General features: G+C 72.0%; 32 protein-coding genes and 2 pseudogenes. 26 read left to right on the top strand and 8 right to left on the bottom strand.

Features of this window, described 5'->3' with window-relative positions; genetic code table 11:
- The coding region (locus PV350_RS16935; protein WP_500334608.1) for an endonuclease/exonuclease/phosphatase family protein at positions 1-1,321 on the top strand (1,321 nt) is incomplete at its 5' end.
- 36 nt (positions 1,322-1,357) lie between these two features.
- On the opposite strand, the gene PV350_RS16940 is transcribed toward PV350_RS16935, so the two are convergent.
- Together PV350_RS16940 and PV350_RS16945 are read right to left on the bottom strand one after the other, a co-directional pair.
- A complete protein-coding gene (locus tag PV350_RS16940) occupies positions 1,358-3,199 on the bottom strand; it encodes a bifunctional serine/threonine-protein kinase/glutamate ABC transporter substrate-binding protein (protein ID WP_499514404.1) in 1,842 nt (613 codons plus the stop codon).
- A 124-nt stretch (positions 3,200-3,323) separates the two neighbouring features.
- Entirely contained in the window at positions 3,324-4,307 is a 984-nt protein-coding gene (locus PV350_RS16945) for a TAXI family TRAP transporter solute-binding subunit (RefSeq protein WP_499514405.1), read from the bottom strand.
- A gap of 131 nt (positions 4,308-4,438) precedes the next feature.
- Here PV350_RS16945 and PV350_RS16950 point away from each other — a divergent pair, with 131 nt between their 5' ends.
- The 4 genes from PV350_RS16950 to PV350_RS16965 all read left to right on the top strand — a co-directional run bounded on the left by PV350_RS16950 (position 4,439) and on the right by PV350_RS16965 (position 8,034).
- Entirely contained in the window at positions 4,439-5,326 is an 888-nt protein-coding gene (locus tag PV350_RS16950; RefSeq protein WP_500334611.1) for an MBL fold metallo-hydrolase, read from the top strand.
- A 122-nt stretch (positions 5,327-5,448) separates the two neighbouring features.
- The gene (miaB, locus tag PV350_RS16955) at positions 5,449-6,939 is read left to right on the top strand and encodes a tRNA (N6-isopentenyl adenosine(37)-C2)-methylthiotransferase MiaB (protein ID WP_499516966.1); all 1,491 of its coding nucleotides are present in this window, start codon (positions 5,449-5,451) and stop codon (positions 6,937-6,939) included.
- Positions 6,940-6,983: 44 nt separating this feature from the next.
- The gene (locus tag PV350_RS16960; RefSeq protein ID WP_499514407.1) at positions 6,984-7,313 is read left to right on the top strand and encodes a hypothetical protein; all 330 of its coding nucleotides are present in this window, start codon (positions 6,984-6,986) and stop codon (positions 7,311-7,313) included.
- Between the two features lie 25 nt (positions 7,314-7,338).
- Positions 7,339-8,034, top strand: coding sequence for a class III extradiol ring-cleavage dioxygenase family protein (locus PV350_RS16965; protein WP_500334613.1), 696 nt, complete (start codon positions 7,339-7,341; stop codon positions 8,032-8,034).
- Positions 8,035-8,064: 30 nt separating this feature from the next.
- Here the strand turns inward: PV350_RS16965 and PV350_RS16970 are convergent, their stop codons facing one another.
- Positions 8,065-8,304 carry an antitoxin gene (locus tag PV350_RS16970; RefSeq protein ID WP_499514409.1) on the bottom strand — a complete coding sequence of 80 codons (240 nt, stop codon included), beginning with the start codon at positions 8,302-8,304 and terminating at the stop codon, positions 8,065-8,067.
- 108 nt (positions 8,305-8,412) lie between these two features.
- On the opposite strand from PV350_RS16970, the gene miaA reads away from it, so the two are divergent.
- From miaA to hflX, 6 genes are all read left to right on the top strand, one after another.
- A complete protein-coding gene (miaA, locus tag PV350_RS16975) occupies positions 8,413-9,354 on the top strand; it encodes a tRNA (adenosine(37)-N6)-dimethylallyltransferase MiaA (protein ID WP_500334615.1) in 942 nt (313 codons plus the stop codon).
- A 99-nt stretch (positions 9,355-9,453) separates the two neighbouring features.
- Positions 9,454-9,930 (top strand): hypothetical protein, encoded by a 477-nt coding sequence (locus PV350_RS16980; protein ID WP_499516967.1) that lies wholly within the window; start codon positions 9,454-9,456, stop codon positions 9,928-9,930.
- Positions 9,931-9,946: 16 nt separating this feature from the next.
- A complete protein-coding gene (gene dapF, locus PV350_RS16985) occupies positions 9,947-10,825 on the top strand; it encodes a diaminopimelate epimerase (protein ID WP_499514411.1) in 879 nt (292 codons plus the stop codon).
- Between the two features lie 152 nt (positions 10,826-10,977).
- Positions 10,978-13,110 (top strand): RelA/SpoT family protein, encoded by a 2,133-nt coding sequence (locus PV350_RS16990; RefSeq protein ID WP_500334618.1) that lies wholly within the window; start codon positions 10,978-10,980, stop codon positions 13,108-13,110.
- 72 nt (positions 13,111-13,182) lie between these two features.
- Entirely contained in the window at positions 13,183-14,667 is a 1,485-nt protein-coding gene (locus PV350_RS16995; RefSeq protein ID WP_499514413.1) for a M1 family metallopeptidase, read from the top strand.
- Positions 14,668-14,812: 145 nt separating this feature from the next.
- The gene (gene hflX / locus PV350_RS17000) at positions 14,813-16,312 is read left to right on the top strand and encodes a GTPase HflX (RefSeq protein ID WP_499514414.1); all 1,500 of its coding nucleotides are present in this window, start codon (positions 14,813-14,815) and stop codon (positions 16,310-16,312) included.
- A 69-nt stretch (positions 16,313-16,381) separates the two neighbouring features.
- Here the strand turns inward: hflX and PV350_RS17005 are convergent, their stop codons facing one another.
- A complete protein-coding gene (locus tag PV350_RS17005; protein ID WP_500334621.1) occupies positions 16,382-17,557 on the bottom strand; it encodes a trypsin-like serine peptidase in 1,176 nt (391 codons plus the stop codon).
- A 203-nt stretch (positions 17,558-17,760) separates the two neighbouring features.
- On the opposite strand from PV350_RS17005, the gene PV350_RS17010 reads away from it, so the two are divergent.
- From PV350_RS17010 to PV350_RS17025, 4 genes are all read left to right on the top strand, one after another.
- The gene (locus PV350_RS17010) at positions 17,761-19,143 is read left to right on the top strand and encodes a diaminobutyrate--2-oxoglutarate transaminase family protein (protein WP_500334635.1); all 1,383 of its coding nucleotides are present in this window, start codon (positions 17,761-17,763) and stop codon (positions 19,141-19,143) included.
- A gap of 67 nt (positions 19,144-19,210) precedes the next feature.
- Positions 19,211-21,076 carry an IucA/IucC family protein gene (locus PV350_RS17015; RefSeq protein ID WP_500334623.1) on the top strand — a complete coding sequence of 622 codons (1,866 nt, stop codon included), beginning with the start codon at positions 19,211-19,213 and terminating at the stop codon, positions 21,074-21,076.
- 21 nt (positions 21,077-21,097) lie between these two features.
- Positions 21,098-21,847: a GNAT family N-acetyltransferase gene (locus tag PV350_RS17020; protein WP_499514417.1), complete on the top strand. Its 750-nt coding sequence runs from the start codon at positions 21,098-21,100 to the stop codon at positions 21,845-21,847.
- An 82-nt stretch (positions 21,848-21,929) separates the two neighbouring features.
- Positions 21,930-23,918 (top strand): ATP-dependent DNA helicase, encoded by a 1,989-nt coding sequence (locus tag PV350_RS17025; protein ID WP_499514418.1) that lies wholly within the window; start codon positions 21,930-21,932, stop codon positions 23,916-23,918.
- Between the two features lie 105 nt (positions 23,919-24,023).
- Here PV350_RS17025 and lexA read toward each other — a convergent pair whose 3' ends face one another.
- The gene (lexA, locus tag PV350_RS17030) at positions 24,024-24,794 is read right to left on the bottom strand and encodes a LexA family protein (protein WP_499514419.1); all 771 of its coding nucleotides are present in this window, start codon (positions 24,792-24,794) and stop codon (positions 24,024-24,026) included.
- Between the two features lie 535 nt (positions 24,795-25,329).
- Between lexA and nrdR the strand changes: the two genes are divergently transcribed.
- The 4 genes and pseudogenes from nrdR (at position 25,330) to PV350_RS17050 (ending at position 32,274) form a co-directional block, all read left to right on the top strand.
- Entirely contained in the window at positions 25,330-25,842 is a 513-nt protein-coding gene (gene nrdR, locus PV350_RS17035) for a transcriptional regulator NrdR (RefSeq protein WP_499514420.1), read from the top strand.
- A gap of 127 nt (positions 25,843-25,969) precedes the next feature.
- On the top strand, positions 25,970-28,879 hold the full coding sequence (locus tag PV350_RS17040) for a vitamin B12-dependent ribonucleotide reductase (protein WP_500334626.1): 2,910 nt from the start codon (positions 25,970-25,972) through the stop codon (positions 28,877-28,879).
- Between the two features lie 286 nt (positions 28,880-29,165).
- Positions 29,166-29,751, top strand: a pseudogene (locus PV350_RS17045) (dienelactone hydrolase family protein).
- A gap of 1,176 nt (positions 29,752-30,927) precedes the next feature.
- Positions 30,928-32,274 carry a replication-relaxation family protein gene (locus PV350_RS17050; RefSeq protein ID WP_500334627.1) on the top strand — a complete coding sequence of 449 codons (1,347 nt, stop codon included), beginning with the start codon at positions 30,928-30,930 and terminating at the stop codon, positions 32,272-32,274.
- 330 nt (positions 32,275-32,604) lie between these two features.
- Here PV350_RS17050 and tnpA read toward each other — a convergent pair.
- Positions 32,605-32,999: pseudogene (tnpA, locus tag PV350_RS17055) on the bottom strand (IS200/IS605 family transposase); the annotation flags it as partial.
- Positions 33,000-33,022: 23 nt separating this feature from the next.
- On the opposite strand from tnpA, the gene PV350_RS17060 reads away from it, so the two are divergent.
- Complete coding sequence (locus PV350_RS17060; RefSeq protein WP_500334629.1) at positions 33,023-34,189, top strand: RNA-guided endonuclease InsQ/TnpB family protein; 1,167 nt, start codon at positions 33,023-33,025, stop codon at positions 34,187-34,189.
- Positions 34,190-34,324: 135 nt separating this feature from the next.
- Positions 34,325-34,933, top strand: coding sequence for a YdbC family protein (locus PV350_RS17065; RefSeq protein ID WP_499514449.1), 609 nt, complete (start codon positions 34,325-34,327; stop codon positions 34,931-34,933).
- A 39-nt stretch (positions 34,934-34,972) separates the two neighbouring features.
- Here PV350_RS17065 and PV350_RS17070 read toward each other — a convergent pair whose 3' ends face one another.
- Positions 34,973-35,764, bottom strand: a complete 792-nt coding sequence (locus PV350_RS17070; RefSeq protein ID WP_499514450.1) for a VOC family protein — start codon at positions 35,762-35,764, stop codon at positions 34,973-34,975.
- 209 nt (positions 35,765-35,973) lie between these two features.
- Between PV350_RS17070 and PV350_RS17075 the strand changes: the two genes are divergently transcribed.
- The 3 genes from PV350_RS17075 to PV350_RS17085 all read left to right on the top strand — a co-directional run bounded on the left by PV350_RS17075 (position 35,974) and on the right by PV350_RS17085 (position 39,462).
- Positions 35,974-36,639, top strand: coding sequence for a phosphoglycerate mutase family protein (locus PV350_RS17075; RefSeq protein ID WP_499514451.1), 666 nt, complete (start codon positions 35,974-35,976; stop codon positions 36,637-36,639).
- A gap of 55 nt (positions 36,640-36,694) precedes the next feature.
- A complete protein-coding gene (locus tag PV350_RS17080) occupies positions 36,695-37,597 on the top strand; it encodes an ADP-ribosylglycohydrolase family protein (protein WP_499514452.1) in 903 nt (300 codons plus the stop codon).
- A gap of 215 nt (positions 37,598-37,812) precedes the next feature.
- The gene (locus PV350_RS17085) at positions 37,813-39,462 is read left to right on the top strand and encodes a DUF4153 domain-containing protein (protein ID WP_500334632.1); all 1,650 of its coding nucleotides are present in this window, start codon (positions 37,813-37,815) and stop codon (positions 39,460-39,462) included.
- A gap of 59 nt (positions 39,463-39,521) precedes the next feature.
- Here the strand turns inward: PV350_RS17085 and PV350_RS17090 are convergent, their stop codons facing one another.
- Positions 39,522-41,069: an MFS transporter gene (locus PV350_RS17090; RefSeq protein WP_499514454.1), complete on the bottom strand. Its 1,548-nt coding sequence runs from the start codon at positions 41,067-41,069 to the stop codon at positions 39,522-39,524.
- 110 nt (positions 41,070-41,179) lie between these two features.
- On the opposite strand from PV350_RS17090, the gene PV350_RS17095 reads away from it, so the two are divergent.
- A complete protein-coding gene (locus PV350_RS17095; protein WP_499514455.1) occupies positions 41,180-41,773 on the top strand; it encodes a TetR/AcrR family transcriptional regulator in 594 nt (197 codons plus the stop codon).
- A gap of 94 nt (positions 41,774-41,867) precedes the next feature.
- Complete coding sequence (gene rnhB / locus PV350_RS17100) at positions 41,868-42,563, top strand: ribonuclease HII (RefSeq protein ID WP_499514456.1); 696 nt, start codon at positions 41,868-41,870, stop codon at positions 42,561-42,563.
- Positions 42,564-42,784: the final 221 nt, after the last annotated feature.

Below are 42,784 nucleotides of genomic sequence, written 5' to 3' on the forward strand. Positions count from 1 at the left end.
CGCCGGGGCCCACGCCCTCGGCGTGGACCCCGGCGCGTGCGTGGCCGTCGAGGACACCCCGACCGGTGTCGCCTCCGCCGAGGCCGCCGGCTGCCGCGTGCTGGCCGTGCCCTCCCTGGCGCCCATCGCCCCCGCCGCCGGACGCGCGGTGCTCGGCAGCCTGGAACGGGCCGACGTCTCCGTGCTGCGGGCCCTGGTCGCGCGGCCCCCGTCCTTCCTCGTACCCGCCTTCACCAGCCGCCGCGCCCGCGTCGGCGAGCCGTTCCGCGCCACCGTCGCCGGGCTCCTGCGCGGCGCCCCCGTCACGTACGCCGGGACCGCGGGCCCCGACTGGGCGCGGGTCTCCGCCGACGGCACCGTCACCGGCACCCCCGACGCACCCGGCGACGCGGAGGTCGCCGTCACCGCCACGGACGCCGACGGCCGCTCCGCCACCGTCACCGTGCGTGTGCCGGTCGTCGCGGCGGGCGAACCCGTCGTGCGCGAGCTGCGCGTCATGAGCTGGAACCTGTGGCTCGGCGGCACCCGCGTCGACGACCACCGGGACAAGCAGCTGCGCGTGCTGCTGGAAGCCGACGTGGACGTCGTCGGCCTGCAGGAGACACGGACGCACTCCGCCAAGGAACTGGCCGAGGCACTGGGCTGGGACCACCACCAGGCGGGCGACAACCTCGGCGTCATCAGCCGCTACCCGATCGTCTCCCGCCACGGCCTGCCCGCGAGCCCGTTCTACGGCGGCCTCGGCGCCACCGTGCGGCTCGACGAGGGCCACGACGTCACGTTGTGGAGCGCGCACCTGAACTACACCCCGCACGGCCCCTACGACGCCCTCCACGACCGGCAGCCGGTCGAGGTGCTCGTCGAGCACGAGGCGGCCTCGGGACGCGTGGACCAGATCCGGGACATCCTGCACGACATGGCCGGCGACCTCGCCGCCCGCGACACCACCCCGGTCGTCCTCGTCGGCGACTTCAACGTCCCCTCCCACCTGGACTGGACCGCCGAGGCGGCGCCCCTGCACGGCGGGTACGGACCCGTGCCCTGGCCGGTCACCCTCGCCGCCGAGGCCGCCGGACTGCGCGACTCCTACCGCGAGGCCCACCCGGACCCCGTGCGCGAGCCCGGCACCACCTGGTCGCCCGTCACCCCCGAGCCCGAGCCGCAGGACCGGATCGACTACGTCCTGTACGCCGGGCGGGGTCTGCGGGTGCTGGACTCCATCACCCTGGTCACCGGGGAGCCCCGTCCCGAACCGGACGTGGCAGGCAACGCCTGGCCCTCCGACCACGCCGCCGTCGTCACCACCTTCGCCCTGTCCTGAAGGGGCGGGCCCGCGCGACCGACCGGTCGCGCGGGCTCAGCGGCACTCCTCCATGCTCTCGAACTCCGGCGGCCGCTGATCCGCCAGCTCCTGCGGGGTCAGCGGCTTGAGGTGCCTCTTGTACGACTCCCGCCAGGCACCGGAGGAGATCTGCTCCCTGATGGCGCTGCATATGGCGTGCTTCAGCGCGGGCTCGTCCTTGTGCAGCCCCACGCCGTACTCCTCGCTGCCGAACGGCGCTCCGAGCAGGCGGAGTTGCTTGCTGTGCTGCGCGCGGTAGCCGGCCAGGATGATGTCGTCCGTCGACACGGCGTCGACCCGGCCGGAGAGCAGTTCGTCGACGCACAGGCCGTACGAGGCGAGCTGCTCGGTCTTTATCAACGGGTACTGCGTGCGCAGCCGTTCGGCGGGCGTCGAGTCGGTGACCGTGCAGACCTTGTGGCCGAACAGGTCCTGCGTGCCGTGGACGGGAGATTCGTTGCGCACGAGGAAGTCCTGCGCGGCCTGGTAGTAGGGGCCTGCGAAGTCGACCTGCTTCTTGCGCTCCTCCGTGATCGAGTAGCTGGCCACTATCAGGTCGACCTGCCCGGTGCCCAGCCGGTACTCGCGGGACTGGGTGTTGACCACCGCGAACCGGACCTCCTTGAAGCCCAGTTCGCGGGCGATGGCCCAGGCCAGGTCGATGTCGAAGCCCTCGTAGCCGCCCTTGGCCGTGGCAGAAGCCTCGCTCAGGCCGGGCTGGTCCTCCTTGACGCCCACGAGCAGGTAGCCGCGTGCCCGGGCCGCCTGGACGGTCGGCGAATCGGAGAGGTCCGGCCCGGCGTCGCGCGACCGGTCGAAGACGAACCAGCCGGCCGCGGCCAGGACCGCGAGCGCGACCCCGCCCGCCGCCAGCGTGTACCAGCGTCGCCGGGAGGGGCGCGGTCGCGGGGGCTGCGGATCCTGCGGCGGGGTCACGGAGTCGGGAACCTGCTGTGCGGTGCCGCCGGACCCGTCCGTCCGCGTGGCGTCCGGGTCGTAGTCCGGGTAGACGCCGACCGGGAACTGCGGGGTCTCCTGCGCCACGTGCTGCAGCAACTGCTCGGTGCGCTCCGCCGACAGGCGCGCCCCCGGCTCCTTGACCAGCAGTCCGTCGATCAGCGGCCGCAGCGGCCCCGCGTGCGCCGTCGGCGGCACCTCGGCCGTACGGACGGCCTCCAGCACCTCGTACGGCGTCGGTCCGCGGAAGGGGGCCCGGCCCTCGACCATCTCGTAGAGCGTGACGCCCAGCGACCACAGGTCGGCGGCGGGCGTGGGCGGCAGCCGGTTGGCCAGCTCCGGTGCCAGGTACTGCGGGGTGCCGACGGTCTCGTGCACCCGCGTCACCTGGGCCGCGCCCTCGAAGGTCGCGATCCCGAAGTCCATGAGCACCGCCCGCCCGTCCCGGCGGAACAGGATGTTGTGCGGCTTCACGTCGCGGTGCAGCACCCCGGCCGCGTGCACCGCGCGCAGCCCGCGCAGCACCTCCAGGCCGATCCGTGCCGCCTGCAGCGCCGGGATCCGGCCCTGCTCGCGCAACTGGTCCGCCAGGGAGTGCGGGTTGACCTGCTCCATGACGATCCAGACCTGGCCGTCGGCCTCGATCACGTCGTGCACGGCGACCACGTGCTCGTGCCCGATCCGGGCGATGGCCTGCGCCTCCCGGCGCGCCCGCTCCACCCACTGGGCCTGCGTCTCCGGGTCCAGCGCGCCCCGGAACAGCAGCTCCTTGACGGCGACCTGACGGCCGAGCCGGTTGTCGTAGGCCTCCCACACCACGCCCATGCCACCGCGCCCCAACTGCCGGCGCAGCTCGTAGCGGCCGTCGACGAGGGTGTGCGGCATCCCCCCAGAACTCATGCGTGTGCCCCCATCGGTACGTGGTCCGCTACAGGTTAGGGGGCTCTGACGGGGATGAACATCGTCCCCGGGGCGGGGAACGATCACATGTCGGGCGGAATGGTCCGTACCGGTGCTGGATCGCCTAGGGCTTCACGGACCGGTAGTAGCGCTCGGCGCCGGCGTGCAGCCGCAACGGGTCGGTGAAGACCGCCGTCCGCAGGTCCATCAGCTGGGCGGCGTGCACCTCCTGACCGATCCGGTCACGGCTGTCGATCACCGTGCGGGTGAGGCGGTCCACCAGCCCGGTGTCCGTCCGGTCCGTGGTGATCAGCAGGTTGGCCACGGCGATCGTCTGCACCGCGCGGCCGCCTTGGACCATGGGGTACGCGTCGGCCGGCATGACCGCCTGCCGGTAGTACGTCGACTCGTCGCTCTCGGCGTGCAGCCTGGCCACCAGGTCGCCGAGCTGCACCAGCTTCACGTCGGTGGTCTCCGCCAGGTTCGCGATGGTCTTGGTCGGCAGTCCGCCCGACCAGAAGAACGCGTCCAGCTCCCCCTGGCGCAGCATCTCCGGCGCCCGGTCGATGCCGACCGTCCGGCGCCGCACGTCGCCCGGCTCCCCGAGCCCGGCCGCCTCGAGCAGCCGCTGCGCTATCAGGTTCACGCCGGAGCTGGGCTGGCCGATCCCCACCCGCAGCCCGCGCAGGTCCTTCGCCGACCTCACGGGCGAGTCGGCGGGCACCACGAGCTGCATGTAGTCGTCGTACAGCCGGGCGCAGGCACGCAGCCGCCCCGCGCCCGGGCCGTCGTAGTCGGCGACGGCGTCGGCCGCGGCGATCGCGAAATCGGCCTTGCCGGTCGCGACCCGCCGGACGTTGTCCACGGACCCCTCGGACCGCACCAGGCGCACCGGCACCCCGGGCAGGTCGGTGTGCAGGTAGGGCTGGAGCCGCTTCCCGTACGTGTCGTACACGCCGTTGCGCACACCGGTGGCGAAGTCGACCCGGTCCTTCGGGTACGACGGCCCGTCGGAGGGCAGCACCCACCACAGCAGCAGCGCGACCGACGCCGCCACCGCCAGCACGGCCTGCACGGCCCTGCGTCTGCCGATACGGGGGAACTCCATCCCCGCGATAGTGCCAGGCCCGGCGGCGCCGCGGCCAGCGCCGTCCTGCCGCGTCCGGATCCCGGACGTGACGGCCCGCCCCAGGGGGAACACTCGTCCCAGGGCGCACCCCGTACGAAGGGAGGCCCCGCATGGGACGCACGGTGAGCTGGACGGTGGGCGACCTCGTCGTGCACCGCGTCGACGAGACCACGCTGCCCGCGGCGACCGGACGGCGGCTGCTGCCCGCCGCGACCCCGCAGGTGGTGGCGGGAGCGCCGTGGCTGCGGCCGGACTTCACCGCCCCCGACGGCACGCTCCGGCTGGCCACCCACACCTTCGCCGTGGTGGCCGGCGGCCTGCGCGTCCTGGTGGACACCGGGATCGGCAACGGCAAGACCCGGTCCGACCCCGCGTGGCACCGGCTCGCCACCGACTACCCACGGAGGCTGGTGGAGGCGGGCTTCCCGCCGCACGCCGTGGACCTGGTGATCCTCACCCACCTGCACACCGACCACGTCGGCTGGAACACCCGTGACGACGGCGGCACCTGGGTGCCCGCCTTCCCCCGCGCCCGTTACCTGGTCTCCCGTGCCGAATGGGACCACTGGGCGGGCACGGACCTGGACGACGACCACCGGCAGGTCTTCCGCGACTCGGTGCTGCCGGTCCGCGACGCCGGACTGCTCGACCTGGCCGACGTCACCGACGCCCCCGTGGAGGCGGCCCCCGGCATCCGTCTCCTGGCGGTGCCCGGGCACACCCCGGGGCAGGTCGCGGTGGAGCTGAACGGCGCCGGGCGGTCCGCGCTGGTCACCGGCGACAGCTTCCACCACCCCGTGCAGATCGCCGACCCCGCGATCACCAGCACCGCCGACTCCGACGCGGCCCTGGCCGTACGCACCCGCCGCGCGCTGCTCACCGCGTACGCGGGTACGGGCACCCTGCTGCTCGGCACCCACTTCCCGCCGCCCACCGCGGGCACCGTCGTCCCGGGGGCGGGCGGCCACCGCCTCCTCGCCGAGCCACCCGGCACCTGATGCGGCGGGCGCCGCCCGGTGCCGTCCGCAGCCGTCCGCAGCCGTCCGCGCGGGGGCGGGCGCGGGCACGAGCGCGCGCGGCGCGCCCTTACCCTGGATGGGTGCAGCGTGAAGAGCAGGGTGTGAAGAGCTACGAGATCCGCACCTACGGGTGCCAGATGAACGTCCACGACTCCGAGCGGCTGGCGGGCCTCCTGGAGGCGGCCGGCTACGTCCGCGCGCCCAAGGACGAGGACGGCACGGTGTCCGCGGACGTCGTCGTCTTCAACACCTGCGCGGTCCGGGAGAACGCCGACAACCGCCTGTACGGCAACCTCGGCCGCCTGGCGCCGCAGAAGGCCGCCCGGCCGGGCATGCAGATCGCCGTCGGCGGCTGCCTGGCGCAGAAGGACCGGGACACGATCGTCAAGAAGGCCCCCTGGGTCGACGTCGTCTTCGGCACCCACAACATCGGCAGCCTCCCCGTGCTGCTGGAGCGAGCCAGGATCGCCGAAGAGGCGCAGGTCGAGATCGCCGAGTCGCTGGAGACCTTCCCGTCCACGCTGCCGACGCGGCGCGAGTCGGCCTACGCGGCGTGGGTGTCGATCTCGGTCGGCTGCAACAACACCTGCACCTTCTGCATCGTCCCCGCGCTGCGCGGCAAGGAGAAGGACCGCCGGCCCGGCGACATCCTCGCCGAGGTCGAGGCGCTGGTCGCCGAGGGCGTCACCGAGGTCACCCTGCTCGGCCAGAACGTCAACGCCTACGGCTCCGACATCGGCGACCGCGAGGCCTTCAGCAAACTGCTGCGCGCCTGCGGGAAGATCGAGGGCCTGGAGCGGGTCCGCTTCACCTCGCCCCATCCGCGCGACTTCACCGACGACGTGATCGCGGCCATGGCCGAGACCCCGAACGTGATGCACCAGCTGCACATGCCGCTGCAGTCCGGCTCCGACGCCGTGCTGCGCGCGATGCGCCGCTCGTACCGGCAGGACCGCTACCTCGGCATCATCGAGAAGGTGCGCGCGGCCATGCCGGACGCCGCCATCTCCACCGACATCATCGTGGGCTTCCCCGGCGAGACCGAGGAGGACTTCGCGCAGACGCTGCACGTGGTCCGCGAGGCGCGCTTCGCGCAGGCCTTCACCTTCCAGTACTCCAAGCGCCCGGGCACGCCCGCCGCCGAGATGGAGGGGCAGGTGCCCAAGGCGGTCGTCCAGGAGCGCTACGAGCGGCTGGTCGCCCTGCAGGAGGAGATCTCCTGGGCCGAGAACAAGAAGCAGGTCGGCCGCGTCCTTGAGGTGCTGGTCGCCGAGGGCGAGGGCCGCAAGGACGACGCCACGCACCGCCTGTCCGGCCGCGCCCCCGACAACCGCCTGGTGCACTTCGCGCCGCCCGCCGAGCCCGTCCGCCCCGGCGACATGGTCATGGCGGAGATCACCTACGCCGCGCCGCACCACCTGCTCGCCGAGAGCCCGGCCTTCGGCGTCCGCCGCACTGCGGCGGGCGACGCCTGGGAGCGGCGTACCTCGGCCGCGGCGGCCAAGCCCGCGGGTGTCATGCTGGGCCTGCCGACGATCGGCGCGCCCGTTCCGGCAGCGGCGGCGGCCGCGCCGGGCTGCGGCTGCGACTGACGGAGCGGGGACCGCGAGGTCCGCGGAGACGAGGGGGGACACGGATGGCTCGTTGGGGGCTCTTCGCCGAGGAGACCGTGGGCAGCGGTGACGCCAGGCGCTGGGAGTTCGAGCTCCTCGGCCACGCCGAGGGCACGCGCGAGGAGGCGCTGGGCAAGCTGGAGGAGGCGGCGCTGGCCTACCGGCCCAGCAAGCCGTTCAGCGTGCGGCGCAGCTGGCTGTACCGCTCGGGGGAGGGGTTCGTCCAGGTCAACGAGGGTGTGACCACGACCTACATCTGCCGTTTCACGGTCGCCGAGCTGGTCCGCGACAGCAAGGACCCGAAGGTCGCCGCCACGGCCGAGCCCTGGGACCGCGTGCCCGAGGGCTTCTGAGACGGCGGACGGTAGGGTTCCGATCATGCTGGTCGCCGCCGCCGTCTGCCCCTGTCCGCCGCTGCTCGTGCCCGACGTCGCGTCGGGCGCGGCGCCGGAACTGGACCCGCTGCGCGCCGCCTGCGCCGACGCGTTGGCCGTGCTGGCCGCCGCGCGTGCCGATCTGCTGGTCGTGGTGGGTGCCGCGGACTCCGCGCACGTCTGGGAAGGCGGCGGTACGGGCTCGCTGCGCCCGTTCGGCGTCAACCTGACGGTGCGGCTCGGCGACGGCAGAGACCCCGAGCCCCTGGCCCCGTCACTGACGCTCGCGGCCTGGCTCCTGACGCAGGCGGGCTCCGCCGCGCCCCTGCACGCCTGCGCCGTGCCCGCGCACGCGCCGGCGGCCAGGATGCTGGAGCTGGGACAGGGACTGGCGGGACTGGCCGACCGGGTGACGCTGCTGGTCATGGGCGACGGGACCACGTCCCGCACGCTCAAGGCTCCCGGCTACCTCGACGAGCGGGCCGAGCCCTTCGACGCCTCCGTGGCGCGCGCCCTCGGTGCCGCCGACACCGGGGCGCTGGCGGCCCTGGACGCACGCCTCGCCACCGATCTGGGGGCGGCCGGCCGCGCCCCCTGGCAGGTCCTGGCCGGCGCCGCGGACGGCGCCGGGCTCCACGGACAGCTGCTGTACGACCAGGCGCCCTACGGCGTCGGCTACTTCGTGGCGGCCTGGTCCTAGACCGGCCGGTCCCCGGGGTCCGGGACGTCCTCAGGGCGTGCCCTTGGAGCCGCCCTCCTTGAGGTGCTCCATGGCGTCCTTCGTCTTGTCCACACCCTTGTGGATCTTCCCGCTGTACTTGTGCTTGGTCTTCTCGTCGACCGTGCGCGCGACCTTGTCCAGGCGGGAGCCGATCGACTCGCCGTGGTGCTCCATGAAGTCGCCGGCCTTGGCGCCGGCCCTGGCCTTGGCGTGCTCGGCCTTGGCCTTCAGCGTGTCCTTGAAGCTCATGCGTCACCGTCTCCCGTGGATGCCTTTGCCGGAAATGACCCCTTTCCCGTAAAGATCTTACTCGTCCATGGGTAAATCCGCGCCGCCGGAATTTGCGAAACTGTGCACGTGAGAATCGACGTCCCCCACGTGATCGCCGTCGTCGGCCCCACCGCGGCCGGCAAGTCCGACCTCGGAGTCGCCCTTGCCCAGGCCCTCGACGGCGAGGTGGTCAACGCGGATTCCATGCAGCTGTACCGCGGCATGGACATCGGCACCGCCAAGCTCACCGAGGACGAGCGGCAGGGCGTGCCGCACCACCTGCTCGACATGTGGGACGTCACCCAGGCCGCCAGCGTCGCCGAGTACCAGCGCCTCGCCCGCGCCGAGATCGACCGGCTGCTGGCCGCCGGCCGCACGCCCGTGCTCGTCGGCGGCTCGGGGCTCTACGTGCGCGCCGCCATCGACGCCCTGGAGTTCCCCGGCACCGACCCGCAGGTGCGCGCCCGGCTGGAGGCCGAGCTCGACACGCTCGGCTCCGGCCCGCTGCACGCCCGCCTGGCCGCCGTGGACCCGGAGGCGGCCCGCGCGATCCTGCCCGGCAACGGCCGGCGGATCGTCCGCGCGCTGGAGGTCGTGGAGATCACCGGCCGCCCCTTCACGGCCAACCTGCCCGGGCACGACTCGGTGTACGACACCGTCCAGATCGGCGTCGACGTCCCCCGCCCGGAGCTCGACGAACGCATCACGCTGCGGGTCGACCGCATGTGGGAGGCCGGACTGGTCGGCGAGGTGGCCGCCCTGGAGACGGCCGGCCTGCGCGAGGGGCGCACGGCCTCCCGGGCGCTCGGCTACCAGCAGGTGCTGGCCGCGCTGGCCGGGGAGTGCACGGACGCGGAGGCGCGCGCCGAGACCGTCCGCGCCACCAAGCGCTTCGCGCGCCGGCAGGACTCGTGGTTCCGCCGGGACGGCCGGGTGCACTGGCTGGCGGGCCGCGGACAGGAACTGGTCGGCCAGGCGCTCGCCCTGCTCGGCCCCGCCCGGTCGGGCGGTCACAGCCTGATCACGTGATGGCATCGGGACGCCCCAGCGGCACTTGACGCCTCTTCGAGCGTGCCATCATCGAGCATCGGAGCTACGGTGTCGGACTTCTTGGGAGGGCGCGTGGCGATGGAAGCCGGCCCTCGCAACGGACCGCAGCCGGAACACACCGAGCGCACCTCTGGCGAGGAGCTCGAGCCGCGCGACCGGCTCGTGGTGGACGGCCCCCTGGAGGACCCGCTGGACGGGCAGACCCTCGCGGAGGAGGAGCAGTCCTTCCGCGAGCTGCGTCCCGAGCGGCGCCTGCGCGCGTGGCAGCTCGCCCCGATCGTCGCCCTCGGCGTGCTCGGCTCGCTCATGTTCGCCTTCCCGCTGGCCTTCGAGACCGGCGACGGCGGTGCCGTCGTCGCGATGCTCGGCCTCCTGCTGGGCTGCTGCTCCGCGGGCTGGGGGATCATGGCCGCCCGCCGGGTCGGCTACACCTGGCCGGGACTGCCGGCCCGCGGCTCCGGCCGCCGCCCGGACTGGCGCTTCGTGGCGCTGTACGCGGCGATCACGGTGGTGCTCACGCTGCTCGCCTTCTGGCGGGTCGCCCGTCTGCGCTGACCCGTAGACTCGGCGCATGACCAGCGCAGCACCGCAGGGCCTGCCCTTCCTCAAGGGGCACGGCACGGAGAACGACTTCGTGATCATCCCCGACCCCGACGGGGCCCTCGACCTGACCGCGGGGACCGTCGCGCGCCTGTGCGACCGCCGCGCCGGGATCGGCGGCGACGGGGTGCTGCGGGTCGTGCGGTCGGCGAAGCACCCGGAGGCCGCCGCCATGGCCGCCGAGGCCGAGTGGTTCATGGACTACCGCAACAGCGACGGCAGCATCGCGGAGATGTGCGGCAACGGCGTACGGGTCTTCGCCCACTACCTCCGGCGCGCCGGTCTCACCGGTGCCGGGGACGTCGCCGTGGCGACCCGCGCCGGCGTGCGCCGGGTGCACATCGACAAGGACGGCGACATCACCGTCGACATGGGCCGCGCCGCGCTTCCCGCCGGCGAGGTCGAGGTGGCGGTCGGCGAGCGCAGCTGGCCCGCCCGCAACGTGAACATGGGCAACCCGCACGCCGTCGCCTTCGTCGACGACCTCGCCGACGCCGGCAAGCTGCTGGACCCCCCGGCCCACACGCCTGCCGCGGCCTACCCGGACGGTGTGAACGTGGAGTTCGTCGTCGACCGGGGTGAGCGCCACGTCGCCATGCGGGTCCACGAGCGAGGCTCCGGCGAGACCCGTTCCTGCGGCACCGGGGCCTGCGCCGTCATGGTCGCCGCGGCCCGGCGCGATGGCCGCGACCCGGCCGTCACCGGCCGTCCCGAGACGTACCGCGTCGACCTGCCGGGCGGCACCCTGGTGATCACCGAACGTCCCGACGGCACCGTCGAGATGACCGGTCCCGCCGTGATCGTCGCCGAGGGCGTCATCGATCCGGCCTGGCTCGGCGACGGCGGCTGAGGATACCCGCTCCGAGGGCCCGGTATTCGCTCGAACGGGTGATGCCGATCACGCTGGGCGAGAGCGTGGCAGCGGCACGTGATGGGCTCGGTAGCATCAAGCACCGGCACGGAAGCCATCCCGCCGGTGGGTGACGCTGCCGGAGGTGCCGCATGAGACCGGACAACGCAGTGGAGACCGCCCCGGGCGCCGCAGGACGCAGGCGCATCCCCCGGGCCGCGGACCTGCGCCGGCTGGGACGCGCCGCCCTGCTGGGCCCCGGCGGCCGCGCCGGCCGGCTGCCGGAGTCCATCGAGCACATCGCCAAGGTGCACCGCGCCCGACATCCCGGCGCGGACCTCGCCATCCTGCACACCGCGTACGTGCTCGCCGAGTCCTCGCACCGCGGCCAGATGCGCAAGAGCGGGGAGCCGTACATCACACACCCGCTCGCCGTGACCCTGATCCTCGCCGAACTCGGCGCGGAGACCACGACGTTGACCGCGTCGCTGCTCCACGACACCGTCGAGGACACCGATGTGACGCTCGATCAGGTGAGGGAGGAGTTCGGCGAGGAGGTCCGCTTCCTCGTCGACGGCGTCACCAAGCTGGAGAAGGTGGACTACGGCGCCGCCGCCGAGCCCGAGACCTTCCGCAAGATGCTCGTCGCCACCGGCAACGACGTCCGCGTCATGTCCATCAAGCTCGCCGACCGGCTGCACAACATGCGCACCCTCGGCGTCATGCGCCCCGAGAAACAGGCCCGCATCGCGAAGGTCACCCGGGACGTGCTGATCCCGCTCGCCGAACGCCTCGGCGTCCAGGCGCTGAAGACCGAACTGGAGGACCTGGTCTTCGCCATCCTCCACCCCGAGGACTACCTCCGCACCACCGAACTCATCCTGGAGCACGCCGCCCTGCCCGATCCGCTGGGCGCAGTCGCCGAGGACGTCCGCAAGGTGCTCCGCGAGGCCGGCATCAGCTCCGAGGTCGAGGTACGGCCCCGGCACGTGGTGTCCGTGCACCGGGTCCGGCTCAAGCGCGGCGGCGCGCAGCCCGGCGGCAGCGACTTCGGGCGGGTGCTGATCCAGGTCGCCGAGGACGCCGACTGCTACGCCGTCCTCGGTGAACTGCACACCTGCTTCACCCCCGTCATCGCGGAGTTCAAGGACTTCATCGCGGCGCCCAAGTTCAACCTGTACCAGTCGCTGCACACCGCCATCCGCGACGGCGAGGGCCGCATCGCCGAAGTCCTCATCCGCACACGGCAGATGCACCACACCGCCGAGGCCGGGGTCATCGCGCTCGGCAACCCGTACGCCACCGCCGAGGCGGCGGAATCCGACGAGGGCGAGCGCGTCGACCCCACGCGCCCCGGCTGGCTGGCCCGGTTGCTGGAGTGGCAGCGCGAGGCCCCCGACCCGGACTTCTTCTGGAGCACCCTGCGCGACGAGCTCGCCCAGGACCGCGAGATCACCGTCTTCTCCGCCGACGGCGGCACCGTGGGCCTGCCCGACGGCGCCACCTGTACCGACGCCGCGTACGCGCTGCACGGTGAGGGCGCCCACTCCTGCGTCGGGGTGCGCGTCAACGGGCGGCTCGCGCCGCTCGGCACGGTCCTGCGGGACGGCGACACCGTCCAGCTCCTGATGGCCGAGGCCACGGACGGGGACGGGGAGGGGTACGGGCCGTCGCCCGAGTGGCTGGAGCACGCCCGCACCCCGGCCGCCCGGATCGCCATCGCCCGCTGGCTGGAGGCCCACCCGGCGGCCACCGCCGAGGAGGAGCCGGCCGCCCCCGCCGTCCGTACCGCCGCAACGGCCGCCCGCAGGGCCGCAGAACCGCTCGCGGACACCGACCCGCCCGGGACCGCCGTCCGCATGGCCCGCTGCTGCACGCCCGTGCCGCCCGACGGGATCACCGGCTTCCCCATCCGCGGCGGCACCGTCGCCGTGCACCGCAGCGAGTGTCCCGTCGCCGCGCGCATGGCCGCCTCGGGCCGCGCCAGGGTCGCCGTCCACTGGCGCTCCGACGCCCCCGTCACCGGCCACCGGGCCACCCTCTACGCCGAGGCGCTCGGCCGGCCCCGGCTGCTCGCCGACCTCACCGAGGTGATCGCCACCCAGGGCGTCGCCATCGTCTACGCCGCCGTGGAGCCGCCGCAGGAGCACCGCGTACGCCACACCTACACCGTCGAACTGCCCGACCCGGAAGCGCTGCCCGCCCTCATGCGCGCCATGCGCGCCGTCCCCGGTGTGTACGACGTGTACCGCGCCCAGGAGGCCGTGGCCGCCGCGCAGCCGTAGAGGAGTACCCGATCGGGTGGGGTGCTGACGTGCCGCCTTCGGGCGGGCACGGTGCGCTGATACCGGTATCCCATGATCGGATCCTTTGCGCGCCGTGCCACCGTCACCGCGGCGGCCGTGGTGGCGCTCACCGCGGCCGGACTGCCCGGCGACGCGACGCCCGCGGGGCTCGGTGACCGGCTCTACCCCGAACTCGGCAACCCCGGGTACGACGTCTACGACTACGACATCTCGTTCACCTACCGCGGCAACGACCGGCCCCTGGACACGGTGACCCGGGTCGACGCGCTCGCCACGGACACCCTCGACCGCTTCCACCTCGACTTCCGCGGCGACGTCCGTTCCGTCGAGGTCAACGGCCGCCGGGCGGCGTTCCGCACCTGGCGCGAGGAACTCGTCGTCACCCCCGCCTTCCCGGTACCGCGCGGCGACCGCCTGCGGGTGACCGTCGTCCACACCAGCGACCCCGCGGCCAAGGGCGACACCGGCTGGATCCGCACCAAGGACGGCCTGGCCATGGCCAACCAGGCAGCCGCCGCCCACACCGTCTTCCCCTGCAACGACCACCCCTCGGACAAGGCCCGCTTCGCCTTCCACGTCACCGCGCCGAACGACCTCACCGTCGTCGCAAACGGCCTGCCCGAGACGGCCGTCCGCAAGGGCCCCGTGACGACCTGGAACTACCGCACCGTCCACGTGATGGCCACCGAGCTCGCCCAGGTCTCCATCGGCCGCTCCGCGGTGCTGCGCCGCACCGGCCCCGGCGGCCTCCCGCTGCGCGACGTCGTCGGCTCCGCCGACCCCGACCGGGCCGAACTGGAGAAGCGCCTGGCGATGACCGCCGGGCAGATCGCGTGGATGGAGCAGCAGGTCGGTCCGTACCCCTTCGAGACGTACGGCATCCTCAGCGCCGACACCGTCACCGGCTTCGAGCTGGAGACCCAGACCCTCTCGCTCTTCGAGCGGCGGGTGCTGCTGTCCCGCGAGGCCGACGCGGCGCCGGTGATGGTGCACGAACTGGCCCACCAGTGGTTCGGCGACAGCGTCTCGCCCGCGACCTGGTCCGACCTGTGGCTCAACGAGGGGCACGCCACCTGGTACCAGTGGCGCTACGCCGCCGAGCACTACCACGAGCTCACGCTGGAGCAGCTCGCCAAGGCCGCATACGGCGCCGACGCGCGTCTGCGCCGCGACGGCGGCCCGGCCGCCGCCCCCAAGCCGCCCGGCGCCGACGGCAAGCTCGGCATCTTCCGCGGCAACGTCTACTACGGCGGAGCGCTCGTGCTGTACGCGCTGCGCCAGGAGATGGGCGCCGACGCCTTCCAGCGGCTGGAGCGGGCCTGGGTCGCCCGCCACCGCGACGGGGTCGCCTCCACCCGGGACTTCATCGCCCTCGCCTCCGAGGTCGCCGGCCGCGACCTGGGCGGCTTCCTCGGCGCCTGGCTCTACGGCCCGACCACGCCCCCGATGCCCGGCCACCCCGACTGGAAGCGCTCCGTGCCCGCCAAACCGGTGCACGGTCCCGCGCACCGGCGCAAGGCGGGGAAAGTCGCGTGACCCGGCGGCGACGACCGTGCGACCATCTAGGTGCGGCGACGGCGGCGTGCCCGGGCCGGGGGAATCCTCCGGGTCCGTGCGGCGTTGTCTCCGTACGAGGGGCGGGAGCCCCCCGTTCCCGTCGATCTTCCGAGCAAAGGATCCAATGACCTCCTCTTCCTCCTCTTCTTCTGCCCGCAGCCGCCAGCGCCTCCCCGAGAGCCTTCGGGCCGACGCCCTGATGGAAGAGGACGTCGCCTGGAGTCACGAGATCGACGGAGAGCGTGACGGCGACCAGTTCGACCGCTCCGAGCGAGCGTCGCTGCGCCGCGTCGCGGGCCTCTCCACCGAGCTCGAGGACATCACCGAGGTCGAGTACCGCCAGCTCCGCCTGGAGCGGGTCGTGCTCGTCGGGGTGTGGACGGACGGCACGGTCCAGGACGCCGAGAACTCCCTCGCGGAGCTCGCCGCCCTCGCCGAGACCGCCGGCGCCCTCGTCCTGGACGGTGTCATCCAGCGCCGTGACAAACCGGACCCGGCCACCTACATCGGTTCCGGCAAGGCCCAGGAGCTGCGCGACATCGTCATGGAGAGCGGTGCGGACACCGTGGTCTGCGACGGTGAACTCAGCCCCGGCCAGCTCATCCACCTCGAGGACGTCGTCAAGGTCAAGGTCGTCGACCGCACCGCGCTGATCCTCGACATCTTCGCCCAGCACGCCAAGAGCCGTGAGGGCAAGGCCCAGGTCTCGCTCGCGCAGATGCAGTACATGCTGCCGCGGCTGCGAGGCTGGGGTCAGTCGCTGTCCCGGCAGATGGGTGGCGGTGGCGCCGGCTCCTCGGGCGGCGGCATGGCGACCCGTGGTCCCGGTGAGACCAAGATCGAGACCGACCGGCGGCGCATCCGCGAGAAGATGGCCAAGATGCGCCGGGAGATCGCGGAGATGAAGACCAGCCGCGACCTGAAGCGCCAGGAGCGCAAGCGCCACAAGGTGCCCTCGGTGGCGATCGCCGGATACACCAACGCCGGCAAGTCCTCGCTGCTCAACCGGCTCACCGGCGCGGGCGTCCTGGTGGAGAACGCGCTGTTCGCCACCCTGGACCCGACCGTGCGCCGGGCGGAGACCCCGAGCGGCCGGCTCTACACCCTGGCCGACACCGTCGGTTTTGTGCGGCACCTGCCGCACCACCTGGTCGAGGCGTTCCGCTCCACCATGGAGGAGGTCGCCGAGGCCGACCTCATCCTGCACGTGGTGGACGGCTCGCACCCCAACCCGGACGAGCAGCTCGCCGCCGTGCGCGAGGTCTTCCGCGACGTCGGCGCGCTGGACGTGCCGGAGATCGTGGTGATCAACAAGGCGGACGCCGCCGACCCGGTGGTGCTGCAGTCCCTGCTGCGCCGCGAGAGGCACGCCATCGCCGTCTCCGCCCGCACCGGGCGGGGCATCGCGGAGCTGCTCGCCATGATCGACGACGAGCTGCCGCGGCCCGCCGTCGAGATCGAGGCCCTGGTGCCGTACACGCGCGGTGCGCTCGTCGCCCGCGTCCACGCGGACGGCGAGGTGCTCTCCGAGGAGCACACCGGCGAGGGCACCCTGCTCAAGGCGCGGGTGCACGACGAGCTCGCGGCGGAGCTCGAGCCGTTCGCGCTGGTCGCGCGCCGCTAGGCGGTACGCACGTACGAGGAGGGCCCGCCCCCGGCCGGGGGCGGGCCCTCCTCGTGTCCGGCGGCGGTGTCAGCCGCGGATCGCGTCGAAGACCTCCTCGGCCTCCGAGCCCAGGTGCGGTCCGGCCAGCCAGCGCGGACTGTCCTGCGGACCGATGGAGGTGTTGCTGACCAGGGCCGGCTTCCCGCCGGGCCCCCGGGCGAACCAGCCGCCGCCGGAGGAGCCCGCCGTCATGGTGCAGCCGAGCCAGTGCATGGTCGGCGCCCCCGGGTCCAGGGCGAGGCGGACCGGGTCGCCCGAGCAGTGGTACTGCTGGTAGCCGAAGCCGTCGAAGGGGGCCGCGGCGGGGTAGCCGCGGATGTCCATGGAGTCGATGCCGGCCGAGGTGGGCGCGTCGAACCAGACCGGCACCGACGCCCCGACCGTCTCCTCCAGCGACGTGCCGGAGTCCGGGTTGGTCACCTTCAGCACCGCGAAGTCGTAGGGGTAGGCGGAACTCGTCTCCGAGGACTCCCCGCCCCCGTCGATCCACTGCTGGGAGGTCCCCGCCTTCGTCGCCCACCACGTGCCGTAGGGGGCGAGCTGCTCCTTGGTGGCGCTCCGCAGCGCGGCGCCGCTCAGGCCCGTGTCGTTGAAGGACGGAACGAAGACGATGTTGCGGTACCAGCCGCCCCGGGCGCCCGCGTGCACGCAGTGCCCCGCCGTCCACACCAGGTTGCTGCGGCCCGGGTTGGCCGGGTCGCCGACCACGGTCGCCGAGCAGACCGCCTGGCCGTCGGGCATGTCGAAGAGCAGCTTGCCCGTCGCCGGGGAGGCCTGGTGGTACGGGGTCGAAAGGCGCTGCGCCCGGATCGCGGCGGGCTCGCGGTCGGTGGTGCCGTCGTCCACCCGCCCCAGGTCGGGCCGTTGCTCGTCGTCCGGGGTCCCGTCGGCGTTGCGGAGCCGGTCGGCGTCCCAGAGGTCCTTGATGATGGGATTGATGAAGTCGGCCGCGTCGCGCAGCCACTTGTCCTTGTCCCAGTCCTTCCAGCCGCCGTTCTTCAGTGCGTCGGCCCACTGGTCGAGGTCGTCGAGGCTGGTCGGGAGGGCCGTCGGCAGTTGGAGGCCGTCGTCACCGGCCGTCGCGCTGGGTGTCGGGCTCGGCTTGGCGTCGGCGTTGTCGTCGGACGGGCCGCAGGCGGTCGCGGTCACGGCGAGCAGGGCCGCGGCGACGGCGGCCACGGCCAACCGGCTTATCGGTGCCATGGGTTGTGGTCCCCCTGTTGTGAACATGTCGTCTGCCCGCTCAAGGGCAACCCCTCACTGTGCCCTCGAAGGGAGGACGGCGGGCGCCGCACCCGCGGTTCCTCGCCAGGATCTCGGCCCGAGACAGTTGCCGGTAAGCGCGTGCGTCGTTGGTAGCTCCGGGGACGGAGCAGCCGACACCGAGGAGTGAGCACGTGGCCGCCATGCCGAGCGCCAGGAGCCGACCGGCGGTGCACGAGGGCGGGTTCGACGACACCGAGGGCATCCTGCGGCGTCAGTCGGCGCGCGAGTCCGCCGCCCGCACCTACGCCCGCTCGCTGCCCGTCGTCCCCGTGCGCGCCCGCGGCATGACCGTCGAGGGCGCCGACGGCCGCCGCTACCTCGACTGCCTCTCCGGCGCCGGCACCCTCGCCCTCGGCCACAACCACCCCGTCGTCCTGGAGGCCATCCGCGCCGTCCTCGACTCCGGTGCCCCGCTCCACGTGCTGGACCTCGCCACCCCCGTCAAGGACGCCTTCACCACCGCGCTCTTCGATACCCTGCCGCGCGAACTCGCCGACCACGGACGCATCCAGTTCTGCGGCCCGGCCGGCACCGACGCGGTCGAGGCCGCCCTCAAGCTCGTCCGCACCGCCACCGGCCGCAGCGGACTGCTCGCCTTCTCCGGCGGCTACCACGGCATGACCGCCGCCGCCCTCGCCGCCACCGGGGACATCGCCGTGCGGGGCGCGGCCGGCGCCGCCGACGCCCGGATCACCCGGCTCCCCTACCCGTACGACTACCGCTGCCCGTTCGGCGTCGGCGGGGAACACGGCGCCGAACTCTCCGCCCGCCTGACGGAGAACCTGCTCGACGACCCCAAGGGCGGCATCCAGCCCCCCGCGGGCATGCTCCTCGAACCCGTCCAGGGCGAGGGCGGTGTCATCCCCGCCCCCGACACCTGGCTGCGGCGGATGCGCGACCTCACCGCGGCCCGCGGCATCCCGCTCATCGCCGACGAGGTGCAGACCGGCGTGGGGCGCACGGGGACCTTCTGGGCCGTCGAGCACAGCGGCGTCGTCCCGGACGTGATGGTGCTGTCCAAGGCGATCGGCGGCAGCCTCCCGCTCGCCGTCATCGTCTACCGCGAGGAACTCGACTCCTGGCAGCCCGGCGCCCACGCGGGCACCTTCCGCGGCAACCAGCTCGCCATGGCCGCGGGCACCGCCACCCTCGCCTACGTGCGGCGCAACGGCCTCGCCGAGCGCGCCGCCGAGCTCGGTGCCCGGATGCTCGCCCGGCTGCGGGCCCTGGCCGCGGAACACCCCTGCGTCGGCGACGTCCGCGGCCGCGGCCTCATGCTGGGCGTCGAACTCGTCGACCCGGACGCCGCCCCCGGCCCACGGGGCGTCCCCCCGACCGCGCCCCGCCTCGCGGCGGCCGTCCGGCGGGCCGCCCTCGACCGCGGCCTCATCGTCGAACTCGGCGGCCGCGACGCCGCCGTGATCCGGCTGCTGCCCCCGCTGACGATCACCGAAGAACAGTCAGAAGCCGTCCTCGACCGCCTCGCCGACGCCCTCGTCGCGGCGACCGCGGTCCGGGCGTGACCTCGTGCCCACCGGCCCCGCCCCGCGGCGGACCGCACCGGGCGCCGACCCCTCACGGAGCGAAGCGATGACCGTACGTCCCGGCGACGAAGCCACCGTGGCAGCCGTCCCCCAGCAGCGCGCCGCCACGGCCGAACTGCCGGGCCGGGCCGAACCGCCGGCCCACGCCGGGCTGCCCGGACCGTCCGCCCCGTCGTCCGGCGACGACCCGCTGGAGCAGGCGGATCCGTGGGCCGCCGCCGACGCGGCCGGCACGGAGGCCCTGCTGCGCTGCTGGGTCCGCGAGACGGGGCTGCCGCGGGAGCCGGACGGCCGCACCCTGCGCGTGCCGCTGCCCGCGAGCGGCGCGGAACTCCTCGTCCCGGTCCTGCACTGGTCGGCCGTCGGCCACCACCGCCTCGGCGCCCCGCGCCCCGCGGCAGGGGGCGCTCCGCTGGACGCCGTCACCCTCGCCGCGCTGCTCGCGCGGGAGGCCGCCGCGGCCGGCCCGGACGGGCCCGGCCTCGTCGCGCGGGTCGCCGACTCCGTACGCCAGACCGCCGCCTTCCTGTCCGCACGCCGCGCCCGCCCCGCCGCCCCCCGGGGAACCCACCCCTTCCTCGACGCCGAGCAGGCCCTCGTCCTGGGCCACCCGTTCCACCCCGCGCCCAAGGGCCGGGAAGGACTCACCGAGGCCGAGGCCGTGGTCTACGCCCCGGAAACGCGCGGGGCCTTCGCCCTGCACTGGCTGTCCGTGCACCGCTCGCTGCTGGCCACCGACTCCGCCTGGACCGAACGCGGCCGCCCGGTCCCCGCCGAGCACCTGCTGGCGGCCCTCGCCGGACCTGAACTCGCCCGGCGGCTCCCCGCCGGCACCGTGGCCCTGCCGCTCCACCCCTGGCAGGCCCGCGAGGTCGTCCACCGCCCGGCGGTGCGCGCACTGCTGGAGGCCGGGCTCCTCCACGACCTCGGCGCCGCGGGCGACCCCTGGCACCCCACGTCCTCGCTGCGCACGGTGTTCCGCCCGGGCGCCCCCGCGATGCTCAAGCTCTCGCTGGCCCTGCGGATCACCAACTCCCGCCGCGAGAACCTCCGCAAGGAACTCCACCGGGGCGTCGAGGTGCACCGGCTGCTCCGGGCCGGCCTCGCCGCGCGCTGGCACGCCGTGCACCCCGGGTTCGACATCGTCCGCGACCCCGCCTGGCTGGCGGTCGGCACCGCCGCCGGCGCCCCCGTACCCGGCCTCGACGTCGTCCTGCGGCACAACCCCTTCGGCCCCGGCGACGAGGTGCGCTGCCTCGCCGGGATCACGGCCCTGCGCCCCGCGCCGGACGGGGGCGCCCTGCGGTCCCGGCTCGGCGAACTGCTGGCCCGGCTCGCGTCGCGTACCGGTCGACCGGTGGCGGCCGTGGCCACCGAGTGGTTCCTGCGCTACCTGGACGCCGTGGTCCGGCCGGTGCTGTGGCTGGACGGCGAGGCGGGCATCGCCCTGGAGGCCCACCAGCAGAACACCCTGGTCGTCCTCGACGCCCACGGCTGGCCGGCCGGCGGCCGCTACCGCGACAACCAGGGCTACTACTTCCGCGAGTCCGCGCGCGCCGGGCTCACCGCCCTGCTGCCCGGGGCCGGCGGGAGCAGCGACACCTTCGTGGCCGACGCCGTGGCGGACGAGCGCTTCGCCTACTACCTCGGGGTCAACAACGTCCTCGGTCTGGTCGGCGCCCTGGGCTCCCAGCGCCTCGCCGACGAACGGGTGCTCCTCGCCGCCCTGCGCCGCTTCCTGGAGCAGGCCGCCCGCACCGGCCGCTCCGGCCTGCCCGCACGGCTGCTGGAGGAACCAGGGCTGCGCTGCAAGGCCAACCTCCTCACCCGGCTGCACGGGATGGACGAGCTGGCCGGCCCCGTCGACACCCAGTCCGTCTACGTCACCGTCCCCAACCCCCTCACCGCCTGACGAGAGGAGGCCGCGACCACCGTGGCGACCGCCGACCCCACCCGCGCCCCCGTGGGCGCGCCCGCGACCGCCGACCCCCGGGACCCCGGTGCCGGGAACGCCGACGACACCCTCGACCTGGAACTGCCGCCCGAGCTCCGCGCGCTCCTCGACGAGGACGTCACCGCCGACGACCGCGCCGGCGGCCCGGCCCCGCTCGACGACCTCCTCGACGGCGTCGCCGACTGGGGCCCGGTCGGCACCCCCGCGGGCACCTTCCAGCTCGTCCCCGTACGCCCCGAGCGCGACCTCCCGGTCATCACCCACTGGATGAACGACCCCGCCGTCGCGGAGTTCTGGGACCTCGCGGGCCGGCCCGAGGTCGCCGAGCGGCACCTGCGCGCCCAGCTCGACGGCGACGGGCGCAGCATGCCCTGCGTCGGGGTCCTCGACGGGGTGCCCATGAGCTACTGGGAGGTGTACCGCGCCGACCTCGACGCGGTGGCCCGCTTCTACCCGGCCCGCCCCCACGACACCGGGCTCCACCTGCTCATCGGTCCCGTCGCCGACCGGGCCCGCGGCCTCGGCGGCACCCTGCTGCGGGCCGTCGCCGACCACGCCCTGCGGCAGCGCCCCCGGTGCACCCGGGTGATCGCCGAGCCCGACCTGCGCAACACCCCGTCCGTGGCCGCCTTCCTCGCCGCGGGCTTCCGCTTCTCCGCGGAGGTCGAGCTGCCCGGCAAGCGGGCCGCGCTGCTGGTCCGCGACCGCGCGCTGCGTCACGTCCTGTGACCGGCCGCGCCGCGGGCGGGCGGGCGCCGGTACGTGCGGTGGCGACCGCGGTGTCAGTGCCGCCCCGTAGGCTGGTTGCCCTATGACACAGCCCGCGAAGCCCGCCCTCACCGACCTCCTCCACGCCGCCGTCACCGCGGTCGGCGGAGTGGAGCGCCCCGGCCAGGTCACCATGGCCGAAGCCGTCGCCGAAGCCGTCGACAGCGGCTCCCACCTGCTGGTCCAGGCCGGCACCGGAACCGGCAAGTCGCTGGGCTACCTGGTGCCCGCGCTGGCGCAGGGCGAACGGGTCGTGGTGGCCACCGCGACCCTGGCCCTGCAGCGCCAGCTCGTCGAGCGCGACCTGCCGCGCACCGTCACCGCGCTGCAGCCGCTGCTGCGCCGCGAGCCGCAGTTCGCGATGCTCAAGGGCCGCTCCAACTACCTGTGCCTGCACCGGCTCCACGAGGGCGTGCCGCAGGACGAGGGCGACGGGCTCTTCGACCAGTTCGAGGCCGCGGCGCCGACCAGCAAGCTCGGCCAGGACCTGCTCCGGCTGCGCGATTGGTCGGACGAGACGGAGAGCGGCGACCGCGACGACCTGACCCCCGGCGTCTCCGACCGCGCCTGGCAGCAGGTCTCGGTGACCTCCCGCGAGTGCCTGGGCGCCTCGCGCTGCGCCTACGGCGCCGAGTGCTTCGCGGAGGCGGCGCGCGAGCGCGCCAAGCTCGCCGACGTCGTGGTCACCAACCACGCGCTGCTGGCCATCGACGCCCTGGAGGGCGCGCCCGTCCTGCCCAGCCACGAGGTGCTGGTCGTCGACGAGGCCCATGAACTGGTCTCGCGCGTCACCGGCGTCGCCACGGGCGAGCTCACCCCCGGCAGGGTCAACCGGACGGTGAAGCTCGCGGCCAAGCTGGTCAACGAGAAGGCCGCGGACGCCCTGATGAGCGCGTCGGAGGGCTTCGAGCGGCTCATGGAGCTGGCCCTCCCCGGGCGTCTGGAGGAGCTGCCCGAGGATCTCCGCTACGCCCTGATGGCGCTGCGCGACGCCTGCCGTCAGGTCATCACCTCGCTCGGCGAGACCCGTGACCGCTCCGTGCAGGACGAGGACGCCGTGCGGAAGATGGCCCTCGCCGCCACGGAGAACGTCCACGAGGTCGCCGAGCGCATTGTGGAGGGCTCCGAGTACGACGTCGTCTGGTACGAGCGCCACGACCGCTTCGGTGCCTCGCTGCGGGTCGCCCCGCTCAGCGTCTCCGGACTGCTGCGGGAGAAGCTGTTCACCGAGCGCTCCGTCGTCCTGACCTCGGCCACGCTGCGGCTCGGCGGCGACTTCAACGGGGTCGCGGCCTCGCTCGGACTGGCGCCGGAGGGCACCGTGGCCGCCGAGGGCGAGGAGGAGCCCCCGGTGTGGAAGGGCGTCGACGTCGGCTCGCCCTTCGACTACCCCCGGCAGGGCATCCTCTATGTCGCCCGGCATCTGTCGCAGCCCGGCCGGGACAGCGGCCGCGAGGACATGCTGGACGAGCTCGCGGAGCTGATCGAGGCCGCGGGCGGTCGTACGCTCGGGCTGTTCTCGTCCATGCGTGCGGCCCAGGGCGCCGCCGAGGCGCTGCGCGGCCGCATCGACCACCCGGTCCTGCTGCAGGGCGAGGAGACCCTGGGCGAGCTGATCCGCCGCTTCGCCTCCGACGCCCGCACGTGCCTGTTCGGCACCCTCTCGCTCTGGCAGGGCGTGGACGTGCCCGGGCCGAACTGCCAGTTGGTCGTCATGGACCGGATCCCGTTCCCCCGCCCCGACGACCCGCTGATGAGCGCGCGCCAGAAGGCGGTGGAGGACAGGGGCGGCAACGGGTTCATGGCGGTCGCCGCCACGCATGCGGCCCTGCTCATGGCGCAGGGCGCCGGCCGGCTGGTGCGGGCCTCCGGGGACCGCGGGGTCGTCGCCGTCCTCGACCCCCGGCTGGTGACGGCCCGCTACGGCGGCTTCATCAAGGCCTCGATGCCGGACTTCTGGCAGACGACCGACCGCAACCAGGTCCGCCGTTCGCTGGCCGCCATCGACGCCGCCGCCTCGGCGGCCGAGTGACGCCACCGGGCACCCCCGGCAGAGCACGACAGCAGCCCCGGCACACAACGGGGCCCCGGAACCGGCGCAGAGGTTCCGGGGCCCGGTCACGGGCGGGTCCTTGGCTCAGACCCGGCGCAGCACCGCCACCACCTTGCCGAGGATGGTCGCCTCGTCACCGGCGATGGGCTGGTACGCGGCGTTGTGCGGCATCAGCCACACATGCCCGTCCTCGCGCTTGAAGCGCTTGACCGTGGCCTCGCCCTCGATCATCGCGGCGACGATGTCGCCGTTCTCCGCGACCGGCTGACGGCGCACGGTCACCCAGTCGCCGTCGCAGATGGCGGCCTCGATCATCGAGTCGCCGACGACCTTCAGGACGAACAGCTCGCCGTCGCCCACCAGCTGGCGGGGGAGCGGGAACACGTCCTCCACGGACTCCTCGGCGAGGATCGGGCCACCGGCGGCGATCCGGCCCACCAGGGGGACGTACGACGCGGACGGCTTGCCCGCGGTGTCCGTGGGCTGCGCCTGCGCGGAGTCGGACGCCCGCACCTCGTAAGCGCGGGGCCGGTGCGGGTCACGCCGGAGGAAGCCCTTGCGCTCCAGCGCCATGAGCTGATGGGCGACCGACGAGGTGCTCGACAGCCCGACGGCCTGGCCGATCTCGCGCATGGACGGCGGGTATCCGCGCCGCTGGACGGAATCCCGGATCACCTCGATGACGCGCCTTTGGCGGTCGGTGAGTCCGGAACTGTCCGCCCGGATTCCTGGAGGTCGTCCGGGTAGCGCTCGCGCGGGCTTTGGCGTCTCGTCGTTCATCGCTTCCATCGGGCGTAGCCGGTCCTGGGGGCGGTCATGGGCGGTCAATGTGGCGCTGTCGGCGGTGGTGGTCACGGCGGCCCCTCTCGAGATGTTCTCCCTAGTAGGACAACGGTAGTTGCTTTCGAAAGGTTGCGCCAAACACACGTTCGAGTGAATTTGCGCGGATCCAGTGACGCGATCAAGGTGTAGATGGTATTGATCGAATATGATTTCGAATTCATCCCGCATTCGGGATCCGAACGCCGTTTCCCCGGGCCGGTATTGCCGTGTCGCCCCCGTCCGCCCGCCCGGTTCCATGATGCGCGAGCCGTGACGATCCGTACACCCAGTGTGTCACCCGCGCCCCGGCTCTCCCGGGAGGCCGCGCGTCGCGTAGGCTCCCGTCCCGTCGGCGGGCCGCGACACGCGGTCCGCGCGATGGGCGCATATGGCCGCCACGCCACCAGATCTAGTGGTTGGATGGGGTCCAGCCCCCACAAGTAGTGGTCCCTGGGTCATCAAGCCCTTCCGGATCGCCTATGCTTGTGGCTGCTTCGGGGGGTCGTGACCGGCCCCTCGGGCTCAGAAGTCGTGCGCTCACCGTGGGTGAGGGAGGGAGAGGGAAACGATGCACTGCCCCTTCTGCCGACACCCCGACAGCCGCGTCGTCGACAGCCGGACCACCGACGACGGCACCTCGATCCGTCGTCGCCGGCAGTGTCCCGACTGCGGCCGCCGCTTCACCACCGTGGAGACGGCCTCGCTGATGGTGATCAAGCGCAGCGGGGTCACCGAACCCTTCAGCCGTAACAAGGTCATCGCCGGAGTCCGCAAGGCCTGCCAGGGGCGGCCCGTCACCGAGGACGCCCTCGCCCAGCTCGGGCAGCGCGTCGAGGAGGCGGTGCGTGCCACGGGCAGCGCCGAGCTGTCGACCCACGACGTCGGACTGGCCATACTCGGCCCGCTGAAGGACCTGGACCTGGTCGCCTACCTCCGCTTCGCCTCCGTCTACCGGGCCTTCGACTCGCTCGAGGACTTCGAGACGGCGATCGCCGAGCTGCGCGACCAGGGGCCACCGGACGACACCGGTGGGCGGGACCGGGACGGAGCCGTCCCGACCGCCGCCGTCGCCGCAGAGTAGCGGCGGCACACCGGTACGAGACTTGCCGGGCACCCGGGGGGTGTACCGGCCGTGAGAGACACAGACGCGGGAAGACCGCGGCGCTTCAGGGCGTTTTACCTGTAATGCCTGTAATGGGAGGCGGCACATGACAGAGACGACGAGCGGCCCGGCACGGAGTTCCCGAGCCAAGGCCGGCAAGGCGGCCGCGGCGGCTCCGGCCGCCAAGGGCCTGCGCATCGAGCGCATCCACACCACCCCGGGGACGCACCCCTACGACGAGGTGGTCTGGGAGCGCCGTGACGTCGTCATGACCAACTGGCGCGACGGCTCGATCAACTTCGAGCAGCGCGGCGTGGAGTTCCCCGACTTCTGGTCGGTGAACGCGGTCAACATCGTCACCAGCAAGTACTTCCGCGGTGCCGTCGGATCCCCGCAGCGCGAGAGCAGCCTCCGCCAGCTGATCGACCGCGTGGTCACGACGTACCGCAAGGCCGGCGAGGACCACGGCTACTTCGCGTCGCCCGCCGATGCGGAGATCTTCGAGCACGAGCTCACCTGGGCCCTGCTCCACCAGGTCTTCAGCTTCAACTCCCCGGTCTGGTTCAACGTCGGCACCGCCCAGCCGCAGCAGGTCTCGGCCTGCTTCATCCTCTCGGTCGACGACTCCATGGAGTCCATCCTCGACTGGTACAAGGAAGAGGGGATGATCTTCAAGGGCGGTTCCGGCGCGGGCCTGAACCTCTCCCGCATCCGCTCCTCCAAGGAGCTGCTCTCCTCCGGCGGCAACGCCTCCGGCCCGGTCTCCTTCATGCGCGGCGCGGACGCCTCCGCCGGCACCATCAAGTCCGGCGGTGCCACCCGCCGCGCGGCCAAGATGGTCGTCCTGGACGTCGACCACCCCGACGTCGAGGCCTTCATCGAGACCAAGGTGAAGGAGGAGGAGAAGATCCGCGCCCTGCGCGACGCGGGCTTCGACATGGACCTGGGCGGCGACGACATCGCGTCCGTCCAGTACCAGAACGCCAACAACTCCGTCCGCGTGAACGAAGAGTTCATGAAGGCGTACGAGAACGGCGAGAAGTTCGGCCTGCGCGCCCGGATGACCGGCGAGGTCATCGAGGAGATCGACGCCAAGGCGCTCTTCCGCAGGCTGGCGGAGGCCGCCTGGGCCTGCGCCGACCCCGGCATCCAGTACGACGACGTCATCAACCACTGGCACACCACGCCGGAGACCGGCCGCATCACCGCGTCCAACCCCTGCAGCGAGTACATGCACCTGGACAACTCGTCCTGCAACCTCGCCTCGCTCAACCTGATGAAGTTCCTCGACGACGACGGCAAGGGCAACCAGCGCTTCGACGCCGTGCGCTTCGCCAAGGTCGTCGAGCTCGTCATCACCGCGATGGACATCTCCATCTCCTTCGCGGACTTCCCGACGCAGAAGATCGGCGAGACCACCCGCGCCTTCCGCCAGCTGGGCGTCGGCTACGCCAACCTCGGCGCGCTGCTCATGGCGACCGGCCACGCCTACGACTCCGAGGGCGGCCGCGCGCTGGCCGGTGCCATCACCTCCCTGATGACCGGCACCTCGTACAAGCGCTCCGCGGAGCTCGCCGAGGTCGTCGGCCCGTACGACGGCTACGCCCGCAACGCCACCGCCCACAAGCGCGTCATGAAGCAGCACTCCGACGCCAACGCGGTCGCCACGCGGATGGACGACCTGGACTCCCCGGTCTGGGCCGCGGCCACCGAGGCCTGGCAGGACGTCCTGCGCCTCGGCGAGAAGAACGGATTCCGCAACGCGCAGGCCTCCCTGCTGGCCCCGACCGGCACCATCGGCCTGATGATGGACTGCGACACCACCGGGATCGAGCCGGACCTCGCCCTGGTCAAGTTCAAGAAGCTGGTCGGCGGCGGCTCCATGCAGATCGTGAACAACACGGTCCCGCAGGCCCTGCACCGCCTGGGCTACCAGCAGGAGCAGATCGAGGCGATCGTCGCCCACATCTCCGAGCACGGCAGCGTCATCGACGCGCCCGGCCTGAAGTCCGAGCACTACGAGGTCTTCGACTGCGCCATGGGCGAGCGCTCCATCGCGCCGATGGGCCACGTCCGGATGATGGCCGCGACCCAGCCGTTCCTGTCCGGCGCCATCTCCAAGACGGTCAACATGCCGGAGTCGGCGACCGTCGAGGAGATCGAGGAGATCTACTACGAGGGCTGGAAGCTCGGCCTGAAGGCGCTCGCGATCTACCGCGACAACTGCAAGGTCGGCCAGCCGCTCTCCGCCAAGAAGAAGGCGGACGAGAAGAAGGCCGAGACGGTGCAGGCCCCCGCCCCCGCCGCGGTCGAGAAGGTCGTCGAGTACCGCCCGGTCCGCCGCCGGCTCCCCAAGGGCCGTCCGGGGATCACCACCTCCTTCACGGTGGGTGGCGCCGAGGGCTACATGACCGCCAACTCCTACCCGGACGACGGTCTGGGCGAGGTCTTCCTGAAGATGTCCAAGCAGGGTTCGACCCTCGCGGGCATGATGGACGCCTTCTCCATCGCCGTCTCGGTCGGCCTGCAGTACGGCGTGCCGCTGGAGACCTACGTCTCGAAGTTCACCAACATGCGCTTCGAGCCGGCCGGTCTCACGGACGACCCGGACGTGCGGATGGCGCAGTCGATCGTCGACTACATCTTCCGCCGCCTGGCGCTGGACTTCCTGCCCTTCGAGACCCGCTCCGCCCTCGGCATCCACTCCGCCGAGGAGCGCCAGCGCCACCTCGACACGGGCTCGTACGAGCCCGCCGCCGAGGAGGTCGACGTCGAGGGCCTGGCGCAGTCCGCCCCGCGCCAGACCGAGGCGCCCAAGCCGGCCGTCACGGCCACGCCCGAGGCCGTCGCGGTGACCCCGGCGCCGAAGACCGCGCACAACTCCACGGAGCTGCTGGAGATCCAGCTCGGCCTCAACGCCGACGCCCCGCTGTGCTTCTCCTGCGGCACGAAGATGCGCCGCGCGGGCAGCTGCTACCTCTGCGAGGGCTGCGGCTCCACCAGCGGCTGCAGCTGACGCGGTGGCCGGCCTGATGGCCGAAGCCCGGTAGTGCCTGGTGGCGAGGGGGATCCGGATGCGTTCCGGATCCCCCTCGCGGGCTTTCGCCCGGGGGTTGCGGAGCCGCCGCGAAAACCCTTTGTCGGACCGCGGCGAGCCCTACTACTTTCGGGAGGCCGTGCGAGAGAACGAGGAGGTGGTACCCGTGAACGCAGTATCGACATGGGTGCTCCCCTCCGGGGTCACGGTCGAGCGGTAGGTCGTCCGGGAGCGCCGTTCACGAGCACTCCCGAAAGGCACGACCATGCGATTCACATCCGAGCAGCGCCTCGACGACGGCGTCCTCGAGCGCGAATTCACCCGCGGCGAGATCCCCGGCACCCTGTGGACGCCTGAATCTGCCGCACCCACCCCGCTGATCCTGATGGCCCACAACAACGGCCTGCCCAGGGCGGATCCCCGGCTGGTGGCCCGGGCCCGGTACACCGCGCCGCGCGGCTACGCGGTGGCCACCATCGACGCGGCCGGGTGCGGTGACCGGCCCCGTTCCGCCGCCGACGAGCAGGCCCGTGCCGACCTCCGGCGGGCGATGCAGGCCGGCGAGCCGGTCGACGAGATCTTCGAGTCCTTCGTCGGCCCCTTGGTCGACAACGCGGCCCCGGAATGGCGGACCACGCTGGACGCCCTCCTTGAGCTGCCCGGGATCGGCGGCCGGTCGGATACTCCGGGGGGTGGACCGCCCTCGGCATCCGGCTGGCGGTGGTCGAACCGCGCATCGCGGCCGCAGGTTTCTTCGCCGGGGGGTACGTGCCTATCTGGGCGGGCACACCGGCACCCCGTGGTTCGAGCTTGAGGACGGACTCCGGTTCTTCGACCGGCACCTGAGGTGAGGCCGGGCCGGCGGCGGACGGTAGGCGGTGCCGGCCAGGACGCCGCTCGTCGAGGACAGGTCCCGGCCCTCCTCGATGGCGGTGGCCGGCAGATGATCCCCGGTACGCCGGATCCGGTACTCCCACGCGTGTCCTCCCGAAGCACACCGCTTCGGGAGGACATGCGGCGTTAAGGAGCCAGCCGGTGGCCGTGCCCTAGCTAGGGGTCCGCCCCTGCGCATCATTGGAAGACGATGGCCTGGATACCACATCGTGCACGACACGTCGACGACCGATGCTGGTCGGGGTTTCTCGCGAGGACGACCTGTCGTGCCTTCCGTAGTAGGTGACTTTTTCCATTTCGATGACCGTCCTTTCGGTAAGCCGTGGCAGTTCTCGGCGGCGAGGCCTAGTTAGCCGTGGTTACGAGGTGTGCGACGGTGGGCGTGGCGTGGTATCGGTCGGGTTTGCCGCTCGGGCCGTGCCGAATTCTCCTGTCGAGGTCATCTCAAAGAGGGTGATTTAGACGGCTGCGCGCTGACCCGCCATGGGTCGGGCCTTGGTGGCCTGGACCGGTTGTCGTTCTGGTCGCCGAGGTGTCGGGGGCCAAATACAGTCGGGGCCGTCATGCGGGAAACGCCCTCCAGTGTTTGCATAAGCCATGCGAGCCCTGTGGCCGCCGCTGGCAAGCTAGGTGCACTCCGTGACGGTATCCACGATGTACATCTCGCTCTGGGTGGACCCTTCGCAATAGCTGGTGAGTTCCTACTCGCATTGGCCAGCTATCTTTCCGAGGAGCGTGCATCTATGCACGCAGGCTTGAGGGAGTTGGGTGGGGGGCAGGGGGCTCTGGGCCAGGAGCCACCTCGTGCCGCCGTCGGCAGGTTCGAACCACGCAGAGCGTTCCCTACAGTCCTTACTACACTGCGCCCTACGGTGTGTATCCGCATTCAGTGATGTGTTGTCGCAGGTCATCCCACACACCAGCCGTTGGTCGACGCCTCGACAGCCCCTTTGTTTCTGCTCCTCCTGGTGTTGTGTGTCAGTGGGTGGTGGTGCAGTGGACGTGCAGGACTTCATGGGTGGTGCCCCAGGTGCCCGCCCCAGCCCTTGTCTCCCGCTCCCGCTGTGGCGGTGCGGAGACGGTCCCGCGGGTGGGATGGGCGGAGGCCGCGAGCCGTAGAGAGGTGAACGTGCATGACGAGCGCGAAGCAGTGGCGGTTTGGGTCGACGGCGCGAACGCGGAGTCTCGTGCTGTTGGCGCTTGGGGTGGTGAAAGTCGCTACGGCTGCGCAATTGCGCCAGCTGATTCTGCCGGGCACTGTCGACACTCAGACTGTCCGTAATGCATGCAAAGATCTGCGAGATGCTCGGCTAGCGGAGTCGATCGGCAAAGTGAGCGGCACGAATTCTCTAGGGCGGCCGGTTAGCGAGCATCTGTGGAACCTCACCGCGGTCGGATTGAAGGCGGCGGCGACGGAACTGGATCGGGTGCCTGGCGAGATGGGCGGGACCGCGCGAGCGGCAGCCAAGGTCGGCGCGACGCATGCGGTTAAGGTGACCGATGCGATTGATGCTTTCCTGCAGACGCCGTTGCAGCAGACTCGACCGGTTGTACGCCATATGACACAGAACGCCGGCCGCCCGGTGAGGCCGCTGCCTGTCAGGCCTCCGGGACTGGGCACGCTACGTGGCTGGCAGACCGAGGTCGCTCTTCCCGTTACTGGTACCTTCACCGCACCGGGCAAGGGAAGTCTGCGCGCTGACGCGGTCCTGACCGCGCCGGAGGACGGTTTACCGGTGCTGTTCGTGGAGGTGGACAACGGCACGGAACCGCCCGCTAGGGTGGCAGACAAGATTGCACGCTACCGCCGTTTCTTCCAGCGCACCGTGAAAAGCCACAGCGGGCTGGTGGTCCCCCTCTGGTCCACGTTCTGGCAGGCTTCCGGTCGCGACGGCCTGCCTCCCGTGGCGTTTGTCTTCACGAAACAGGTCGGTCGCACCGCGATGCAAGCGCGCATCCAAGAGGTCGCTCGTCTGTCCAGGGAGCATTGGCAAGGCATCTGGCATTCCGGCTATCACACCCCGTACGACGAGGACGGGGACGGCTACAGGGACTATGCACAGGTGGTGCCTGTCCTGGCCACCACACTGGACCGGCTGCGGCAGGACGGCCCACGCGGGACGATCTGGTGGCGCTTCGACCACGGCTCAGCCCAGGCTCTCGCGGAAGCCCTTTTCAACTTCGACGACATCCATGCCTACATCCGCCGAGAGGAACAACGTCACGCAGCCCGGCGAGCCGCCGAGGAGGAAGAAGAACGCCGGCAGGAGGACAAGTACAGGCAATGGGAGGCATCGCTGTGGTCATGCCCCTCCTGCGGCGGCGACGTCGACCCGGAAGATAGCCCTGGCTTGATCCGCGGCGATGAATGCCTGCACTGCCGTACGCAGCGCGAAATCATTGCGACTGAAAGAGCTCAAGGGGAGGCCGAGTTGGATCAGCGGCACGGCAACAGGCTGTTCGGCTGGCTCAACGGCTGATGCGACCTCTGCGCGTGGGGTGGATGCGTGCCCAGCGGCGGGCGCTTACCAGCGCTGGGAGTCCTTCGTGATCACCTTCTGGTGAACTTGGGCGAAGCGAGGAAGGCGAAGCGGTCTGCTTGCTCAAGGCCAGACCATCCGCGATGAGATCACCGATCTACTTCATTATTGAGTCCGCTCGCGCCGCAGTATCACCAGCGCGAGCACGGAGGTCGTGACGAGCAGGACTGCGCCCGTGCCGAATGCGAGGCGAAAGCGGGCGGTGACGGCGGACGCAGCGTCGTGCCCATCGGCGCCGAGGGCGTCCGTCCGGGAGCCGGCGAGGGTGGACACTGCTGTCAGTGGTGCACCACCGCAGGGCCCAGCGAAGCCGGACGGGGACCACAAGTGTTCGCCCCACAGGTACTTGTTGATGTGAGTATGGAAGTCCTGGCGTAGGCGGCGGGCTGAGACGCCTTTGAGGCTGCCGACGAGCCGGGACAGGGCCACGGACGGCAGGTGGTGTACGAGAAGGTGCACGTGGTCGTTCTCGCCGTTGAACTCCCGCAACTCCCCCGCCGAAGTCCTCGCAGACCTTGCGCACGATTCCTCGCACCCGGTGAGGATTGTGTCGGTGAAAACCCTTTGTCGGTACTTGGGTATTAGGGCCAAGTGGGCATGGAAGAGGTGCGGATAACGCTTCCACCGCTGTGTACATCGGGGTATGGATCCCAGCGTGGTGATATAGATCAATGATAGAGTTGCGTGTGTGAAGGTTGTGGTACAGGTCAAGTTGGCGCCGGATGCCACCCAGGCGTCGGCGCTCTTGGTGACCCTGCACGCGGCCAACGACGCGGCGAACTGGGTATCCCAGGTCGCGTACGAGCGGGGCGTGCCGCGCGAGTATGAGTTGCGTAAGCACACCTACGTTCAGCTCAAAGAGCGTGGGTTCGGTGCACAAGCAGCCCAACATGTGATCAAGAAGGTGCGCGATGCGTACAGCACGCTTCACGCCAGCCTCCGTACCGGGAATCTGGGCCGTGAGGGTTCCAAGCGAAGGATCAAGGCCGAGTCTAAGCCGATCGCTTTCCGGCCTGAGGCAGCCCAGCCGTACGATGACCGTTGCCTGTCCTGGCAGTATGACGCCCGCACCGTGTCGATCTGGACCCTTCACGGCCGAATCAAGGGCTTACGGTTCGCCTGTTCCCCAGAGGCGTTGAAGACACTTCAGAAGTATCGCAAGGGTGAGAGCGACTTGCTCGAACGCGACGGGATATTTTACTTGATCGCCACGTGCGAGGTGCCCGAGGCCGAGCAGTACGAGCCGGACGCCTTCATCGGTGTGGATCTAGGTATCGTCAACATCGCCACTACGTCCACCGGTTACCAGGCTGCCGGACGATGCTTGAATCGGTACCGCAAGCGGCAACTGACCCTACGCAAAAAGCTGCAGACAAAAGGTACCAAGTCCGCGAAGCGGCGACTGAAGGCCCGTGCTCGCGCGGAAGCGCGGCACGTCAAGAACACCAATCACATCATTGCCAAGACGATCGTGACCGAGGCTGAACGCACCGGATGTGGCCTGTCCCTGGAAGAACTCAAGGGCATCCGCATCCGGGTACGGCTCCGTAAGCCCCAACGGGTTGCACTCCACACCTGGGCCTTCGCCCAACTCGGAGACTTCATCGTCTACAAAGCACGCCGGGCCGGAGTCCCGGTCATTTTTGTCGACCCCGCGTATTCCTCCAAGGAATGTGCTCAGTGTGGGCACGTCGACCGGCTCAACCGGATTTCCCAAGCCAAGTTCGCATGCCGGTCGTGTGGCGTCGTTGCGCACGCGGACCGGAACGCTTCCCACGTCATCGCACGTCGCGGTGAGAGCGTGTGGACTGCGGGGCGTGAGTCACGCGTCCCGGCCGCCCAGCTCAGAAGCTGAACGGCTCAGACGCGGGAGGTTCCCTCACAGCCAGTGGGGCTCTACCCGCAAGCCTGGTTCTTTAGTGCCAGGTAGTTGACGGGAGTTGGTCCTCCGATGGTCGGGAGGGCCGCCGGCGGGCCATAGGATGGCGCGGTGCTGGTGAAGTGGATTCGCTGCGGAATCGTCGATCGTGCCGGATTCGAGCGCGGGCAGCGGAAATGGGCCAACGGGCTCATGGGGGAGCCGGGGTTCCGGGGGCAGGGTGGCGGCTGGAGCCGCAGCCAGCCGGGCGTCGCGCACCTCTTCGCGTTCTGGGAGGACCGCGAGTACTACGACGCTTTCATGGCCGGCGCGCACGACCGCCTCGCGGCCGCCCAGGCCGGCACCTACGAGAGCCTCGGCGTCAAGCTCTTCGAGCACCGCCTGGACGTCAAGGTCGGCTTCCGCCCCCGCTTCGCCGACAGTGACCTGCTGCGGCTGGCGCACTGCAAGGTGCGGCCGGACCGCGTCGAGCACTTCGTGCTGATGCAGGAGAAGGTCTGGAACCCGGCCATGGCCGGCTCCCCGGGGATGCTGCGCGGGGTCTTCGCGCAGGGACCCGCGTCCGACTTCCTGGTGCTGTCCATGTGGGACTCGGCGTCCGAGCACGCCAAGTACCGGGACGGCTCCATCCTGCGACTGTCCGAACGTGCCGATCTCGACGCCGACGTCCTCACCGTCGCCGGTGACGTCGTCGACCTGGAACAGACCTGGTCGATATGACGGCGCGGCGACCGGGGACCGCCCCGGGAGCCGCCGCGGTCAGCCCTTCCCGCTCTGTGCGGGGCGGGTGATCACCGAGAAGTACGCGCCGTGCGGGTCGTCGAGCACGGCGACCCGCCCGACGTGCTCGAGGTCGAACGGCGGCACGGAGACGCTGCCCCCGAGCTCGGTGGCTCGCGCGGCGGCCGCGTCAGTGTCGGCGACGGAGAAGTAGTGCATCCAGTGCTGGGGTATCTCCTGCGGCCAGGCGTCGTTCATCAGCAGGATGCCGCCGAACTTCCGGTCCGTTCCCTCCACTTCGAGCTCGGTGTACGAGCTGTCCCCGGCGAACGGGTGCGTCTCGCCCGTCCAGCCGAAGACGTTGCGGTAGAAGGCGCGGGAGCCGTCCACGTCCCGGGTGTTGAGCTCGATCCAGCACAGCGCGCCCGGCTCGTCGAGCAGGCCCGCGCCGCTGAACCGGCCCGGCTGCCACGCGGCGAACTCCGCCCCGTGCGGGTCCGTGAACTGCGCGAAGCTGCCCTGGTCGAAGACCGCCATCGGCGGTACGCACACCGAGCCGCCCGCCGCCTCGACCGCCTTGGCCGTGTCGGTCACGTCGCTCGTGGCCATGTAGGTGATCCACCGCGGCCGGTCGCCCTCGGCCATCACGGGCCCGACGGCGGCCACGTGCTCGCCGCGCAGGCTGAAGAAGGTGTATCCCCCGGCCTCCGGAGGGCCCGCCTGGGAGTCCCAGCCGAACAGGCCGCCGTAGAACGCACGGGAGGCCTCGATGTCGGGACTGCTCAGATCGGTCCAGCAGGGTGTGCCGGGAACGAACGACGTGGTCTTCATGGCGGCCTCCAACCGTGGCGCGCGAACGCGCCCCCCTCTTCATGCTGAGTCTGAGGTACGCCACTGACAATCGGGGGCGGGACGCCCGGCCTGTGGACGGAGCCGGCTACCGTCGCCCGGGGCCCGTGGCAGGCCTGCGGCGGGGCCTGCCCAGGGCTCCGCCGGGGACCGCCGCGACCTTGCTCGCGCGTACGAATTACAGTGAGGCCATGGCCCGACCGCGTCGCATAGTGCTCATCAGGCACGGAGAGTCCCAGGGCAATGCCGACGACACGATCTACGAGCGGGTGCCCGACCACGCGCTGACCCTCACCACGAGAGGTGAGGAGCAGGCCCGCGCGGCGGGCCGGGAGCTTCGGGAGCTGTTCGGCGAGGAGCGGGTGCAGGCCTTCGTCTCGCCATACCGCCGGACGCATCAGACCTTCCACCTGCTCGGCCTCGAGCCGTGCCGTACCCGCGCCAAGGAGGAGCCCCGGCTGCGCGAGCAGGACTGGGGGAACTACCAGGACGCCGAGGACGTGCAGCGGCAGCGCAAGGCCAGGGACGCCTACGGCCACTTCTTCTACCGCTTCGCCCAGGGCGAGTCCGGGGCGGACGTCTACGACCGCGTCGGGTCCTTCCTGGAGACGCTCTACCGCGCCTTCGACAAGCCCGAGTTCCCGCCGAACGTCCTGCTCGTCACGCACGGGCTCACCATGCGGCTGTTCTGCATGCGGTGGTTCCACTGGACCGTCGACGAGTTCGAGTGCCTGTCGAACCCCGACAACGGTGAGACGCGGATGCTGCTGGCCGAGCCCGACGGCCGGTACCGGCTCGACCGGCCCTTCGCCCGCTGGCGGACCACCGACTCCGACCTGGCGCGATATCACGGGTGAGATTGCGCACAGGACGATTGACCCGGGTGGCACCGGATGTCAGAGTTCTCCCGCCATGACCGCTGACCCCCATGACCTCCCACGCCGCCGCGCGCTGTCCAGCCTGCGCGGTCTCGCCCTGGGCGACGCCCTCGGGTCCCAGTTCTTCGTGCCGGCGCACTACCCGGCACTGCAGGGCCGCACGCTGCCGCCGGGAACCTGGCAGTGGACGGACGACACCGAGATGGCGTGCTCGGTCGTCGCGGTCCTGGACTCGCACGGCGCCGTCGACCAGGACACCCTGGCCGCCTCCTTCGCGGCACACCACGACTTCGACCGCGGCTACGGTCCCGGCGTGAACCGGATGCTGCGGCTGATCCGGCAGGAAGGCGCCGACTGGCGCACGCTCGCCGCCGAGATGTTCAACGGCCAGGGTTCCTGGGGCAACGGCGCCGCCATGCGCGTGGCGCCCCTGGGCGCCTGGTACGCGGGCGAGCCGGAGAAGGCCGCCGAGCAGGCCGAACTGTCGGCGTACACCACCCACCAGCACCGCGAGGCCGTCGTCGGTGCGATGGCCGTCGCGGCCGCCGCCTCGCTCGCCGCGGACCCGGCCGGCCCCGGCGACCCCGCGGACCTCATCACCCGCGTCGTGGCGCTGCTGCCGCGCAGCGCCGTGCACGCCGGGCTGCGCCGCGCCGTCGACATGCTCGACTACGACGACGTGGCCACCGTCGCGGCCGTCCTCGGCAACGGCCGCCGCACCAGTGCGCACGACACCGTCCCCTTCGCCCTGTGGTCCGCCGCCCGGGGCCTGGGCGACTACGAGGGCGCCTTCTGGACCACCGCCCGCGCGGGCGGTGACGTGGACACCACCTGCGCCATCGTCGGCGGGATCATCGCCGCCGGCGCCGGTGGCGAGCCCCCGCGGGAGTGGCAGGAGCGGTGTGAGCCCCTGCCGGAATGGCTGCCCGCCGGCTGAGCCGCGCCCCGGCCCGCTCGCGGGCCTCCCAACCCTCTGCATTGTCACGGCCCTGTCACAGACTGCGCCCTCGGGCCCGTACCGCGTTCGCGCAGCTCGTCGGCGCGCCTAGCCTGTCGGCCACGCCGTCCGGCCGATCTTCGCCGGACGCGCAGTCGAGCACCGGTCCCGCGCGCAGCCCCCGGGCGCCGTGCGACCGGCGGGGAGGGGTTCTCATGTCCGACACGCCGTCCGACGCCGCGCCGACGGCGCAGGCGTCCGCGCAGGCACATCCGCAGGCACCGCTGCAGAAGCACGGTCCACCCGTCCATCCGGCGCCGCCGTACCCGCGTCCCTGGACGCCTCCGCCACCGCCCCCGCCGCCGGCGTGGGTGATCGCGAGCCGGTCGCGGAAGCCACGCCCCGCACGCCCCGCCGTGCTGTGGACGGCGCTGCTCACCGGTGTGCTGGCCGCGGTCCTGCTGCGCGGCGGCCTGGGGATCAACCTGTTGCTGGTGAGCGTGCCCGCCGCGGCCGCGGCCGCGGTCGCCGCCCTCGACCACGGACGGCGGCTGCGGCCCTGGTCGGCCCTGTGGGCGGTGGCAGGCCTGACGCTGCTGCTCGTCCCGGCACTGCGGGACGCCTGGTGGCCGTCGTTCCTGGCCGTCGTCGCCGCCGCCTTCCTGGGCTCGCTGGCCCTGCACGGCGGACGCCGCTGGCCGGGCGTCCTGCTCGGCGGCGCCGGGCTGTGGTTCGCTCCGGCGTCCGCGATCGGCTGGGCGCTGCGCGGGCTGCGCGAGCGGTCCGCCCACGACCGGAGCCGGCTGCTGCCGATGCTGAAGACCGTCGGCGTGACCGTCGTGCTCCTGGTCGTCTTCGGCGCGCTCTTCGCGGGGGCCGACGCGGCGTTCGCCGACCTGCTGGGCGACCTCATGCCCGATGTGACCGTCACCGACCTCCCCCTGCGCGTCCTGCTCCTCCTCGTCGGGACGCTGTTCGCCCTCAGCGCGGCGTGGACCGCCGCGGCGCCGCGCCGCTGGGACCGGATCGAGGTGAAACCGGGACGCGCGCGCCGGCGCGCCGAGTGGGCACTGCCCTTGGTCGTCCTCGCCGCGCTGTTCGCGGCCTTCAACGCCGTCCAGCTGGCGGTGCTGTTCGGCGGCTACGAGAAGGTGCTGGCCAAGACCGGCCTGACCTACGCGCAGTACGCCCGGCAGGGTTTTTGGCAGCTGCTCGTCGTCACCCTGCTCACCGTGGTGGTCATCGCCCTCGCGCAGCGCTGGGCGCCGCGCGGTACCGACCGCGACCGCGTGCTCGTGCGCTCCGTCCTCGGCACGATCTGCGTGCTGACCCTGGTCGTGGTCGCCTCCGCGCTGCGTCGCATGGATTTGTACGTCGACGCGTACGGGCTGACCCGGCTGCGGATCTCGGTGGCGGGGGTGGAGCTGTGGCTCGGGCTGCTGATCGTCCTGGTCATGGCGGCCGGGGTGTTCGGCGCGCGCTGGCTGCCGCGCGCCGTGGCGGTGAGCGCCGCGGCGTCCGTCCTCGCCTTCGGGCTGCTGTCGCCCGACGCCCTCATCGCCGACCAGCAGGTGAGCCGCTACGAGAGCACCGGCAAGATCGACCTGGAGTACCTGCGGCACCTCTCCGCGGACGCCGTCCCGGAGCTGGACCGGCTGCCGGAGCCGCAGCGCTCCTGCGCCCTGGAGATGATCGTCGAACACCTCTACGAGGACGGCACCGAGGCCTGGTTCACCACCAGTCTGGGTGAGGTCCGGGCGCGGTCGCTGCTCGACGGGCGCCCGCCGCAGACCGGCGGCCGGCCGTGCGACGCGGCGGGGCTGCCGGGCTTCTACGACGAGTGGGGCGACCCGGTCTTCCCGTGAGGTGGAACGCCGTGTGCCGCCGCCCCGGCCTCCCCTCGGACCGGGCGGCGGCGCCGGCGTCAGGCCGCGGGCACGCCCGCGCTGCCGCTGAGCGCCTCCAGGTCGCTCTTGCGGACCCGGATCACGAACAACGCCGTGACCAGGGCGAGCGCGACGAGCCCCACGGCCGCGTAGAACGCGGTCGAGATGCCGTGCGCGAGGACCTCGTGGCCCCACGGCGGCGGCAGTTCGTGCGTCCGCTGGAAGGCGGCCTGCTGCTCCCGGGTGGAGTGGGCCAGGAAGTCCGGGACGAGACCGGTGGCCTTGTCGCGGCTCGCGGTGCCGAACACCGTCACCAGGATGGACAGTCCGAGCGAACCACCCACCTGCTGCATCGCGTTCAGGAGCCCGGAGGCGGCCCCCGCCTCGTGCTGGGCGACGCCGGAGACGGCCGTCAGCGTCAGCGTGACGAAGTTCAGGCCCATTCCGAAGCCGAAGAGCAGCATGGGACCGAGCACCCCGCCCACGTAGCTGCTGCCGGGGTCGATCAGCGTCAGCCACGCCATCCCGGAACCGGTCAGCGCCGAGCCGGCCACGAGGAACGGCTTCGGCCCGAGCACCGGCAGGAAGCGGGTGGACAGCCCTGCCCCGGTCACGATCGCCGCGGTGACCGGGAGGAAGGCGAAGCCCGCCGCGATGGGGCTGTAGCCGAGCACGTTCTGCACGAAGATGACGATGAAGAAGAACATCCCGAACATGGCCGCGGCCAGGCTCAGCATCATCAGGTAGGTGCCGGAGCGGTTGCGGTCGGCGAACATCCGCAGCGGGGTGATCGGTTCCCGGGCCCGCCGTTCGATGACCACGAAGGCACCGAGCAGCACGACGGCGGCCGCGAACGAGGACACGGTCAGGGTGTCCCGCCAGCCCGAGTGGGCGGCGCGGATGAAGCCGTAGACCAGCGAGGCCATGCCGAGCGTCGAGGTGACGGCTCCGGCGACGTCGAACCGCCCGGGGTGCCGCTGCGACTCGCTGATGAAGCGCGGTGCCAGGAAGGCGATCAGCAGGCCGATCGGCACGTTGACGAAGAACACCCAGCGCCAGTCGAGCCAGTCGGTGAGCATGCCGCCGGCCAGCAGGCCCACGGCGCCGCCGCCCGCGGAGACCGCGGCGAACACGCCGAAGGCCCGGTTGCGCGCCGGGCCCTCGGGGAAGTTGGTGGTGATGAGGGCGAGCGAGGTCGGCGAGGCTATCGCGCCGCCGACGCCCTGCAGGGAGCGTGCGGCGAGCAGTTGCCACGGCTCCTGGGCGAAGCCTCCGAGGAGGGAGGCGAGGGAGAACAGCAGGATGCCGAAGACGAACACCCTGCGCCGTCCGAGGATGTCGCCCGCGCGCCCGCCGAGCAGCAGCAGACCGCCGAAGGTGAGCGTGTAGGCGTTGAGCACCCAGGACAGGTCGGTGGTGGAGAAGGAGAGCGCGTCCTGGATGTGCGGGAGCGCGATGTTCACAATGGTGGCGTCCAGCACGACCATGAGCTGGCAGGCCGCGATCACCGCGAGTGCGATGCCCGGCCTGCCGTCGCGTCGCGCGGCTCCGGGCTTTCGTGGTGAGGTGAGTTGCCCAGTCGTCACGAGGTCCCCCAGTCGGTGACTTAGTGAACGGTCGCGTTCACTGTGTACGACACTAGGGTGATGGTGGTAGTGAACGCAAGCGTTCACTAGAGAGTGAATGAGAAGGTGCCATGACCATGTCGCAGGGAGCGGGGACCCGCCGTCGCGGGCCCGTTCTGGAGCGGGCGATCCTCGGAGCCGCTCTGGAGCAGCTCAGCACGGTGGGCTGGCGAGGGCTGACCATGGAGGGCGTCGCAGCCGGCGCCCAGACCGGCAAGGCGGCCGTCTACCGCCGCTGGCCGTCCAAGCAGGCCCTCGTCGCCGACGCCCTGCAGACGGCCTTCCCCGAGGTCCCCGACGTCCCGGACCTGGGCGGCCTGCGGGAGGACCTGGTCTTCCTCGTGCTGCGGATGCGCGAGGCGATGTACTCGCGCGGCGGGCTCGCCCTGCGCTCGGTGATCGACGAGTGCGACCAGGAAGCCGCCCACTGCTTCGTACGGCTGATCATGGAAGGGGTCGTCGAACCCACCAAGCACCGCATCCTGGACGTGGTCCGGCGCGGCATCGAGCGCGGTGAGGTGCGGCCCGACGCCACCGGTGACATCGTCGCCGACGTGGTGCCCGCGCTGATGATGTACCGGTCGAAGATCGGCGGCCGGGAGATCACCGAGGAGGACCTGATCGAGGTCGTCGACCAGGTGATGCTGCCGCTGCTGCGCCCCTGACGCGGTCGCCGGGCCGGCCCGCTCGCGACCTGCGGCCGTGCTCCCCGACCTGCTCCCGGCCGGTCCAACGCGGGAGCGTAGGCTAAGCCTTGCCATGGTCCACGAACCCCCCACCCACACCGTCGAGCGCTCGCTGCGCGCGACCCTCGGCGCCAAGGTCATCGCGGGCGTCGACGAGGTCGGACGGGGCGCCTGGGCCGGTCCCGTCACCGTGTGCGCGGCCGTCACCGGGCTGCGACGGCCCCCCGACGGCCTCACCGACTCCAAGCTGCTCACCGTCAAGCGCCGTACCGCGCTCGCCGGTGCGCTCACCGGATGGGTGAACTCCTTCGCGCTCGGCGACGCCTCCCCGGAGGAGATCGACGCACTGGGGATGACCGCCGCGCTGCGGCTCGCCGCCACGCGCGCCCTGGACGCCCTGCCCGTGCGTCCGGACGCGGTGATACTCGACGGCAAGCACGACTACCTCGGGGGTCCCTGGCGTGTGCGCACGGTCATCAAGGGCGACCGCTCGTGCGTGGCCGTGGCGGCCGCGTCCGTGATCGCCAAGGTGCGACGGGACGCGATGATGGCGGAACTGGGCGTCGACTATGCTCCGTTCGGCTTCGAGGACAATGCCGGGTACCCTTCGCCGGTGCACCGGGCGGCACTGGAGGAGCTGGGGCCCACCCCCCTCCATCGGCTGTCCTGGGCATATCTCGATACGCTGCCGCGTTGGCAGCACTTGAAGAAGGTCCGGGAGACCGTGGAGGCGGGGGAGACGGGTGAGCAACTCGGGTTCGACTTCTGAGCCGAGTTGTGACCTACCCGCCGCTGCGTTGTTCCGGTGCATTTGATAGACATCAGCACATGCCTCTCACCCCCGAGGAGCCTCAGATTCACGAGAGTGTCCCGGGTCCCCGCGTAGCCCCGGCCGCCGGCCGGCCCGCGCCGACCCCCCGTCCCGGACCGGGACGGCCCGGCCCCGTCCTCTTTACACATCCCCGCCCCCCCGAAACCCCCCCAACCCCC

This window comes from Streptomyces sp. PA03-6a (genome assembly GCF_033792765.1).
GTDB lineage: Bacteria > Actinomycetota > Actinomycetes > Streptomycetales > Streptomycetaceae > Actinacidiphila.

What these genes read in the sequence shown, in the direction of transcription:
- PV350_RS17015 (WP_500334623.1), top strand. Translation starts at nt 19,211, where the DNA reads ATGACCGTACGTCCCGGCGACGAAGCCACCGTGGCAGCCGTCCCCCAG.
- PV350_RS16995 (WP_499514413.1), top strand. Translation starts at nt 13,183, where the DNA reads ATGATCGGATCCTTTGCGCGCCGTGCCACCGTCACCGCGGCGGCCGTG.
- PV350_RS16990 (WP_500334618.1), top strand. Translation starts at nt 10,978, where the DNA reads ATGAGACCGGACAACGCAGTGGAGACCGCCCCGGGCGCCGCAGGACGC.
- PV350_RS17085 (WP_500334632.1), top strand. Translation starts at nt 37,813, where the DNA reads ATGTCCGACACGCCGTCCGACGCCGCGCCGACGGCGCAGGCGTCCGCG.
- PV350_RS16965 (WP_500334613.1), top strand. Translation starts at nt 7,339, where the DNA reads ATGCTGGTCGCCGCCGCCGTCTGCCCCTGTCCGCCGCTGCTCGTGCCC.
- PV350_RS17025 (WP_499514418.1), top strand. Translation starts at nt 21,930, where the DNA reads ATGACACAGCCCGCGAAGCCCGCCCTCACCGACCTCCTCCACGCCGCC.
- PV350_RS17075 (WP_499514451.1), top strand. Translation starts at nt 35,974, where the DNA reads ATGGCCCGACCGCGTCGCATAGTGCTCATCAGGCACGGAGAGTCCCAG.
- PV350_RS16950 (WP_500334611.1), top strand. Translation starts at nt 4,439, where the DNA reads ATGGGACGCACGGTGAGCTGGACGGTGGGCGACCTCGTCGTGCACCGC.
- PV350_RS16945 (WP_499514405.1), bottom strand. Translation starts at nt 4,307, where the DNA reads ATGGAGTTCCCCCGTATCGGCAGACGCAGGGCCGTGCAGGCCGTGCTG.
- rnhB (WP_499514456.1), top strand. Translation starts at nt 41,868, where the DNA reads ATGGTCCACGAACCCCCCACCCACACCGTCGAGCGCTCGCTGCGCGCG.
- PV350_RS16970 (WP_499514409.1), bottom strand. Translation starts at nt 8,304, where the DNA reads ATGAGCTTCAAGGACACGCTGAAGGCCAAGGCCGAGCACGCCAAGGCC.
- PV350_RS16960 (WP_499514407.1), top strand. Translation starts at nt 6,984, where the DNA reads ATGGCTCGTTGGGGGCTCTTCGCCGAGGAGACCGTGGGCAGCGGTGAC.
- PV350_RS16980 (WP_499516967.1), top strand. Translation starts at nt 9,454, where the DNA reads ATGGAAGCCGGCCCTCGCAACGGACCGCAGCCGGAACACACCGAGCGC.
- PV350_RS17005 (WP_500334621.1), bottom strand. Translation starts at nt 17,557, where the DNA reads ATGGCACCGATAAGCCGGTTGGCCGTGGCCGCCGTCGCCGCGGCCCTG.
- PV350_RS17050 (WP_500334627.1), top strand. Translation starts at nt 30,928, where the DNA reads ATGACGAGCGCGAAGCAGTGGCGGTTTGGGTCGACGGCGCGAACGCGG.
- PV350_RS17010 (WP_500334635.1), top strand. Translation starts at nt 17,761, where the DNA reads ATGCCGAGCGCCAGGAGCCGACCGGCGGTGCACGAGGGCGGGTTCGAC.
- PV350_RS16940 (WP_499514404.1), bottom strand. Translation starts at nt 3,199, where the DNA reads ATGAGTTCTGGGGGGATGCCGCACACCCTCGTCGACGGCCGCTACGAG.
- hflX (WP_499514414.1), top strand. Translation starts at nt 14,813, where the DNA reads ATGACCTCCTCTTCCTCCTCTTCTTCTGCCCGCAGCCGCCAGCGCCTC.
- dapF (WP_499514411.1), top strand. Translation starts at nt 9,947, where the DNA reads ATGACCAGCGCAGCACCGCAGGGCCTGCCCTTCCTCAAGGGGCACGGC.
- PV350_RS17040 (WP_500334626.1), top strand. Translation starts at nt 25,970, where the DNA reads ATGACAGAGACGACGAGCGGCCCGGCACGGAGTTCCCGAGCCAAGGCC.
- PV350_RS17080 (WP_499514452.1), top strand. Translation starts at nt 36,695, where the DNA reads ATGACCGCTGACCCCCATGACCTCCCACGCCGCCGCGCGCTGTCCAGC.
- PV350_RS17070 (WP_499514450.1), bottom strand. Translation starts at nt 35,764, where the DNA reads ATGAAGACCACGTCGTTCGTTCCCGGCACACCCTGCTGGACCGATCTG.
- PV350_RS17095 (WP_499514455.1), top strand. Translation starts at nt 41,180, where the DNA reads ATGACCATGTCGCAGGGAGCGGGGACCCGCCGTCGCGGGCCCGTTCTG.
- nrdR (WP_499514420.1), top strand. Translation starts at nt 25,330, where the DNA reads ATGCACTGCCCCTTCTGCCGACACCCCGACAGCCGCGTCGTCGACAGC.